The organism is Bacillus sp. Medicinal_06 (genome assembly GCF_056711665.1).
This window is the reverse complement of record NZ_JBWYHD010000003.1, coordinates 288,357-346,027: the sequence shown is the minus strand read 5'-3', so window position 1 is coordinate 346,027 and position 57,671 is coordinate 288,357. Positions and strand designations below refer to the sequence as shown.

Annotated in this window: 49 protein-coding genes, 7 pseudogenes and 4 other annotated features (2 of these 60 cut by a window edge); of the genes and pseudogenes, 42 read left to right on the top strand and 14 right to left on the bottom strand. The window is 35.0% G+C overall.

Annotated elements, in window-relative coordinates; translation table 11 throughout:
• The 8 genes from AC1M36_RS08810 to AC1M36_RS08775 all read left to right on the top strand — a co-directional run.
• Nucleotides 1–198, top strand: the end of a protein-coding gene (locus tag AC1M36_RS08810) for a conserved virulence factor C family protein (RefSeq protein ID WP_336452643.1). Its footprint begins 930 nt before the window's first position; 198 of the gene's 1,128 nt are visible here — the last part of the coding sequence; the start codon falls outside the window, past its left edge; its stop codon occupies nt 196–198.
• Nucleotides 199–202: 4 nt separating this feature from the next.
• A complete protein-coding gene (locus AC1M36_RS08805; RefSeq protein ID WP_336452642.1) occupies nt 203–586 on the top strand; it encodes a thiol-disulfide oxidoreductase DCC family protein in 384 nt (127 codons plus the stop codon).
• Nucleotides 587–669: 83 nt separating this feature from the next.
• Nucleotides 670–1,104, top strand: coding sequence for a BrxA/BrxB family bacilliredoxin (locus AC1M36_RS08800; RefSeq protein WP_336452641.1), 435 nt, complete (start codon nt 670–672; stop codon nt 1,102–1,104).
• Nucleotides 1,105–1,152: 48 nt separating this feature from the next.
• The gene (locus AC1M36_RS08795; RefSeq protein ID WP_336452640.1) at nt 1,153–1,929 is read left to right on the top strand and encodes a class I SAM-dependent methyltransferase; all 777 of its coding nucleotides are present in this window, start codon (nt 1,153–1,155) and stop codon (nt 1,927–1,929) included.
• Nucleotides 1,930–1,969: 40 nt separating this feature from the next.
• Nucleotides 1,970–2,183 (top strand) — a binding site (T-box leader).
• A gap of 45 nt (nt 2,184–2,228) precedes the next feature.
• A complete protein-coding gene (gene argS, locus AC1M36_RS08790; RefSeq protein WP_479845762.1) occupies nt 2,229–3,917 on the top strand; it encodes an arginine--tRNA ligase in 1,689 nt (562 codons plus the stop codon).
• A 234-nt stretch (nt 3,918–4,151) separates the two neighbouring features.
• Nucleotides 4,152–4,610 (top strand): hypothetical protein, encoded by a 459-nt coding sequence (locus AC1M36_RS08785; protein ID WP_479845761.1) that lies wholly within the window; start codon nt 4,152–4,154, stop codon nt 4,608–4,610.
• 116 nt (nt 4,611–4,726) lie between these two features.
• A complete protein-coding gene (locus AC1M36_RS08780; protein WP_420792356.1) occupies nt 4,727–4,888 on the top strand; it encodes a DUF2651 family protein in 162 nt (53 codons plus the stop codon).
• A gap of 261 nt (nt 4,889–5,149) precedes the next feature.
• Complete coding sequence (locus AC1M36_RS08775) at nt 5,150–5,977, top strand: DegV family protein (protein WP_336452637.1); 828 nt, start codon at nt 5,150–5,152, stop codon at nt 5,975–5,977.
• A gap of 60 nt (nt 5,978–6,037) precedes the next feature.
• Here the strand turns inward: AC1M36_RS08775 and AC1M36_RS08770 are convergent, their stop codons facing one another.
• The gene (locus AC1M36_RS08770; protein ID WP_336452636.1) at nt 6,038–7,210 is read right to left on the bottom strand and encodes an MFS transporter; all 1,173 of its coding nucleotides are present in this window, start codon (nt 7,208–7,210) and stop codon (nt 6,038–6,040) included.
• Nucleotides 7,210–7,776 carry a PadR family transcriptional regulator gene (locus AC1M36_RS08765; RefSeq protein ID WP_336452635.1) on the bottom strand — a complete coding sequence of 189 codons (567 nt, stop codon included), beginning with the start codon at nt 7,774–7,776 and terminating at the stop codon, nt 7,210–7,212. Before AC1M36_RS08765 ends, AC1M36_RS08770 begins: the two co-directional genes overlap by 1 nt.
• 627 nt (nt 7,777–8,403) lie before the next feature.
• On the opposite strand from AC1M36_RS08765, the gene AC1M36_RS08760 reads away from it, so the two are divergent.
• From AC1M36_RS08760 to AC1M36_RS08750, 3 genes are all read left to right on the top strand, one after another.
• Nucleotides 8,404–12,612 (top strand): tetratricopeptide repeat protein, encoded by a 4,209-nt coding sequence (locus AC1M36_RS08760; protein WP_479845760.1) that lies wholly within the window; start codon nt 8,404–8,406, stop codon nt 12,610–12,612.
• Nucleotides 12,613–12,775: 163 nt separating this feature from the next.
• Nucleotides 12,776–13,015: a binding site (T-box leader), on the top strand.
• Nucleotides 13,016–13,069: 54 nt separating this feature from the next.
• On the top strand, nt 13,070–16,171 hold the full coding sequence (gene ileS / locus AC1M36_RS08755; protein ID WP_336452633.1) for an isoleucine--tRNA ligase: 3,102 nt from the start codon (nt 13,070–13,072) through the stop codon (nt 16,169–16,171).
• A 311-nt stretch (nt 16,172–16,482) separates the two neighbouring features.
• The gene (locus AC1M36_RS08750) at nt 16,483–17,991 is read left to right on the top strand and encodes a M36 family metallopeptidase (protein ID WP_336452632.1); all 1,509 of its coding nucleotides are present in this window, start codon (nt 16,483–16,485) and stop codon (nt 17,989–17,991) included.
• Between the two features lie 52 nt (nt 17,992–18,043).
• On the opposite strand, the gene AC1M36_RS08745 is transcribed toward AC1M36_RS08750, so the two are convergent.
• The gene (locus AC1M36_RS08745) at nt 18,044–18,532 is read right to left on the bottom strand and encodes a hypothetical protein (RefSeq protein WP_336452631.1); all 489 of its coding nucleotides are present in this window, start codon (nt 18,530–18,532) and stop codon (nt 18,044–18,046) included.
• 64 nt (nt 18,533–18,596) lie between these two features.
• Here AC1M36_RS08745 and AC1M36_RS08740 point away from each other — a divergent pair, with 64 nt between their 5' ends.
• The gene (locus tag AC1M36_RS08740; RefSeq protein ID WP_336452630.1) at nt 18,597–18,809 is read left to right on the top strand and encodes a hypothetical protein; all 213 of its coding nucleotides are present in this window, start codon (nt 18,597–18,599) and stop codon (nt 18,807–18,809) included.
• Between the two features lie 52 nt (nt 18,810–18,861).
• Nucleotides 18,862–19,073, top strand: a binding site (T-box leader).
• Nucleotides 19,074–19,178: 105 nt separating this feature from the next.
• Nucleotides 19,179–20,477 (top strand): aspartate--tRNA(Asn) ligase, encoded by a 1,299-nt coding sequence (aspS, locus tag AC1M36_RS08735; protein WP_336452629.1) that lies wholly within the window; start codon nt 19,179–19,181, stop codon nt 20,475–20,477.
• 163 nt (nt 20,478–20,640) lie between these two features.
• Here aspS and AC1M36_RS08730 read toward each other — a convergent pair whose 3' ends face one another.
• The gene (locus AC1M36_RS08730; protein WP_336452628.1) at nt 20,641–21,006 is read right to left on the bottom strand and encodes a TetR-like C-terminal domain-containing protein; all 366 of its coding nucleotides are present in this window, start codon (nt 21,004–21,006) and stop codon (nt 20,641–20,643) included.
• 14 nt (nt 21,007–21,020) lie between these two features.
• On the opposite strand from AC1M36_RS08730, the pseudogene AC1M36_RS08725 reads away from it, so the two are divergent.
• Nucleotides 21,021–21,233, top strand: a pseudogene (locus AC1M36_RS08725) (spore germination protein); the annotation flags it as partial.
• A gap of 460 nt (nt 21,234–21,693) precedes the next feature.
• Here AC1M36_RS08725 and AC1M36_RS08720 read toward each other — a convergent pair.
• The 3 genes and pseudogenes from AC1M36_RS08720 to AC1M36_RS08710 form a co-directional block, all read right to left on the bottom strand.
• Nucleotides 21,694–23,205 (bottom strand): DHA2 family efflux MFS transporter permease subunit, encoded by a 1,512-nt coding sequence (locus AC1M36_RS08720; protein WP_336452627.1) that lies wholly within the window; start codon nt 23,203–23,205, stop codon nt 21,694–21,696.
• 171 nt (nt 23,206–23,376) lie between these two features.
• Nucleotides 23,377–23,997, bottom strand: coding sequence for a TetR/AcrR family transcriptional regulator (locus tag AC1M36_RS08715; protein ID WP_336452626.1), 621 nt, complete (start codon nt 23,995–23,997; stop codon nt 23,377–23,379).
• Nucleotides 23,998–24,317: 320 nt separating this feature from the next.
• Nucleotides 24,318–24,451: pseudogene (locus AC1M36_RS08710) on the bottom strand (IS6 family transposase); the annotation flags it as partial.
• Between the two features lie 406 nt (nt 24,452–24,857).
• Here AC1M36_RS08710 and AC1M36_RS08705 point away from each other — a divergent pair.
• The 4 genes and pseudogenes from AC1M36_RS08705 to AC1M36_RS08690 form a co-directional block, all read left to right on the top strand.
• Nucleotides 24,858–25,607: pseudogene (locus AC1M36_RS08705) on the top strand (SDR family NAD(P)-dependent oxidoreductase).
• A 14-nt stretch (nt 25,608–25,621) separates the two neighbouring features.
• Entirely contained in the window at nt 25,622–26,356 is a 735-nt protein-coding gene (locus AC1M36_RS08700; RefSeq protein ID WP_336452625.1) for an SDR family NAD(P)-dependent oxidoreductase, read from the top strand.
• A gap of 74 nt (nt 26,357–26,430) precedes the next feature.
• On the top strand, nt 26,431–26,859 hold the full coding sequence (locus tag AC1M36_RS08695; protein WP_336452624.1) for a MarR family winged helix-turn-helix transcriptional regulator: 429 nt from the start codon (nt 26,431–26,433) through the stop codon (nt 26,857–26,859).
• A 72-nt stretch (nt 26,860–26,931) separates the two neighbouring features.
• Nucleotides 26,932–27,399 (top strand): annotated as a pseudogene (locus AC1M36_RS08690) (MMPL family transporter); the annotation flags it as partial.
• Between the two features lie 18 nt (nt 27,400–27,417).
• Here AC1M36_RS08690 and AC1M36_RS08685 read toward each other — a convergent pair.
• The gene (locus AC1M36_RS08685; RefSeq protein WP_336452623.1) at nt 27,418–28,680 is read right to left on the bottom strand and encodes a macrolide family glycosyltransferase; all 1,263 of its coding nucleotides are present in this window, start codon (nt 28,678–28,680) and stop codon (nt 27,418–27,420) included.
• 1,177 nt (nt 28,681–29,857) lie between these two features.
• Nucleotides 29,858–30,107: a binding site (T-box leader), on the top strand.
• Between the two features lie 114 nt (nt 30,108–30,221).
• Between AC1M36_RS08685 and AC1M36_RS08680 the strand changes: the two genes are divergently transcribed.
• Together AC1M36_RS08680 and AC1M36_RS08675 are read left to right on the top strand one after the other, a co-directional pair.
• On the top strand, nt 30,222–31,562 hold the full coding sequence (locus AC1M36_RS08680; protein ID WP_336452654.1) for a sodium-dependent transporter: 1,341 nt from the start codon (nt 30,222–30,224) through the stop codon (nt 31,560–31,562).
• Between the two features lie 136 nt (nt 31,563–31,698).
• Complete coding sequence (locus AC1M36_RS08675; RefSeq protein ID WP_479845759.1) at nt 31,699–32,613, top strand: alpha/beta fold hydrolase; 915 nt, start codon at nt 31,699–31,701, stop codon at nt 32,611–32,613.
• A 101-nt stretch (nt 32,614–32,714) separates the two neighbouring features.
• On the opposite strand, the gene AC1M36_RS08670 is transcribed toward AC1M36_RS08675, so the two are convergent.
• Nucleotides 32,715–33,512, bottom strand: a complete 798-nt coding sequence (locus AC1M36_RS08670; protein ID WP_479845758.1) for a lipid II flippase Amj family protein — start codon at nt 33,510–33,512, stop codon at nt 32,715–32,717.
• Between the two features lie 281 nt (nt 33,513–33,793).
• Here AC1M36_RS08670 and AC1M36_RS08665 point away from each other — a divergent pair.
• The 7 genes and pseudogenes from AC1M36_RS08665 to AC1M36_RS08635 form a co-directional block, all read left to right on the top strand.
• Nucleotides 33,794–33,937, top strand: a pseudogene (locus tag AC1M36_RS08665) (HAD family hydrolase); the annotation flags it as partial.
• Nucleotides 33,938–34,248: 311 nt separating this feature from the next.
• A complete protein-coding gene (locus AC1M36_RS08660) occupies nt 34,249–35,688 on the top strand; it encodes a GntP family permease (protein WP_479845757.1) in 1,440 nt (479 codons plus the stop codon).
• Nucleotides 35,689–35,797: 109 nt separating this feature from the next.
• On the top strand, nt 35,798–37,003 hold the full coding sequence (locus AC1M36_RS08655) for an iron-containing alcohol dehydrogenase (RefSeq protein ID WP_336452620.1): 1,206 nt from the start codon (nt 35,798–35,800) through the stop codon (nt 37,001–37,003).
• A gap of 51 nt (nt 37,004–37,054) precedes the next feature.
• Nucleotides 37,055–38,494: a GntP family permease gene (locus AC1M36_RS08650; RefSeq protein ID WP_336452619.1), complete on the top strand. Its 1,440-nt coding sequence runs from the start codon at nt 37,055–37,057 to the stop codon at nt 38,492–38,494.
• Between the two features lie 116 nt (nt 38,495–38,610).
• A complete protein-coding gene (locus AC1M36_RS08645) occupies nt 38,611–39,330 on the top strand; it encodes an aspartate/glutamate racemase family protein (RefSeq protein ID WP_336452618.1) in 720 nt (239 codons plus the stop codon).
• 91 nt (nt 39,331–39,421) lie between these two features.
• Nucleotides 39,422–39,895, top strand: a pseudogene (locus AC1M36_RS08640) (SAM-dependent methyltransferase).
• Complete coding sequence (locus tag AC1M36_RS08635) at nt 39,892–40,332, top strand: GNAT family N-acetyltransferase (protein ID WP_336452617.1); 441 nt, start codon at nt 39,892–39,894, stop codon at nt 40,330–40,332. Before AC1M36_RS08640 ends, AC1M36_RS08635 begins: the two are co-directional and overlap by 4 nt.
• A 75-nt stretch (nt 40,333–40,407) precedes the next feature.
• On the opposite strand, the gene AC1M36_RS08630 is transcribed toward AC1M36_RS08635, so the two are convergent.
• Nucleotides 40,408–40,947, bottom strand: coding sequence for an HAD-IIIA family hydrolase (locus AC1M36_RS08630; RefSeq protein WP_336452616.1), 540 nt, complete (start codon nt 40,945–40,947; stop codon nt 40,408–40,410).
• 28 nt (nt 40,948–40,975) lie between these two features.
• Nucleotides 40,976–41,407 (bottom strand): GNAT family N-acetyltransferase, encoded by a 432-nt coding sequence (locus AC1M36_RS08625; protein ID WP_336452615.1) that lies wholly within the window; start codon nt 41,405–41,407, stop codon nt 40,976–40,978.
• A gap of 183 nt (nt 41,408–41,590) precedes the next feature.
• Here AC1M36_RS08625 and AC1M36_RS08620 point away from each other — a divergent pair, with 183 nt between their 5' ends.
• The 5 genes from AC1M36_RS08620 (at nt 41,591) to AC1M36_RS08600 (ending at nt 45,521) form a co-directional block, all read left to right on the top strand.
• Nucleotides 41,591–42,316 (top strand): ABC transporter ATP-binding protein, encoded by a 726-nt coding sequence (locus tag AC1M36_RS08620; RefSeq protein WP_336452614.1) that lies wholly within the window; start codon nt 41,591–41,593, stop codon nt 42,314–42,316.
• Nucleotides 42,294–43,490, top strand: coding sequence for an ABC transporter permease (locus AC1M36_RS08615; RefSeq protein ID WP_336452613.1), 1,197 nt, complete (start codon nt 42,294–42,296; stop codon nt 43,488–43,490). The genes AC1M36_RS08620 and AC1M36_RS08615 overlap by 23 nt, the downstream gene beginning before the upstream one ends.
• Nucleotides 43,491–43,770: 280 nt before the next feature.
• Complete coding sequence (locus AC1M36_RS08610; protein ID WP_336452612.1) at nt 43,771–44,346, top strand: YpjP family protein; 576 nt, start codon at nt 43,771–43,773, stop codon at nt 44,344–44,346.
• A gap of 133 nt (nt 44,347–44,479) precedes the next feature.
• On the top strand, nt 44,480–45,112 hold the full coding sequence (locus AC1M36_RS08605; RefSeq protein ID WP_336452611.1) for an HAD family hydrolase: 633 nt from the start codon (nt 44,480–44,482) through the stop codon (nt 45,110–45,112).
• Between the two features lie 22 nt (nt 45,113–45,134).
• Complete coding sequence (locus AC1M36_RS08600; protein WP_479845756.1) at nt 45,135–45,521, top strand: VOC family protein; 387 nt, start codon at nt 45,135–45,137, stop codon at nt 45,519–45,521.
• 55 nt (nt 45,522–45,576) lie between these two features.
• Here the strand turns inward: AC1M36_RS08600 and AC1M36_RS08595 are convergent, their stop codons facing one another.
• Entirely contained in the window at nt 45,577–47,034 is a 1,458-nt protein-coding gene (locus AC1M36_RS08595; RefSeq protein WP_336452609.1) for a serine hydrolase, read from the bottom strand.
• A 254-nt stretch (nt 47,035–47,288) separates the two neighbouring features.
• Here AC1M36_RS08595 and AC1M36_RS08590 point away from each other — a divergent pair, with 254 nt between their 5' ends.
• The 5 genes from AC1M36_RS08590 to AC1M36_RS08570 all read left to right on the top strand — a co-directional run bounded on the left by AC1M36_RS08590 (nt 47,289) and on the right by AC1M36_RS08570 (nt 52,627).
• A complete protein-coding gene (locus AC1M36_RS08590; RefSeq protein ID WP_336452608.1) occupies nt 47,289–48,245 on the top strand; it encodes a thymidylate synthase in 957 nt (318 codons plus the stop codon).
• Between the two features lie 20 nt (nt 48,246–48,265).
• A complete protein-coding gene (locus tag AC1M36_RS08585; protein ID WP_479845755.1) occupies nt 48,266–48,754 on the top strand; it encodes a dihydrofolate reductase in 489 nt (162 codons plus the stop codon).
• A 187-nt stretch (nt 48,755–48,941) separates the two neighbouring features.
• Complete coding sequence (locus AC1M36_RS08580; RefSeq protein ID WP_479845754.1) at nt 48,942–50,936, top strand: penicillin-binding transpeptidase domain-containing protein; 1,995 nt, start codon at nt 48,942–48,944, stop codon at nt 50,934–50,936.
• A 224-nt stretch (nt 50,937–51,160) separates the two neighbouring features.
• Entirely contained in the window at nt 51,161–51,796 is a 636-nt protein-coding gene (locus AC1M36_RS08575) for an FMN-dependent NADH-azoreductase (RefSeq protein ID WP_479845753.1), read from the top strand.
• Between the two features lie 111 nt (nt 51,797–51,907).
• Nucleotides 51,908–52,627, top strand: a complete 720-nt coding sequence (locus tag AC1M36_RS08570; protein WP_479845752.1) for a lysophospholipid acyltransferase family protein — start codon at nt 51,908–51,910, stop codon at nt 52,625–52,627.
• A gap of 34 nt (nt 52,628–52,661) precedes the next feature.
• Here the strand turns inward: AC1M36_RS08570 and trhA are convergent, their stop codons facing one another.
• Nucleotides 52,662–53,318, bottom strand: coding sequence for a PAQR family membrane homeostasis protein TrhA (gene trhA, locus AC1M36_RS08565; protein ID WP_336452603.1), 657 nt, complete (start codon nt 53,316–53,318; stop codon nt 52,662–52,664).
• A gap of 192 nt (nt 53,319–53,510) precedes the next feature.
• Between trhA and tatA the strand changes: the two genes are divergently transcribed.
• The 4 genes from tatA (at nt 53,511) to AC1M36_RS08545 (ending at nt 55,883) form a co-directional block, all read left to right on the top strand.
• Nucleotides 53,511–53,678, top strand: coding sequence for a twin-arginine translocase TatA/TatE family subunit (gene tatA / locus AC1M36_RS08560; RefSeq protein ID WP_017149723.1), 168 nt, complete (start codon nt 53,511–53,513; stop codon nt 53,676–53,678).
• 74 nt (nt 53,679–53,752) lie between these two features.
• Nucleotides 53,753–54,481 (top strand): twin-arginine translocase subunit TatC, encoded by a 729-nt coding sequence (tatC, locus tag AC1M36_RS08555; protein ID WP_336452653.1) that lies wholly within the window; start codon nt 53,753–53,755, stop codon nt 54,479–54,481.
• A gap of 154 nt (nt 54,482–54,635) precedes the next feature.
• A complete protein-coding gene (locus tag AC1M36_RS08550; protein WP_336452602.1) occupies nt 54,636–54,887 on the top strand; it encodes a DUF2535 family protein in 252 nt (83 codons plus the stop codon).
• Nucleotides 54,888–55,040: 153 nt separating this feature from the next.
• The gene (locus AC1M36_RS08545; protein ID WP_336452601.1) at nt 55,041–55,883 is read left to right on the top strand and encodes a DegV family protein; all 843 of its coding nucleotides are present in this window, start codon (nt 55,041–55,043) and stop codon (nt 55,881–55,883) included.
• A gap of 211 nt (nt 55,884–56,094) precedes the next feature.
• Here the strand turns inward: AC1M36_RS08545 and AC1M36_RS08540 are convergent.
• Nucleotides 56,095–57,070: pseudogene (locus AC1M36_RS08540) on the bottom strand (MBL fold metallo-hydrolase).
• Nucleotides 57,071–57,424: 354 nt separating this feature from the next.
• On the opposite strand from AC1M36_RS08540, the gene AC1M36_RS08535 reads away from it, so the two are divergent.
• Nucleotides 57,425–57,671, top strand: partial view of an SCO family protein gene (locus AC1M36_RS08535; protein WP_336452599.1) — the start only. The gene runs 338 nt beyond the window's last position; the window shows 247 of its 585 coding nt (coding positions 1–247); the start codon lies at nt 57,425–57,427; the stop codon falls past the right edge of the window.

Sequence of the window (57,671 nt, the reverse complement as noted above, 5' to 3'; positions counted from 1 at the left end):
TTGGTACGTTGGCGTGCAGCGATGTTTTTATTTGAACTTGGTGATGAAAGTGCGATTCCAGCACTGCGCGCTGCGCAAGATGATCCAGAGTTCGAAGTAGCAATGCAAGCTCGTTTAGCGTTAGAACGTATTGAAGGCGGAGAAGAAGCGAAAGGGTCAGTTTGGAAACAAATGACGGAGTCTCGTAAAGGAGAATAATCATATGCTCGTTTTCTACGATAGTTTGTGTCCGATGTGCATGGCAGTGGCAGAGCGTACGAAGAAGCTTGATAGAAAAGGTGCAGTGGAGTTTGTTTCTTTTCGTGATAAAGATGTTGTAGAGGAGTATCAACTTTCCAAAGAGCTGCAAGGAAAGATGGAACAACGACTTTACATTTTAAACGATCATAAATGGTATGATGGGATTGGTAGTGTATATGTATTAGCCAAGGCTGTGCCGTCATACTGGTTTGCGGTACCATTTATTAAATTATCTATTTTACTTAGGTTTGGAAATAAAGTGTATGATTATATTGCTAATAATAGAAAACTTGTACCTGTTGGACACTGCCATGAAGGGGTTTGTGAAATCCCTTCAAAAAAATGAAAACATTGCTATCTTTCTTTTGCACCTATTATAAGAGCGTGATATGATGAATTTGGAATGAAAGTTGAAGGAGAGATTACAAGATGTCAAATGCATACGAAGAATATATGCGTCAAATGGTAATTCCAATGCGCCAAGAATTAGTGCGTGCTGGATTTGAAGAATTAACTACTGAAGAAGCTGTAACAGAATATATGGAAAATGTGACAGGTACAACATTAGTGGTTGTAAACTCTGTTTGTGGTTGTGCAGCTGGCTTAGCTCGTCCATCAGCTGGTCAAGCGGTTGTACGTTCTGAAAAACAACCTGATCATCTTGTAACTGTATTTGCAGGACAAGATAAAGACGCAACAGCTACAATGCGTGAGTACTTCGGAGATATTCCACCATCTTCACCATCTATGGCGTTATTAAAAGGAAAAGAAGTTGTTCACTTCATTCATCGTCATGAAATTGAAGGAGCAACAATGGAAGAAATCATTAATAACTTAGAACAGGCTTTTGAAAAGCATTGCTAAAAAAGGGGGAGTCATTCTCCCTTTTTTCTTTATATTTGAGGTGAAAAGATGATTGTAACAACAGCAGGACGAACAAATAAGGAAATGACAACTTATGCAAAAAAAGTAGCAGAAGAATTACAATCTTCTTTTGTTGTACGTAATGATATATCTGTAGTGAAACTACATGAGCAGTTTGGACAAGATGTACTTGTTGTAGGAAAGAATCGTTTAGCAATTTATCCAAAAGGTACAGAAGAATCGTTCTTTTTCCATCCTAATTCTGCAATGTTTCGTGTGAAAAGATTAATGCGGGGAGAACATGATCCATTCGTAGAAGCTGCAAAATTAGAAAAAAGAATGACGGTGTTAGATTGTACGCTTGGTATGGCATCAGATAGTATTGTAGCAAGCTATGTTGTTGGAGAAGATGGATCTGTAACGGGGCTTGAAGGAAATCGCTATATGGCTTATATCATGAATAAAGGTTTAAAGCAGTGGTGTGCGGGAATACCAGAAATTGATGAAGCAATGCGTAGAATTAGAGTGAAGCAAACCGAACATTTTGATTTCCTAAAGAACTCCGAAGACGATAGTTATGACGTTGTGTATCTGGATCCGATGTTTGAAGAAACAGTAATTGAATCTGATGGAATTCGAGGGTTAAAGCACTTTGCTTTGTATAATGATATTACAGACGAAACGATTGCAGAAGCAAAGCGTGTTGCTAGGAAACGTGTTGTTCTAAAAGATCATTTTCGTAGTACACGATTTGAACGACATAACTTCTTTGTTCATAAGCGAAAAAGTGCAAAATTTCATTTTGGTGTAATTGAACCTTGCTAATTGTTTGAAAAGATGTATAATAAGCAATAATCAATTATATATGATGTCGTAGATGAAGAGAGTAGTCTGTTTTATAAGTAAAGCGAGCTAGGGATGGTGGGAGCCTAGTACGGAGAAACGGATGAAGCGCACTTCGGAGACGCTGCTTGAAATGAATAGTAGAGTAAGCCGGGGCCCCCTGTCCTCGTTATAAACGGGAAAGTGGTTCTTTGGAACAACAAGGGTGGTACCACGGGTGATAACTCGTCTCTTTTTTAGAGACGAGTTTTTTGTGTTTTCAAAACTAAGGAGGGAGCAACATGGAATATAAAATTAAATTCGCAAAAAGTTTATTTGAAGTGATTGAATCAGAATTATCATTGGAACAGATTACAGGTCTAATTGAAACTCCGAAGCAAGATGAATTTGGAGATGCTGCATTCCCTTGTTTCATGCTCGCCAAGCAATATAAAAAAGCACCAGCAATGATCGCGAAAGAAATCGCTGAGAACTTAAACGATTCATTTTTTACAAAAGTGGAGGCAGTTGGACCATATGTGAATGTATTTTTTAACCGTCACATAGTAAGCGATGATGTATTAAAAATGATTTTAGCTAAAAAAGAAGAATATGGACTGGGGCATCTTGGGCGAGAAAAAACAGTAGTAATCGATTACTCTTCACCAAATATCGCGAAACCGTTCTCCATGGGGCATTTACGTTCAACGATGATTGGGAATTCTTTAAAACATATCGCCGAAAAGTGTGGATATGAAGTTGTAGGAATCAATTATATTGGTGATTGGGGAACACAGTTTGGAAAATTAATTACCGCATATAAAAAATGGGGAAATGAAGAGCTTGTAAAAGAAGATCCAATTCGTGAATTATTTAAGTTATATGTTCATTTCCACGAAGAAGCAAAAGAGAACCTAGAGCTAGAAGAAGAAGGTCGTGCATGGTTTAAGAAATTAGAAGATGGTGATGAAGAAGCGGTCTTTTTATGGAACTGGTTCCGCCACGAATCTTTAAAAGAGTTCTCTCGCATTTATGAACTGCTTGGTGTTGAATTTACGAATTTCCAAGGTGAAGCCTTTTACAATGATAAAATGGATGACTTTGTTGAAATCTTAGAAGAAAAAGGATTATTAGAAGAATCAGAGGGAGCACAAGTTGTTAATTTAGAAGAAGAGGATATGCCGCCATGTTTAATTAAAAAATCAGATGGAACCACGCTTTATGCAACTCGTGATTTAACAGCGGCACTCTATCGTCAAAACACATATGAATTTGATAAAGCGCTATATGTAGTAGGAGCAGAGCAAAGCTTGCACTTTACACAATTTTTCACCGTATTAAAGAAACTCGGTTATAACTGGGTAGATGGTATGGCTCATGTACCATTTGGACTCATTTTAAAAGATGGTAAAAAAATGTCCACACGTAAGGGGAAAGTTGTATTACTTGAGGAAGTATTAGAAGAAGCGATTACGCTTGCAAAGCAAAATATAGAAGAGAAGAATCCAGACTTAAAGCAAAAAGAGGAAGTTGCAAAACAAGTTGGTGTCGGTGCAATCATTTTCCATGATTTGAAAAATGAACGTATGCATAATATTGAGTTCTCTTTAGAAAAAATGCTGAAATTCGAAGGAGAAACAGGGCCATATGTTCAATATACACATGCACGTGCTTGCTCCATTTTACGAAAAGAAAGTGCTGAATTTGAAGTAGGATCGTTTGCGTTAAACGATGATCATAGTTGGAGTACGATAAAATTATTGAATAGATTCCCAGAGGTGATTGAAACAGCCTTTTCTAAAAATGAACCTTCACATATTGCGAAATATTTGTTAGATGTTGCACAAGCATTTAATAAATATTATGGAAATGTTCGTATTTTAGAGGATAATGAAGAGAAGGAAAGCAGACTTGCACTTGTTTATGCAGTAACGATTGTGTTAAAAGAAGGATTACGTTTACTTGGAATGGGTGCTCCGGAAGAGATGTAAGTAAAACAATTTTATAATTTAAAAATGCTAAAGGATACTATGTTTTATAAAATGCATAGTATCCTTTTTTTATGAGATGTAGAAGTGTACTTAGATTAAATAGTGAATACATAATTTATATGCAGGAAATAAAAAGAACCCAGAGAAGAAATACTTGATAAACTGCCTGTTCATGTAGGGTAAATTGTCGATGTGTATTTTTTTATATAAATACTAGGAACGGGGACGAGAAACTTGAAAAAATTAATAGCTTCTTGCATGGTATGTACATTGTTTTTAGGTGTTGTAGGCTGCTCGAATTTTTCTGATAAGGAAGAGCAAGAGAACGCTACATCGCTAGCCACTATAACAAAAGTTGTACAATTTGAAAATAAAGATGTGGCTTCCATTGAGTTAAAGAATGCAAAGACAAACAATAGTAAAAAACTAGCTAGCGAATCTACTATGCAAACCGTCATTGATGGTCTTCAAAATGCAAAAAAGAAAGAGGTATTTTTAGACAAAGAAGCACGGGACAATATGAATGCTGTAATGACATTAAAATATAATGGTGGAGATAAACAAGATTTCTTAGTGTGGTTAGAAGGAAACAATAGGCAGGTTATGTTTGTAGAGAGTACCAATGAACAGCATGGATCGGGGTATGAAGTGAATGGTACATATGCTAAAAACATTATTAAATTGTTTAAATGATGGCCGATTTTCGGTATCGGAGGAATTAAGAAAATGGCAGACATATTTAGTAATCCAATGTTCTTAGTTTTGATTCTCTTTCCAATGCTCACGATTATATTAAGCTCAGTTGTTTATTGGAGAATCAAAAAATATTTGTTATGCCAATCATCGTTTTCATACTCTCCTTATTATTTATGTTGATTTATGCAAATGAAACCTTTCTTTCTTTGGTGGTCATATATATAATTTTATCACTGATAGTAGGAATTTTTATTAAATTCGTTTTCCTTAAATGAGATAAGGCTTCTAACTTCGTATACGTGTTAGAAGCCTTGTTTTTTAATTTAAGCGTATGTACGAAAAATAAATATGTCGAAATTGTGTACGAATACAATTCGATTCGATATTAATTTTGAAAACTTTGCCCCAATCATCCATCTCCTATAGAAAAACAGAGATAGTCTTGTTATTATAGCAAGCAGAGTCCTTTTTATAACTCGAATAGATAGAATTGTGAGAAAAGTTCAAGAAAAGGATGCACACAAGGGAGGAACAACATGAAGCGTGTTGCTTGGTTTACTGATAGTACAACTGCAAACTTTACAACAAGTGAAGATAATTTTGTTATACCGATTGAAATTGTTATAAATGGAACAGCCTATAAAGATTGTGAAGAAGGTGTTCGTGAACGTGTTTATGATGCGTTAAAAGAAGGTGTAACGGTAACCACATCACAACCTAATTTAGGAGAGATGGTTTCACTTTTCTCAAAATGTAAAGAAGAATATGAAGAAGGATTTGCTATCACAATTAGCGGAAAAGTAAGTGGTACCTATCAAAATATGAAACTTGCCGCAGAAATGGCAGGATTTCCTTTAATCGTAATAGATAGTGAAACAACAAGTTATCCAATGGATGAACTTTTAATAAAAGCACAAACGTTATACCATGAGGGTATGACTTTACAAGATATACAAAAAACAATACAAGATGCTGAGCGTAGTCCTTACTATGTATTTCCAAAAGATTTGAAAGGTCTATATGCAAGTGGACGTGTGAAGGGTGTACAATTTATACTAGGCAGTCTACTAAGTGTAAACCTAATTCTAGAAGTAAAACATGGCGAACTTGTGTTAGAGAAGAAAGTTCGTAAAATACAAAAATGCAAAGAATATATGCGAAATGAACTTGAAAAAGAAACTTCAAAAGTAGTACATGTTTTTCATGCGAATGATGAAGAAGGAGCAGAAGAATGGATCACCTATTTTAGAGAAGTATTTCCTGAAATGGAGTTTCTAATTTATCCGCTTCCGATATCTTTTGCTGTTCATGCAGGTGCTGGAACAATTGCGATTAGCTTTTCGAAAGGGGAAACCCGTGAATAATTCACGGGTTTTTTTATTGTTTTCGTCCATAGATTTTGTAATTACGGCTATAACCTAATGTCATTTTTTCATTTTCCACAAAAATAAGCACAGATAACAGAAAAGAACAACACTAAATATGTAGAAAGCATTTGTTAATCCAAATAAATCTGATAGACTTCCACTAAGTAGCGGGCCGAAAAACATACCAATTGAGTAGGCTGTATTATAAATAGCAAAAAGTATTCCATATGCTTGCATTCCATTTTTATCTGCAAGATATGTAAGTTCTGGTAAAGCAGGTGCTAGTAAAAGACTAAAACTAATTCCAAGGATAGCGAGTATAAATATTTCAAGGGCGGTATGAGAAACAATTGCTGTAAATGGGAAACATAAAGCAGCTAAAGCTATGCCTATTGCCATCGTTTGTTTTCTACCAATTTTAGTTGACAGTGTACCGATGATTGGTGCTGTAAAACCATATGCGAGAGTTGGAACAGCAAATAAGAGTCCAATTGTTCCAGGGCTAAGGTGTAAGGTGTCTTGTAAATAGAGAGGAAGAGTTGGCTCTAAAGCGCTAGGTAAGGCCGATCCTAGAATAATTATACCGATCATAATAAATAGGGAATGCATATTCAAGATAGATCGATAGCTAATTCGTTGGTGTGAGCTGGATTTTGGTTCATTAGGAAGTAATATCATTCGTAATATACCATCAACGAGAGCAATACTTGCAGCGATAATAAAGGGAAGATGATAACCACCCCATTGATAAAGCGCCCCGCCAATTGTTGGCCCAAGGAGCATTCCAGCTGCTTGTCCCGATAAAGCGAGACCCATGGCTTTTCCACGTTCTTGTAGAGGGAACACATCTGCTAGAAGTGCTAATCCAGCTGTCCATGTTGCCGCGGCAGATATACCTTGTAACATCCTTGCGAGTACAAGCAACCAAAAGCTATTTGCAAGTCCGAATAAAATGGTTGCGGCTGCGAATCCAAATAAACCTAGAATCATAGGAAGACGTCTTCCAACCTTATCGGAAACTACTCCTAAAATGGGGGTAGAGAGAAGTAAAGTAATCGCGTAACTACCAAATAAAAAACCAATCTCTGTTTGGGAAGCACCTAGGGTTTCTGCGTACCGTGGTAAGATTGGGACGATCATTCCGTAGATGAGCATATCTGTAAAGACAGCCACTGCTACAACCCATAATGAAGCTTTTTGTACACGAGACATTTTTAATCTAGCCTCCATCAATTTCCCTCCGTGTTCTTCTTATTTTCTAATCGAGATAACATTTTTTCCATTTTTTCAATGAAACGTAGCTGTATTTCGCACTGTTCATAAATATTTTCAAAGATAAGACTTACATGCTCTGGAATCTCTATCATTTTTTCTTTAATAGATTGTCCAGCTTTCATATTTTTGTACATTTCCATAATTTTCTTTTTTTGATCTTGTAAGGCGGATGAGATGTGTTCAAGAGAAACAGTATTTGCGTCGAAGAAAGTGAGTGCTGTATATAACTCTGTTGGGAAAGCAACTGAAGAATGCTGGAATGACTGAATCATGAGTGTATGAAACTCATCTTTTCCAGCAGGCGTAATACTGTAAATTGCTTTGGAACGATTCCCTGTTTTTTCAACAGCATCAAGCTCTACTAATCCTTCTTTATCCATTTTTTTTAAGGCATGATAAATCGAAGCGGGAAAAACACCTGCCCAAGTATCAGTTTGTGCAGATTGCATAGCTTGCTGTAATTCATATCCAGACATAGGACCATATTGCATGAGTAAACCTAGTACCATTAATCGTGTCATATATATCCTCCGTTCAAATAGGAAAAGTGGAATACTAAACGTTTAGTATTTATTTGCAATATATATGGAAATATTTGTTTTGTCAATAAAAGGATGGGGTTTATTTTATCCTGCATTAACGGGCAATAAGACTCTAACCACGAAATCAAAGACGGTAAAATAGGATACAAACACCTCGGAAATTTTGATATATAAAGTGAAACTTCAATCAGTGGGGAGTTTCTCCATCCCAACTGATTGTTAGCCCTCACTAATCGGGCTTTTATGGACTGTTTATCTCCCATCTAAACTTCTTCGTATTCTCTTAAGTTTTGAGGTGGGAGTATTACAGCCCGTTAAAGCTGGATAAATAATGATCAACTTAATAAAAAGGTTGTATTTTATTAAATTAAATAAAATACATGGAAAAATAGTTATTTTTCTTATTTTTAAATAATAATTCAAACGATATCGTTTATTATTGAGAATTATATAAGGTTTTTATTGAATACCTTATATATACTGTGTAAAATCTAAGAAAGCAGATAAGGATACTACTTACAGAATTTGTGAGCGGGAAAGCCCACGAGCTTTAGCCGTGGGAGTGGTCAACGATGCGTAATAAAAATAATTACTTGAGGTGAATGCATGTTAGAATTTAGGAGATTAGAAACATGTCTGAAAGAAAAGCGATTTATAGATGGATTAAAAGATGTGAATCAAGAAATTGCAAACATACGGAAAATGAATACATTATCTTATGTGAAAGATTGGCTTTCTTCGATTTCGTCAACTGAGGAATTTGATACGTTAATCCGCCTTACAGATGAAGGGCTTATGCACCAATATAGTGCCTTTTTAATCCGCTATTCATATAAAAAATTCTCAAATATGAGAACGCTCTCTTTATATTGTGATGAGCTAATTGATGACCGAAAAATACTTGATGCTGAAAAATTATTAAAGGATGCGCTGGAAGATACAAAGGTAGATCAAATAGATTCTGATATTTTATCAAAAGCATACTTTACATTGGTAAGATGCCTTTTAGAAATGAAACAGAATGAAGAAGCATTCCTATATATGAAAAAAGCTGAGAGTTATAGTACACGTCCAGTTTTTGATAAATGGGGCTATTTTTATATACAAACAGGAGAATGGGAGAAAGCAGAGCAGTCGCTTTTATCTGGGATGAAGCATAAGGAAAATGAAGAGTTGGCGATTTACTTATTATCACAGTTATATGCATATAAAGGGAAACAGAAACGAGCGTTACAACTGATTAACGATGCGATAGACCAGTTTCCGCAAGTACCGTATTTTTATTTTGAAAAGGTGAAACATTTACTAGATTTACAGTGTTATGAGGAAATGCTGACTGTAATAGATAAGATCAACCTGATATTGCCGTATCATTCGTATAAAACTTATTTTACACATTTACGTGCAGAAGCGTTATATAAAATGAATAACACTGAGGATTTACTTGCTTTATTAAAAACGGAAGTGTGTTTAAGAAAGTCGCTATATCATAATATAGAAAAATACCGGGCTGGAAAAAAAGTAAGATTACCATTAGTTCCAATCGTACAAAAAGATAATTATTGTGTTCCAGCGAGCTTGGAGATGATGCTCCGCTTATGGGGAGAAAGCCGTACACAAGATGAAATCGCGCATCATATATTTGATGTAACAGGATCGAAGTTTTCAGACACGGTAATGTATTTAGAAAAACTGGGCTATGTTTGTCATTATTTTAAAGGAACGAAAGAGAACTATAAAGCATTACTTGATCAAAATATTCCAGTTTTATTAAGTATAGATATTGAACATGCATCCCACGTTCAAGTTCTTTCTGCATATGATGACCAGTTACAATCTTTTTCGGTTCAAGATCCTAATTTTTTGGAGCCGCTTTTTATCGAATATGAAAAGTTGCAGGAAAGATATCGTTACACAGATGGTTTATCTATTGTATTTGTTCCTAAGGAAAAAAGAGAACAATTGTCATTTTTACTAGAAGAGGAAGATGTATATTTCCGAACGCTATTCTCCTTGACAGATCATTTAGAAGAACAGGATAAACAAGGGATTGAAAAACTCGTATCTTTTTTACAAGAGACAAGCGAAAATCCGTACACGTGGTTATACACAATTAAACATATGGATGTTGAAGTGAATCAGGAATTTATTCTTCATTGTGCCAAAAGGTTAATGGAAAGATATCCTGATTCAGATTTTGTTAAGCTCCATAGTGCACAATGCTTTATCCGTATGCAAGATCTAGAGCGAGCTAGTGATATCTTGCAAAGTGTCGAGAAAAAGAATAGCCAAGCGTTGTATCATTTTATACATGGACGTTATTCTGTAGAGAAAGAAGAGTATGAAGCGGCTATTTCTAGTTTCCGCTCATCTTTACAATTAGATGCCGACCAGCCAATCGCATGGAGTTTTCTAGCATTATCATATATGTATATCGATCAGTCTGAACAGGGATTGAAAATGTCACAAATTGCACTCGGGCGTCATCCGGACAGATTTGTTCTTGTAAATCATGGCTTGATTTTAATGGATTTAGAGCGCTATGCAGAAGCATATGAAGTGTTTAATGATTTATTGAAAGAATATAAGTATGAAGCGCATATATGGTATGAAAGAGCCAGGTGTGCGCATCAAATAGAGAAATTGCATTTAGCAATTAAAGGACTTCGCATTGCAATTCAATTAGATAAAACAGTACCATATCCATATGTGAAACTCTCAGAAATATATGAATTAGATTTAGAAGATAAGAAGGCTGCAGAAGAAATTTTATTGCAGGGCATCGGAAATTGTGAAGAAGCAACGTCATTATATGTTCGATTAGGAGATTTACATTTTCAAAATGATGAATTTGAAGAAGCTGAAAAAATATATAAACGTGCTTTAGAAGAGAATAATAGAGATGTTTATTCTCATTTTGGTTTGATTCAAATTTATGTGGCAAAAGAACAGTATGATGATGCAAAACGTTACATTTTTAGCATGGAAAAGCAATTTGAACAAAATGATGAGTTTTTAATGAATGCAGGAATGGTGTTATGGGATGCTGAAATTGAATTAGGAGCTAATGAAGAACAATTAAAGATAGCGTTGTCTAAGTTAGAAAATGGTATCCGATGTTTGAAAAATAATATAGCAAATATGTTAGAAGAATATGTAAATAGAGTTGAAGGAACGGCATTTGTACAACGTGGGATAACATTTTTAAGAAAACTAGGAAAAGAAAGACCAGATGTAGTCGAGTATGACTGTTATGCTGGTATTTTATATGAATCTCTTGGACAATACGATCAAGCGATGAAACGATACAATCAGGCAATAAAGCACAGAACGAGTACGCTTCCGTATTATCGCATCGGTGAATCCCTTATGGCATTAGGGGAATTGGAATCGGCAAAAAATGCGTATGAGACTTGCTTAGAAATAGATGCAAACTTTATAGGAGTACATTTGAAGTTAGCGGAAATATATGAAGCAGAAGAAAATCGATTAAAAGAACAATATCATATGCTTCAGGCAATGCTGCAAGAGCCGATGATTGTAAATATGGAGTATCTAGCAGAGCTTTCAGTAGAAAATGGTCTTCATAAAGAGCTTCTATCTAAGTTAGATAAATTAGATGGTAAAGTAGATGAAATGTGGCGTTTAGATGCTCTTGCATATGTATATGGTGCCATGAAAGAGAGAGAGAAAGAACAAGAGCTAGTGGAAGAAGCTTTACAAATGGATGAGGAACATGTAGAAGTACGATATCACTATGCAAAAGTACTTGTTAAAAATAGGGATTCTGAAGTGCTTCCATTTGTTACAAGTTTAATAAGACAAGACATTGAAAATGAGCGTGTATTTAAAGTGTATGTTCAAGCAATGGAACAGGAGCAGAAATTATCTCAAATACGAGATTCTCTTCATTTGTTGCCCGTTAAGAAAAAAGAAAGAAGTACGGCATTTATGTACGCTGGATCTGTACTTGCTGAGAGGCAAACTGCACAACAACAAAATGAAGAGCCGAAGAAATCAATTTTTACAAGAGCGTTTTATCGAATGAAAAACCGTGCGAAAGAAATTTCGCTTATTACAACTGTAATTGATCTATTTGAAATCTCTTTAAAATTAAATGCTAGAAATAGTATGGCAGCGCAGCGTTTAGCGATATTTTATGAAAATGGAAATATGATTACAGAAGCGATAGATGTATTGCAAACATCATTAGAAAACATTTGGAATGTTAGCACGGCAAGGCAACTTGTAAATCTTCTTATTGAATATAGGAATGAAAATGAAGAAATGTTAAGAGATGCTCTTGAATTCATAAAGCAGATGATTAGAGAAGAGCCAAATGATTATGACATTCTGTTATTACATTCAAATGTTCTATTCATGTTGGGGGAAGAAAAACAGGCAGAAAAGATTTGTTTACAATTAATTGAAAGAATGCCTTTTGTGAGCCGTGCATTCCTTGCTTTAGCGGAAATCTATCAAAGTGAAGCAAGATTTGAAGATTCTATTCCAATGCTAGAAAAAGGAGTCGTGCATCATCCAAAAGATAATGGAATATTTCTCGCTTTAGCAGCGTCTTATCATCAGATTGGAAAAACAGAAAAGGCAGAAGCACTAACAAATCATATAATAGCTTTCGGTTCTTCGGATTTGTTAGTTCGATACAATAGAGCATGTTATTTAGCTGTTTTAAAGAGAAATACTGAGGCGAAAGCAGAACTTGAAACGGTTCTTCATGAAGATGAAACTGGATTTTTTGCAGAACTTGCGGAAGAAGATGAAGATTTAGCGGAAGTATGGGAAACGATAAAGTGAAACTTTAATCAGTGGAGTCTTATTGTCCGTTAATGCGGGATAAAGAAATAGAAATTTTTCACGATGTTTAAAATTCGAGAACGAGGAAGAAAATGAAAAAATATTTTTGAATTGATTGACAATTATATATTTTATGGAATAAAATAACTGTTAATAAAAGTATACAAATCTGAAGACGAGAAAGAGTAAAATATCGTACTGTTCTCCAGAGAGCCGGCACTGTGCTGAAAGTCGGTGTACAGACTTTATTTGAAAATCATCTCCGAGGAGCCGTGGCTGAATAAAGTAAGCTCGGACGGATGTCTACCGTTACAAAGAACGCGTATGGTAGTACGTTGCTAAGTGCTATTGGTGAAGATGCTAATAGAATTAGGGTGGTAACGCGGGTAAACCCGTCCCTACTTATAGGGACGGGTTTTTTGTGTGCTTTTACAAAATTTCAAAGGAGTGATTGTAAATGGAGAAGGTAGATGTAAAAGAATCAGCTGTAGGGAGAGAAACACGAATTCGCAAGCAGTGGAACAAGCAGAATATCTTTGAGCAATCCATTCGAAATCGTGAAGGTGCACAATCTTTCGTTTTTTATGAAGGGCCACCAACTGCAAATGGATTGCCACACGTGGGACATGCGCTTGGACGGACAATTAAAGATTTAGTAGCAAGATATAAAACAATGACTGGATATAAAGTACTTCGAAAAGCTGGCTGGGATACACATGGATTACCGGTAGAATTAGGAGTTGAAAAACAGCTTGGTATCTCTGGTAAACATGAGATTGAAGAATACGGAATTGAACCATTTATTCAAAAATGTAAGGAAAGTGTATTTACGTATGAGAAGCAGTGGCGTGAATTTACTGAGAGCATCGGATATTGGGTCGATATGGATGACCCGTACGTAACGTTGGAGAACCCTTATATCGAGAGCGTATGGCATATTCTTGGAACAATTCATGAAAAAGGGCTCCTATATAAAGGGCACCGAGTGTCTCCATATTGCCCAAGTTGCCAAACATCACTTAGTTCACATGAAGTGGCGCAAGGATATAAAACAGTAAAAGATTTAAGTGCAACTGTGAAATTTAAAGTACTAAGTAGTGAAAATGAATATTTTCTTGGCTGGACAACGACGCCGTGGACGTTGCCTGCTAATGTAGCACTTGCTGTACATCCAAATATGGAATATGTGAAAGCAGAGAAAGATGAAACTGTTTATATTGTCGCAAAAGAGCGTGTAAATGATGTATTAAAAGATGGCTATCAAGTATTATCTACTCATAAAGGAGAAGAATTAGTAGGTACTTCATACGTAGCACCATTTCCTATGGATGAAGTTACGAATGGATACCGTGTTATTTCAGCAGACTTTGTTACAGAAGATAGCGGAACGGGGCTTGTTCATATCGCACCAGCTTATGGAGAAGATGATTATAAAGTGGTGCAAAATCAAGGAGTATCGTTCCTGCATGTTGTGGATGAGCAAGGTAAGTATACGGACGCTGTTCCGTTTTTACAAGGTAAGTTTGTGAAAGAATGTGATGTTGATATTGTTCGTTATTTAGCTGGAGAAGGCTTGCTATACCATAAGGAGAAATATGAACATAGTTATCCGCATTGCTGGCGCTGTGATTCACCACTCCTGTATTATGCTGGAGAAAGCTGGTTCATTCGGACAACTGAGATTAAAGAGACTTTCTTACAAAATAATGATGCAGTCACATGGTATCCAGATCATATGAAACACGGGCGATTTGGGAAATTTTTAGAGAATATGGTGGACTGGAATATTAGCCGGAAACGATACTGGGGAACACCGTTAAATGTATGGGAATGCGAAAACTGTGATCATCAATTCGCACCGAAGAGTATCGATGAATTAAGAAAGCATAGCGTAGGGCAGACAGTTGAAAATTTAGAGCTTCATAAGCCGTATGTAGATGAAGTGAAAGTATGCTGTGAAAAATGTGGCAATTCAATGACTCGTACGCCAGAAGTAATTGATGTTTGGTTTGATAGCGGTTCAATGCCGTTTGCACAGTATCATTATCCGTTTGAAAATAAAGAGCTTTTTGAGGAACAATTTCCAGCAGATGTAATTGCCGAAGGTGTTGATCAAACGCGTGGTTGGTTTTATAGCTTATTGGCAGTAGCGGCTTTATATACTGGAAAAGTACCATATAAACGTGTGTTATCTCTTGGACATGTGCTAGATGAACAAGGACAGAAAATGTCTAAAAGTAAGGGGAATGCACTAGATCCAGTAGAGTTAGTTGAAAAGTTTGGTGCAGATGCATTAAGATGGGCTCTCCTTGTTGATAGTGCGCCATGGAATGCAAAGCGCTTTTCGGAAAGAACAGTGCAAGAAGCGAAATCAAAACTTGTAGATACGCTTGTTAACGTATATAGTTTTTATGTTTTATACGCCAACCTAGATGAATACAATCCAAAAGGGGAGTATGAGGTTAAGAGAACGAAATTAGATGAGTGGGTGTTATCACGTCTTCACAGTACAACGAAAAAAGTAAGAATTGCATTAGACGAGTATCAATTTACAAATGCAGCTCGTGAAATTGCGGCTCTTGTAGATGAGGTTAGTAATTGGTATGTGAGACGTTCTCGCAATCGTTTTTGGGAGCCTGATATGAATCCTGAAAAGGCAGCAGCATATGAAACACTGCATGAAGTGCTTGTTACACTTAGTAAGTTACTTGCTCCGTTTACTCCGTTTGTAGCGGACGATATTCATCTGAACTTAGAAGGAAGTAGTGTTCATGTAACAGATTATCCAGCAGTAGATGAAACAGTTATTCAAACAAAGTTAGAACAAGAAATGGATGCTGTTTTACAAGTTGTCGAACTCGGACGTAGCAACCGAAATCAACATACATTAAAAGTAAAACAACCATTAGCTGAACTTGTATTACTTGATCATCATGAGCAGAAAGTGGACTGGGAATCTTATCGTGATATTGTAATGGATGAGCTGAATGTAAAAGCATTTCATGTAGAATTAGATGAAACGAAGTATACATCGTATCAATTAAAGCTGAATTTTAAGACAGCAGGACCGAAGTTTGGGAAGAACGTCAATGCTGTAAATCAGTGGTTAAAACAATTATCGCAAGAAGAAGTACAAAGCTTTATTGTAGATGAAAAAGCAATGTGTAAGCTTGTCTCAGGAGAAGAAATTACAGTAACAGCTGAAGATGTATTAGTAGAAAAGGTACCAAAAGCAGGATTTTCTAATACGACAAATGGACAATATACAGTTATGTTAGATACAAATGTGACAGATGAATTGTTACAAGAAGGAGTAGCACGAGAATTTATCCGAGCTGTTCAAGAGTATCGAAAACAGTTGAATTTACCAGTTAATTTACGAGTAGATGTTATTTTGGATACAGACGCTGAATTGCAAAACACATTAATGAAGCATAAAGGTCTATTAGAAGAAAACTTGTTAGTAAAACAATTTACGTTTCAAGCATTATCACAAGAAAATGATGAAATTTCTTTAGGAGAGAAAAAGGTTCGAATCAAATTAAGTCCGTCTAGCTAATTCACAAAAAGTAGTATGTGATAGAAAGTGAAATTACAAAATCCTGTATGAATCATACAGGATTTTATTTGTTTTCTCAGTAATGACGTGATTTTTGTATTACGATTGATTATGGCAAATAACTAAATATCATAAATCTCTAAATACTCATAGTGATTTATATTTTTCGAAAGTATTTATTCCTTTCATACACAAATATTGAGAAAATATTACTTTATCTATTCTTATGGAAAAGAGAAAGGTAATATAATCAACCTTATAGAATTACTCGTACATTCAAAATTTATTAAAGAGAGTGGAGAGTGATTCGAATGTTGAAAAAAAGAGTAGTGGCAATTGCTGCGGCAATACCGTTAGTACTAGGGACAGTATCGACTGTTTCCGCGGTGGAAGAGAAACAAGTAAAGATAGATAGGTATTCTCCTCAGGAAAAAGCAGCCGAATATTTAAAAGCGAATGCCGCCCAATACTTATTAAAGCCGGATCTATCAGACTTACAGTATATTTCAACAACGGATACACAGGTAGCTTCATATGTTAGATTTCAACAAGTAGTAAATGGTGCTCCCGTATTTTCAAGACAAATAACTGTAACTCTTAATGGAAAAGGTCAAGGATTACTTGCAGTTTCTGATTATCAGCCTGTTCAGAGTGTGAAAGAAATAAAGCAAAAGATTAGTGAAAAAGATGCAGAACAAAAATCAATGGCATATGTCGGCGGAGAAAGTGAACAAAATTTATGGGCTCCAACAATGAATGAATTTGGGTATGTCATTGAAGAAGGAGTTGCTATTCCGGTATACCGAGTTGTAGTCCATTCCAATCAACCATTTGGTGCGTGGGAAACATTTATTGATGCTGAGAGTGGAAAGTTAATTAAAAAGGTTGATATAAACCGGAAAGCAGAGGGGACAGGAAAAGTATTCTTGCCTAATCCTGTTGTATCAAGTGGTAGTTTAACTGGATTAAAGGATAATAATGATAAAGATTCAGTAGAATTAAATAATCAATTAAAAACGGTTACTTTAAAAGGTTTGAATGGAACTGGCTTTTTAATTGGAGATTATGTCACAATTTCTTCAAAGGCAAAAACAAAGTCTTCAACTCTTCAATTTAATTACACTCGTTCTAATGATAGTTTTGAAGATGTAATGGCATATTACCATATTGATACTTTACAACGATATATTCAGCAAATAGGTTTTAAAAATATTAACAATCGCTCAATTAAAGTAAATGTGAATGGAACGACAGCTGATAATTCTTTCTATTCGCCATCAACGGAAGCTTTAACATTCGGAACGGGTGGAGTAGATGATGCTGAGGATGCAGGAATTATCGCACATGAATATGGGCATTCGATTCAAGATAATCAAGTTCCGGGATTTGGAAACTCTGCAGAAGGCGGGGCGATGGGAGAAGGATTTGGTGATTTCTTAGGTGCAACTTATGAGGATGCTGCATCAACGACAGGATATGGTAAAGCCTGCGTAGGAGAATGGGATGCGGCTTCTTATTCCAATTCAAATCCAACATGCTTACGCCGATTAGATAATAATAAAGTGTACCCAAGAGATGTGCAAAATGAAGTACATGCAGATGGAGAAATTTGGGCGCAAGGAGAATACGAAATGGCGCAAGCTTTTGGCCGTGATGTAGCGACAAAAATTATTTTACAATCACATTGGTCATTAACGCCAAATGCGACATTCCGTGATGGGGCAAAAGCGATTAAGCAGGCAGATGCTCTTTTATACGGAGGACAACATGCGGCTGAAATCGATCGGATTTGGGCAGCACGAGGAATTAGTACAAATTAATATTGGTAATAAGAAAAGAGTCGCGACTACATGAAGAATCGCGACTCTTTTCTTAAGGAAGTTGTTTTTTAGTTTCCTTAAAAACAAAATGTTCTTTAAATTTTCTTCCTTCCACTTTCTGACCATTTCGCATTGCACGGAAAGGATGCTCTTGCCATGTAATCATGACATCTACTTCGTCTGCTTTTGTAGAAACAGGAAAATTCGCATGTTCAAATCCTGTTTTTTCGCTTGCTAATCGAGCTTCTTTTAAAGAAAATAGTTCATATTTTGTCTCTGTTTTTGGTTCATTTCGAAACACTTCTACTTGAACGTTATAAACTTCATCTTTTCCGATGTTTTGTAATGAGAAGTGATATGTGTGAAAAACACCTTTTTTAGGTTGTAACATGTCTTTGTCTGTTTTCTTTACTTCCTCAATATTGACCTTCCATTGTTTTGAATGTTGTGAGACAGGTAAAGATTGTGGAGAATAAGCGGATGCTTGATTTGGTGTAATCAAGCATAATAGTAATAGCGAGAAACTTAAAATTTTTCTCATGTATAGACCTCCAAAATAAATTTACTAATAATATGCGTGAAAAGGCAAGGCGCTATGTAATGAAATGAAAAAATTGGAGAATGGAAAGCTTACAGAGAAAATTGCAGAAGCTGCATATAAAAAGGATTCAAAAGATAATGTACGGATGTTTTTAAATAAAAAGGATATAGTAAAAGAAATTGAAGAAGTAGCAAATGAAAATGATGTTGTATTAGTGACAAGGTTACGAGGGATAGTAGTAGAAGAAAATGGAATTGAAATTAAAATCAGAAAATAAAGAAAAAACACTTGCGTTTTTTCTTTTAAAGGAATAGAATACTCTGTAAATATAAAAAGTGATGAACAGGAAAAGTACATGGTGCAAGGGTCTACAGAGAGCAATCGACTGCTGAAAAGATTGCGATACCGCATGATGGAAAGACACCTGTGAGCGTTGCTTTGAACGTGATGATTAGTAAAAGCAAACGGTACCTACCGTTATCAGGTTTAAGATGGTCATGATGACAATTTGGGTGGTACCGCGGAAAAATCCGTCCCTATTTATAGGGGCGGATTTTTGTATTCTTTGAAAGGAGGTGAGTGGCCGTGGATGACGACGATGACAACAATAATGTAAATAAATTTGAGAACATAGGAGGAAGAAATTATGAGCGAAACAATGAAGCGGTCACTCGTTCGTGAATGCAAAATGTCTAGTAAAAAGGTGGTTTTACTACAAGGTTGGGTAAAAAAAATTCGTCATTTGGGGAATGTCAGTTTTTTATTATTACGTGACCGAACAGGTGTCATCCAATGTGTGTTAGAAAAGGACTTAGCTGGATATAAAGTAGATGTAGAAAGTGTTGTTCAAATTATTGGTGAACTTGTGGAGACCACAAAAACAGAATTAGGCGTGGAACTGCTTGTAGAAGAAGTAAAAGTGTTAAATACCTCTGATTCACTTCCTTTTGAAGTGAATAAAAGAAAATTGCAAGTCGGTTTAGATCAAATGTTAAATGAGCGCGTCGTATCGCTTCGGCATGAACGAATTCAAGCGATTTTTACAATCCAATCTATGCTTGTTCAGGCATTTAGTGAATTTCTAATAGAGAACGATTTCACACGTATTTTTACACCCAAAATTGTTTCGCAAGGAGCAGAAGGTGGCGCAAATGTTTTTAAGCTTCCATATTTTCAAAAAGAAGCGTATTTAGCTCAATCTCCACAATTTTATAAACAAATGATGGTCGCAGGTGGATTGGAACGCGTTTTTGAAATTGCCCCTGTTTATCGTGCGGAGCATCACAACTCTTCCCGTCATTTGAATGAATATATATCTTTAGATGTAGAACTTGGGTTTATTCATGATTTTCATGAGGTGATGAAATTAGAAAAGGATGTTCTACGTTATATGTTTGAAAAGGTAGAACAAGAATGTGAAAAAGAATTACAGCTGCTGCAAGTTACAGTTCCTATCACTACGGAAATTCCAAAGGTTACACTGACAGAGGCGCAGCGTATTTTGAAAACAAAGTACCATAAAGAATCACCAGTAGGGGATTTAGATACAGAAGGTGAAAAGTTGATTGGAAAATATGTGAAGGAAGTATACGGTAGTGATTTTGTCTTCATCACACATTATCCGAAAGAAGCAAGACCGATGTACACGATGCCAAATAAAGAAAATCAAGCAGTTACAGATTCTTTTGACTTATTGTATAAAGGGTTAGAAATTACGTCAGGTGCGCAGCGCATTCATGATTACGATATGTTACTTACTTCTTTTAAAGAAAAAGGATTACATCATGAAAAATTTCAGTCGTATATGGATACATTTCGGTATGGTTGCCCGCCACATGGCGGTTTTGGAATTGGATTAGAAAGGCTTGTGTATAAATTTTTAGAACTATCGAATGTTCGTGAAGCGAGTGCATTTCCGAGAGATTGTACGCGTCTCGTACCATAAATTGAAAAAGAATCTTCACGCTTGCTGCGAAGATTCTTTTTTAGTGGTAGAAATTTATATAGTTAAGTTTCTTTCGTCGTAGCTTTTTGTCTGAAAGGAGAAAAACGCTCCTTTTTCTTTTCTGTTTTTTCTTTTGTTAAAACGCTTAAGTGCAGCGGGACCCCTATTTATTTCCCAATCTAAAAAGTATTGATAACTGCTTAGCAAGAAATTGTGGAGTATAAGGCATATCCTCACGTAACCAAGCTACAATAGTTCCGATTAAAGCTGAGGAACCATGCCAGATAGCAATATCTTTTGAAATACCTTTAGTAGTGAGAAAAGCGTTATTTTCCGTTCTCTCTACTATTTTGTCCGAAAGTGTATTTAGCAAACGTTCTGTAAAAATCGGTGTTCGTCTAGAACCAAGAACTACTTTATAGAATTTGGCATTATCAGCAATGTACTCAAGTAGGTCTATAAGTTTGAACCCTGCTATATCCTCAAATGAATCTGAGGAGTTTTTTCGTACTCGTCGTAATCTTCTCAATATCCTCGACCATTTCCTGTGCTCAAATTGAAGGATTTATTACAAATAATCAATTTAGTATATTCCCTTTAGTTGAATATAAGGGTCGGCCAGATTATGCGGTAAATTGTTTATTATATGAGCGATTTATTCTATTGGTTGAAGGTTCACCAACTGCAACCTTTGCACCAGTTTCGTTTCCCTTTTTTGTAAATACTGCTGAAGATCAAAATTTTCAAGTGTTGTTCCTCTTACCTGTTACAGACTTTCTTCAAATTCATTTAACGAAGCTTCCACACCTTATTGTCCTAAATACTCTTCCTGAACTTCCTTATTAAATAATGGAACGGTCTTCTTATTTTGATCTTCGCGAACTGGGTCTAAAAGGATTGTTCCAGATACTTCTTCTGGATATTTACTTGCATATCATCTTATATTAACAAGAAAGTCTAAGCAACTTTTTTATATCTTTATTCTACAATATATAGGATTCCATTAATGGATTAATGCTTGTATGTTGTGATAAAAAGACAAAAACATCAAAAACCCCCTTTTTCGAAATTACATTTTGAAAATAGGGGGTTTTTTAATAAGTTAACCTTGATAGACATTTACCTTTCAAGGTTTTTTAAAATTGATAATATTGTATGTTAGATAGTCTTATAACTTTATCAAACACGCATAATGATACTGACCAAATTTCATGCTTTAAACAGTCTCAGATTGAATCTGCTTATTCCCTTGCTGATTCAATTTCCTAACAGCTTCCTTACTTGTATCAACACGTTTCACAAACAAGGCTAATAACAGTGCAACAATATTAATTCCTAATGCCACATAGAATGAATATTGGATACCAGCTAATAAAGCTTTCTGTGTTAACAACGCTTGAGCAGCGGTCGTCATCGCTGTTGGGTCAACACCAGTCATTAGACTTTCAGCTTCTGTTTTAGTTACTGAGTTCATTATGGTAACAAGGACTGCTGTCCCGATCGAGCCAGACACTTGCTGGGCGGTATTATTAACGGCAGTACCATGTGGATTTAATCTTGTTGGCAATTGATTCAATCCATTTGTCATAATTGGCATCATCACCATCGACATTCCGAACATGCGCAATGTGTAGACGAGAATGATATAGGTGTGACTAGAGTCAATTTGTAAATGTGCTAGCATGTAAGTTGACACAGCGGTGATGGCAAGTCCTACTACAGCAAGAAGACGAGGACCAAATTTATCGAATAGCTTACCTGTAATTGGTGACATCAATCCCATAATAATCGCACCTGGTAGCATCATTAACCCTGAATCAAGCGGTGAAATTCCTCTTACATTTTGTACATATGCTGGTGTTAATATCATCCCAGAAAACATTGCGACTGCATTGACAATGGCGATCACAGAACCGAGTGCAAACATCGGGTACTTATATACACGCAAATCTAATAATGGTTCTTCCATTTTCAATTGACGATAGATGAAGGCGATTAAAGCAATCGCACCAACAATTAGAGTTGTTAAAACAATGGAATCAGTCCAGCCATCTGAGCTTGCAGCACTAAAACCATACAATAAGCCACCAAAACCGATTGAAGATAAGATAACTGATACGTAATCTAGCTTCGCGTTTTTATTTTGTTCCATCAAATTCTCAAGTTTCCAAACCGCTAATAAAAGAGTAATAACAGCTAATGGTAATATCATTTCGAATAGTAAACGCCAGTCATAGTGCTCGACAATATAGCCTGATAATGTTGGTCCAATGGCAGGGGCAGTGATCATCACTAAACCGAAAACGCCCATAGCTGTACCACGCTTTTCACGCGGGAAGCTGACAAGCATAATATTCATCAATAAAGGTCCCATTACTGAAGAGCCTGCTGCTTGGATCATACGACCAGTAAGTAGGACACCGAAGTTTGGTGCAAAGGCTGCTAATGCAGTACCTAAAGTAAAAATAACCATTGATGTCAGATATAAGCTCCGGTTCGAAAACCGTGTTAATAAAAAGGCTGATGCTGGAATTAAGACACCACTGACAAGCATATAACCAGTTGCAAGCCACTGTATTGTTGAATAATTTTTAATATCTAAATCTACCATGATGGAAGGCAGTGCCACATTTAATAACGAATTGTTTAAAAAAGAAACAAACGCTCCGACAAATAAGATTGCAATTATTAAATAAGGCGGTTTCTTTTGTTGTAAATCTGTTTGCATATATTTATCTCCTTTTATAAAATTTCATCAAGAACTATTCGTGCATTCATTATTCGACATATCTAGGAATTTAAGTTGTTTACATAGTTATGCATGGATTCCTAGTTTTTTGGTCTTTCTATAATCTTTTCCAAATCAATCGATTCTTTTTCGTTCCATTAAGTGGATTCATTAGTGCTCTTTCTTTTGAAGCCCTCTTTTTAGCAACTCTATTTGTTCCATATAATTTCGTAAAGCTTCTTCATCAATTGAATCCTTTTCAAACACTTGAATAAGGTTTTGAAAGGTGATAGCACTTATGATTTTCATGACATGCTGGAGTTCGCGTTCATCTTGAATATTCAATTTTTCTCGATTAATTAAATTAATTGTACTTAAATACTGATTTTTCTGATTCTCCTGATAAATATTATTTGCTAATGCTTTTTCCTGTTTATAGTTCATGTTTAAAAAGACATTTTTAAAAAATTTTTTTTGTTCAGCTTCTCTATGGCATTTCACCATAAATCTGAAGATCCCAATAAACGTCTCAAATAAATCACCGTCTTTTTCTTTCAAAATGGAAATAAACTGCTCATGATTTTTTTGAGATAGTTGATCTAATAGATAAAAGAATAGATCTTCTTTATTATCAAAATATTGATAAAAACTGCCTCTAGGGATTCCTGCATTTTTGATAATATTTGCAATCGATGCTTCATGTAATGGTACCCTCGAAAATTCTTCTTTTGCAGATTGGATTAATATGTCCTGTTTATCTTTAGATAAGTGAAAAAACGTTTGTTTCGGCATAATGAATCTCCTTCATAAAAAAGTGACACTGTGTCATAATTAAGCGCAAGAAACATTATATATGACACAGTGTCATAAGTCAATGTTAAAAATGACACTGTGTCATGATTGTTCCTTATTAAGTAAAAAGCACCAAAATATGCACGAAATTGAAAGTAGAAAAAGGATAAAATGAAAGTTGAAACGGTATTGAATTAAGATCTTGTGGTTCATACAGGCAGGGAAGTTAATAATAAGATGGCATGAAATTTTTGGAGGGTTTTTCCATGAGGATAATTGAACAAGGGATTAACGTCGCAACAGCAGTGCATGTTGGGGGGAGGGTGAATCGAAACACCACGTTCCTTCAATATTTCAGATACATATCCTGATAACTGAAAGAAAAACAACAGTAATAGCTAATAACTACTAACATAACATTTTTCTTGAACTGTTTATCTTTAAAATATCGCATTTGTGACTCTCCTTGCTTCTTTTTCTAGGGTGAAGCCTCATTTAGAAAACTTTGCAACAAAACTTGATGAACGATCAAGAGAATTTTATTTTTTCCGAACACAATATTTATATCCTTAAGGCGATTGGTACTGATACCAAATTACAAGCAGCAACGCTTCTCGTATTTGTAATCCTCGTATTATAACAGTAGAGAAGAAGCAAATCTCTCCTGTAGCTTTATTATTCCTTAACTTAATAATCGTGCGCAATATAGCGTATGACTACTTATAAATAAGTAAATCCATACATTCGAAATTTAATATATATCTTTGCAATCCATCTTATAGTTTGTTAATATTTAGATGTCAAATATTTAGACGTCAAATATTTAGTTGGCTAATTTATTTTGAAGAGAGGTAATTCTAATGAGATTACAAAGAAAAGTAGGAATTGTAACTCGCAGTGCTTCTGGTATTGGCAGAGGCGTAGCCCTAGCGATGGCCAAAGAAGGGGCTCATATTGCTATTGTCGATGTGAATGAGAAAAATGGAAAAGAAACTTTAGCTGAAGTTAACAAATACACAGAAGGCTTACTTTTTATAAAAGATATCATCATAAAAGAAAACATCGATGAAATTGTTAATGAGGTTGTTAGAAAATTTGGTGGATTGGATATTTTAGTTAATAATGCACATGTATCAAGACAGGTTCCTTTCGTTGAAACAGCATTAGAACACTTTGATTTGTCTTTTGGAACGGGTTTTTATCCCACTTTCAATTTTATGAAAGCTGCTTATCCTGAATTAAAGAAATCTCAAGGTAAGGTGATTAACTTTGCTTCTGGAGCTGGACTGGATGGACAACCTACACAAACTTCTTAGGCAGCAGCAAAAGAAGCAATTCGTGGAATTTCTCGTGTTGCAGCAAACGAATGGGGGCCAGATGGTATTAACGTCAACTTAATTTCACCTATTGCACTTACTCCAGGCGTTGAACAATGGCGCCAAAATGATCCGAAATTATACGATGCAATGATTAACAAAATTCCGCTACGTCGCCTTGGAGATCCAGAACAAGATATCGGTAGAGTGGCTGTATTTTTAGCAAGCAATGATTCGGATTATATGACGGGTCAAACATTAATGGTAGATGGTGGAAGTGTCAAATTACGTTAAAGGAGGAATTAAATATGGGAAGATTAGATAATAAAGTAGCAATTATTACAGGGGGAGCATCAGGTATTGGTGAGCGTATGGTTGAACGATTTAGTCAAGAAGGAGCAATCGTCATTGCTGCAGATATTAACGAGGCCTCGCTTAAAAAAATAAGTCAAAAAGAAAACGTATACGGAATGAAGCTAAATGTTGCTTCAGAAGAAGAATGGCAGGCACTGGCTAAAGAAGTGAACAACCGTTTCGGAAAAATTGATATTCTCGTGAACAATGCGGATATTTCATCAGAAAAACCATATAAAGAGATTAGTATTGATGATTGGGAAAAAATGCTGTCTATTAATGGCTTTGGCCCATTTGCTGGTATGAAACATATTGCTCCTTATATGGCAGCACAAAAGAAAGGTTCAATCGTGAACATCTCTTCTTATACAGCTCAGATCGGTCAAGGCTTTAATCATTATTCAGCGTCTAAAGGTGCTGTTCGTTCTGTATCTAAGGCAGCTGCAACAACTTTTGGGCGTCAAGGAGTACGCGTAAACACTCTATTCCCGGGGGTTATTGAAACGCCAATGACAAAATCGTTAGAAACATCAAAAGAGCTTCTTGATCACTTAATTCAAGCAATACCGCTTCAACGATTAGGTCAACCTGAAGATATTGCGAATGCAGCCTTATTCTTAGCATCTGACGAAGCCTCATTTATTACTGGTGCAGAATTAGTCATTGACGGTGGATTTTCTGCCCAATAAAATAGTCTATATAAAGTGAAAGCCCCTATACACTATGGGGCTTTTCCTATTACAGAAAGCAGGGATATAAGCATATGAAAGAAAAAAGCATCTTTTTACTCATTCATTCCATGAACCAGGTCACAAACCATTTAATTATTCAATGGAATAAAATGTTCAAAGAAAACCTTGGTATTTCCCACATTCTTGTACTGGGCCATCTTAAAGAAAATGGAAAAAGCCGCCCATCGGATATCGCGAAAACTTTAGGATTGACGCCCGCTACTTTAACTCATTTATCAGAAAAACTCGTGAAGAAAAAGTTAGCCACTCGGCTTGTAGATGATGACGATCGTAGAATTGTTTATTTAGCTATTACGGATAAAGGAATTGATATGATTAAGAAAGCGCATGAGGAAGGAAAAGCAATCCGCATAGATTTGTTTGAAAAATTAACAGACGAAGAACGGCAACACCTATTATCCATTTATGAGAAATTAAATAATTCCATTAGGGGATTTTAGGATTAAGCTGAATTTTTTCTTTCATAACTTAATTTCATGAATTTTGATAGTGATTAATTTTTTCGCATTTGTGCAACGATTATGTTAATTGGTATCGGACTGGTTCTAATGGTTATCATACGACTTGTTTTTCATTTCATATTTTTTGATGGATCATTGATTTTAGTGTGTTTTGTATCACTTGGTATAAGTGAGTTGATAGTTCACATGTTTAAATGTAGATAGTCTAAGTTAAAATGTTCCGTTCTTTAGTTTTATTCTGATTGTGACAGTGGATTACAGTATCTTCCTGATGATATAATGAGTTGAAAGGAGATTTAGCAACACGAATCGTGAAAGTCTCCTGTTACATCGGCGGGGTTGTATTATTCGCTGCTCTCATTTTAGGAGATACATTTGCTCCTTTAATGCCTAACACCCATTCAAGTAGCATCTGTTGTTATAATCGGGCTGCTATTGCTTATTTTAATAGCTATGCCAATGTTATTACCTAGTTTAATGGGGTTAATTAATAAACTTAACGTTTTCGATATGAAATAAATAGAGAAAAAGGCACTGCTAAAAAGTAGTGCCTTTTTCTGGACAAGAATTAAAACAATTATTTAAACGAGTGAATTTGAAAACCTCATCAGCTGCTTTGGCATACCCGCCTGCATCACGGAATGATCGACTAATTTTTTTTGCATTTTCCTTATAAATTGGATTTTTGAAAACATCACTAACGGCTTGTTTTAGATTTTCAACTGTTAGTTGTTGAACATCTAATATAATACCTGCTCCAAGTTCTTTTACTCGCTGGGCAACTATAGGTTGATCATTCATCATTGGTAGCATAACTAGGGGCACTTCGAAATAAAGTGATTCGCTTGTACTATTCATACCACAATGGCTTATAAAGACATCCGTATGACGAAGTACGTCTAATTGAGGAACATAATTGCGAATAATAAAGTTGTCTGGTACATTTCCTAGTTGTTCTACTGTTAATTTCCGCCCTATATTAAGTACCACTTTAACATCCAAATCTTTTAAAGCTGCGAAGCATTTTTGATAAAGATCAAATTGTTTGTTTAGGATGGTCCCCATAGAAATAAAAATAACACGCTTTTCTTTTAACATATCAATTGGAAAATCACCTAGGGCCTTACTATCCAGAATTGAAGGGCCGACAAAAATATAATTACCCTTGAAATCATGACTATTTCTTTGAAAATAAGAAGAAGTAAAGACGATATTTAGATCCCCAGAGCCAGAACAGAATAAGAAATTTTCGGGTAACGGAACTTCATACTTTTTTTCTAGGTGTTTTTTACATTTTTCTATTTCTTCCAATCTCAAAAATGCTTGTAGCATAGCCAAACTCTCTTGCTTCCGTTTCATATCACTTGTCCCTGTAAGTCCCATGTTTGATTTTAGATCTTGTAAAAATGCAAACGTGGTCCAAGTGACAATAGATAATAACTTCCTTTGATGTGCAATCCATTTTCCTGTTAACGATTGTGCATCGTATAAAATATAATCATAAGTTTCTTTTGAAATTTCATCTAATATAGTATCCGTCATTATTTCTAATGCGCTCAGAAATTGTAATAAATATTCTCGCGGCTGGGAGTTTACAAGATTACTACTTTTTTGAAGTTTTCTCTGTGCACTTTGGTCAACGGGGCGAAACTCAGCGCCTGTTTTTTTTATTTTTTCCTCAAAGTCATTGGATGAATAATAGACAATATGTTCCCCACGTTTCACTAAATCATTTGCTAATCCCAGCGTCGGATTCACATGACCTTCTCCAAAGCTACTAATATAAAGTGCTTTTGCCATTATTTCCCCCCCAGTAAATATGGTTTGTTATGTATTTTTATTAAAAGTAATTAAAGATCTGCTCGTGACTATCATTACGGTCATAATATTCAGAACTATTAGGATTAAGTGTTGAACCTATTTTTACGTTTAGGAGAATGATCAGTAATACTTCTAGTTCTATTAAAGTATACCCATTTTATACCGCTAATTTTAAACTTCGCCAACGACGTATTTCGAAATAGAGTAAAAATAGACTGTAATTTATTTTGTCTATATTATAACGGACGATTTAAGTTTATGTCTGCATTTTATTACCTTATCGATTTTTGAAAAAAGAAGAGTAATCCTTAACGAAAGAAATGATACTTTTCTTTACAGGTAGTTGCTTTGGGAAGTTAGCTCATTTTTTTGTTTTGGGGCGTTTATTTTTCTTAAGTTAATAAATGTGGATCCATCAAGCTAAGATTTTGAAGTATCCCCAAAACAAACATTTTATCTCATCACAGTTATCTATGAGAATCCAGTGTATTTTTTTCATTTTAGGGAAAAATGAATTGCTTAACTTGATGGGCATGGGGTTGTCACAAGTAAATTCGTATTTTTATAAATCCAAATCATAATTAATTGCACACGAAGTACAAAAAAATAAATCAGGTAATGCTTCTAGTACGTGCAAACATTTTAGAATAAAAGGTTGCACTCGTTTTGAAAAGTAGAATGTAAGAATTGTTAAAGTATATAGATAAGAGTCAAGTAAGTATGGAAATAAGTCACGATCAGGTGATTTAATGCCACCGCCAGTATTTACTTTGTAAGTAAGTTTAGTAGGATTAAATAAAGAAGAGATAACATTTTGTATTGCATCTACGTATTGGCGTATATTAAATTCTAATAATGGGGGAGGCTCTATGCCTTGTATAGGTACTGGTTTTGAAGACACTCCCAAAAATAATTTAGGTAAGCAACAAATAGAAATAAGGCCAATGATAATGAAAATAGATCGAATGATAAAGAAACATATTTTTTAAAAAATATTATAAGATTTCCCTTCTTATATTCTAAATTTTGCAAATGTTTTCTGTGTTATTTTTGGAAAACACTCTTTTTCGACAAAAAAATAAATATCTTGCTTGACAGTCGTGAATATAACCGATATAATTCGTAGTAATTTCAAAAGAAATTATATTCAGAATATTAGAATGTGTTGAATAGGAGTAGTAAGGTCATGTGTTTGTGCAGAGAGCTATGGGTTGGTGTGACATAGTCAAATAACATCCTGAACTCGCCTAGGAGCAGTAAGGTGGAACAGAAGTCTAATTCTTAGTAAATCTTAACGGTTAACCTTCGATAACAGGTTTGTAATCAAACGATTACTGCTAAGGTGGATTCATAATGGAATCAATAAGAGTGGTACCGCGTTAAGTAAATGGCTTAGCGTCTCTTTATATAAAGAGATGCTGGGCCATTTTTTATTATATAGAAAGAAATGGAGGTTATATTTGGATTGGTCAATAATATTCATTTATCTTTATAAATAAATTTAATTGGAGGAAAATATGATGAAACAGACGGAGCAATGGACTTCGAAATTAGGTTTTATAATGGCCGCAGCAGGATCTGCAATTGGACTTGGTGCAATATGGAAGTTTCCTTATATCGCTGGAAAGAGCGGAGGAGGGGCATTCTTTTTAATTTTTATATTGTTTACAGTATTAATAGGTCTTCCGCTATTAATAGCTGAATTTATGATAGGGCGTAGTACACAGAAACAAGCAATTGGAGCATTTAAAAGCATCGCACCGAATACAGGATGGCATTGGATTGGACGTCTTGGCGTTGGCACGTGTTTTATTTTGCTATCATTTTATAGTGTTGTTGGTGGCTGGGTATTAATCTATTTATTCAGAGGGATTACTGGACAATTAATTACACCGCAGCAAAATTACGGCTCTTTATTTACAGAAACAATTGGGAACCCTGTTTGGGCAATTGTTGGTCATTTTGCTTTTATGTTTATTACAATCTGGGTTGTATCAAAAGGGGTACAAAATGGAATTGAAAAAGCGAGTAAATATATGTTACCAGCATTATTCATATTATTTGTTGCTCTGATTGTTCGTTCTTTAACACTTGATGATGCGATGAAAGGGGTCAAATTCTTCTTACAGCCTGATTTCTCAAAAATCACATCAGAAAGTATTTTGTTTGCAATGGGGCAATCATTCTTTGCAATTAGTATAGGGATTTCAATCATGGTCACGTATAGTTCTTACTTAAATAAAAAAGAAAGTTTACCACGTTCAGCGGTAACGATTGTTGGGTTGAACCTATTTGTTTCTCTATTTGCTGGTCTGGCTATCTTTCCAGCAGTCTTTTCACTAGGAATGGAACCGACAGAAGGACCAGGTTTGTTATTTATCGTATTACCATCTGTATTTAGTCAAATTCCATTTGGAAATTTCTTCTTAACAGTATTTCTTGCGCTATTCACATTTGCAACGTTAACATCTGCATTTTCTCTACTTGAAACGGTTGTTTCAGCACTAGCGAATGGACAGCAAGAAAGAAGAAAGAAATTGTCATGGATCATTGGATTTTTAATTTTCTTAATAGGTATCCCATCTGCACTTTCATTTGGCGCGTGGAGTGATATTACAATCTTTGGTAAAAATATTTTTGACGCGGTAGACTTTTTATCTAGTAATATATTAATGCCACTTGGAGCTTTATTCATTAGTATTTTCGTTTCATTTAAAATGGAGAAAAAGGTATTAGAAGCAGAGTTCTTTGTTGGTGGGAATTACGGAAAATCAATATTTATTTGCTGGGTATTTTTGCTTCGATATGTTGCGCCGATTGCGATTATCATTGTCTTTTTGAATGTGATCGGGATTATTTAACTTGAAATGTTATAATATTCTGAACTAAAAGAGGTGAGAAAATGTACTATTATATTACGGACATATAACGTGCACAAAGTCGAGGGCCTCCTAATCGTATACGAGATTAAAATATGAAAAATTGGAGGGAAAAGAGATGAAACAAGAAAAAGAGGTATTATTACAAGGGAAAATGATGAAAGTACGTGGGAAAAAGCTATATGTGGAGATTCATGGACCGCTAGAAAATCATCCTGTATTGTATCTACATGGAGGTCCTGGTGAGATGTGTTTTGATTTTTCTTATCATCAAGCACATCGATTACAAGATTCTTTTCGACTCATTGTTATTGATCAACGTGGGGTAGGACGTTCGGAAGGGATTGGGAGGCAAGAGCAGTTTAGGTTGAGGGATCTTATCGAAGATTGCGAAGAGTTAAGGAGGATATTACAAATTGAAAAATGGTCTGTTATTGGACATTCCTTTGGTGGATTTCTAGCGTTGTTATATGCAACAATATATCCACAGTCTATTCAAAAGATTATCTTTGAAGGACCTACTTTTGATTTTGCATTAACAAGTAGAGCTTTATTAAAAAGGACAGGAGTTTTACTAAAAAAGTATGGAAAAGAGGAACAGGGGAACGAATGTATAGCTATTGCAGAAAGTGATGCTAGTTCAGAGAAATTGCTAGAAGCTTATTCGAAATTAAGTGATGAATTAGAAGAACAAAGAATGGAAATTTATAATTACGTTGAGGATGAAACGGATTATAGTTTATATAGTGACGAGGAATGGGAAGAGTTTTATGATCGTTCTGATATTCATTTTACAAGATTGAGAGAGGAAGGGGAAATTCATCAATCATTATTATCAAAATTAAAAGATGTGCAGAATCCGATGTTGCTCATTATAGGGAAACATGATGTGGTAGCCTGTGAAAAACAAATCGAAACTTTTAAAAAGGATGCTCTAAATGGAAAAATGATTGTCTTTGAAGAGAGTGGACATACACCACACTATGAAGTCGCAGATCGATTTGCAGAAACTGTGATAAATTTTTTGAAATAAATAAAGAAAAGGTGCTTCAAAGTAATGAGAAGCACCTTTTCCTAATGTTCAAATTTCAGGGTGGAAGATTGTAATGTTAGGCCATTTACTTTGCCAGTTCTTTAATTCGTGAGTTTAATAATCCATAAAATCCAATAGGCGCCGGGCACAAATATGAGCTGAGCTAATAATGTACCGAGAAATCTTGAAATCATAAGCCAACCGAACATTTTACTCATTGTGTCGGCACCGTTTTCTGATTGAAGCGCACGCTCTGTTAAAAGACCAATACGCGGATCTAGCAGTACAGTTAATAAGATTGTAGCAAATCCGTTAATAAGGCCGGAAGCCGTGATGGCTTTCGTTGCGAATTTCGGGCTCAAATAAGAAGCATATAAGGCGGAAAGGACCCCAGCTGTATAAATTGCAGTTGCAAACATATTAATGAGCATAATTCGTTTTGGAATACCGCCGACTCGCATACGATGGATCATTTCGAATTTTGGAAACCGAACATATTTTTTTGTATACTTCAATTTTTGCACATTGTTTGTTTTCATCATTCGAATGAGTGAACCATCTGTCTCAAAGTTTTGAATGACATATCCAAATAGTTTCGTTAAAGTTGGATATAAAATAATTGCGAGCAGTGTACCAATAGAAGCAGATAATAAAACAAGGCGCATCGTACTTTCCAAATTAACTGAAGCACCACTCTTCGCCCGATCAACAATTCCACTAAGTAAAAAAGCTTGTAGCAAGTTGGATGTTCGTGAAATAAGTAATACCATCCCAACCACGGATAATGCAACGGCAATTTTCTTTAAACGAACGCCTGCTAGTCGAATACTATAAGAACTCGTTTCAACTGCATGGATGATAATCGTAAAAGCCATTATGAAAAGTAATGTTATCGTCATTTGTTTCACCATTTTTCTATGAAATTATACTTATCATACAATAGGAACATATTTTTGTGTATAGCTATTCATGAGTTAGATTTTAATAAGAAAATAATATAAATACAATATTCAAAATAAAGTGATATTTCGATAACATAGAAAGGATGGTGATTTTTCTGTTAGAGGGGAAGTTGTGTCATGTATACATATTATAATAATCGTGCAAAAGTGTATGAAAAAGGAGGTATACAACATTTCTATTTGATTTAGATGGAACATTAACAGATCCAAAAGAGGGAATTGTCAATTCGGTTTCATATGCATTGCGAAAAATGGGAATAGATGAAACGGATCAGAAAGAACTAGAATCTTTTAATGGCCCACCAATTCAGCATTCGTTTGCAGATAGATACGGAATGAATGAAAAACAAGTAAAAGAAGCAGGGGCGACGTATATTGTGAAACATGTCGAAGAGTTGCGCGGTTTTTATACAAAAGACAAAAGTTTGAAAATATAAGATAAAAGAAGAAAATCCCTTTATAACGAGTGATAGCTAATTCATTTTTGTTTAAAGGGATTTTTCGTATGTAATAGAATAAATAATAAATATGCTGTTTTAATCATAAAAACTTTGTTAGAAAAGGAGGGGAAATGTCAGTATTTGGATTGTTGTAAAAAAGACATTTTTGTAGGGAATACATAGAAAGAACGAACTTAAAAGATTGAAAATTCAATCAAATGAGGGTGGGAAAATTGGAGTTAGTTATTATTTTATTAGCACTAAGTTTACTTATGTTTGTTGCCTATAGAGGATTTTCTGTTATTTTATTTGCACCGATTTTTGCCCTATTTGCAGTGTTTTTAACAGAACCTAGTTTTGTGTTACCTTTCTTTTCAAATATTTTTATGGAGAAAATGGTAGGCTTTATTAAGTTATATTTTCCAGTTTTTTTACTTGGTGCAATTTTTGGTAAAGTAGTAGAAATGTCTGGAATTGCAGATTCAATTGCGAAGACAATTATTGACGTGGTGGGTGAAAAACGGACCATTTTGGCTATCGTTTTAATGGGGGCTGTTTTAACTTACAGCGGTGTCAGTGTTTATGTTGTTGTGTTTGCAGTCTATCCATTTGCAGCAAAACTGTTTCGTCAAGCGAATATTCCAAAGCGCTTAATACCAGGAACAATCGTTCTTGGAGCTGTTACGTTTACGATGGATGCACTTCCAGGGTCACCGCAAATTCAAAACGTAATCCCAACAACATTTTTTAAAACAGATATTTATGCGGCACCTATACTTGGTATTATCGGAGCGATTTTTGTCTTAACGTTAGGATTGATCTATTTAGAGAACAGGCGTAAGAAGGCAAAAGTGGCTGGAGAAGGGTATTTTGGTTTTGAAGATGGGAATTCTGAAATGGCAGCATCACTAGAGTTAGAGCAAAAAAATCATACTACTCTCCAAAGTATTGAAATTTCGAGAGTACAGCAAGTCGTTGCTTTTATACCACTTATTTTAGTAGGAGTTATGAATAAGTTTTTTACAATAACAATACCGAAATGGTATCCAAATGGTTTTGATTTTTCCTCAATTGGAATGAAAGCGTTTGGTAAAGTAGAGTTAAGTGCAGTACTTGGTATTTGGTCGGTAGAATTAGCACTTATCATTGGAATTATAACAACGCTTTTATTATATTGGAAGCGTGTTGTGACAGGGTTCCAAGCAGGATTGAATACAAGTATTGGAGGAGCGTTACTGGCAACAATGAATACAGGAGCAGAATTTGGCTTCGGTGGCGTGATTGCAGCACTTCCTGGGTTTGCGATTATACGAGATAGTATTTCTGCAACATTTACGAATCCACTCGTGAATGGAGCGGTGACAACGAATATTCTTGCTGGTATTACAGGTTCAGCTTCAGGGGGCATGGGCATTGTTTTAAGTGCGATGGGAGATAAATTTATTGCGGCGGCTAATCAATACAATATTCCGCTAGAGGTTATGCATCGCATTGTCTCAATGGCATCGGGAGGAATGGATACACTTCCACATAACGGAGCGATTATTACAATTCTTACTGTTACAGGATTAACACATAAACAATCGTATCGTGATATATTTGCTGTAACGATATTGAAAACGGTCGCTGTATTTTTAGTAATTGCCTTTTATACATTTACAGGAATCTATTAATAAATTTATTAGTCTGGGAGGAAATAATTATTTGAAGTGGAATATTAAATTTGATAATTTATTGCAGTAGAAGGTTCACATTATAAAATATTTAGTAGGGAAAGAAGGGGTGGGTTACTTGCAAGAAATCGCGGAATTTCGTATGCCAAAGAACGTTTTGTATGGAAGAAATTCACTTGATAAATTAGGCGAACAAGCAATTAAACTAGGGAAAAAAGCTTTCATTATCAGTGATTCTATTATGAAAAAGCTTGGCTATATCGATACGTGCGTGAAACTACTAAAAGCGAAAAAAATAGATGTTATTACCTATGAAAATGTAAATGCGGAACCAACAAATATTCATGTTTTGGAAGCCTTAACAATATGTACAGAGTCAAAATGTGATTTTATTATTGGGCTTGGTGGGGGAAGTTGTATTGATACAGCAAAGGCTGTAGCAGTCCTATCTACAAACCGGGGAGAAATTGAAGATTATGTACAAACTCATATAGACATAGAAAAACAACCACTACCCCTTATTGCAATTCCAACAACATCGGGTACTGGATCAGAAGTTACAAGTGTTGCTGTTATTACAAATACAAAAACAGATGTGAAAATGATGATAAAGCATCCAAATTTCACGCCACAAATAGCAATTATCGATCCGTTATTAACATGTTCTGTTCCGCCGGATATTACTGCAGCAACAGGTATTGATGCACTATGTCATGCAATTGAAGCATATCTTTCTAGATTTTCGCAACCGCTTACAGATGTACTGGCACTTGCGGCAATTGGATCGATTATGAAATACTTGCGAATGGCCTATGAAAATGGAAAAAATATAGAAGCGCGAGAAGCAATGATGATTGCTTCCTTACAAGCTGGCATTGCATTTTCAAATGCAACAGTCACTTTAGTTCACGGAATGTCACGTCCAATCGGAGCGCTATTTCATGTACCCCATGGAATATCAAATGCAATGTTACTACCGGCAGTTTTAGATTTTACAAAAGTTTGCTCAATCAAACGCCTTGCAGGTATTGGGCGGATTATAAATCCAGACTTACATTCAGTATCTGATGAAGAACTTGCTGATTATGCTATTTTTGAAATAAAGAAACTTTGTTTTGATCTGCGTATTCCTAATCTTAGGGAGTATGGAATTGATCAGGTTGAATTTGAAAATGCTCTTTCAAAAATGGCAAAAGATGCACTAGCTAGTGGAAGTCCGAGTAATAATCCACGTATTCCTTCTTATCATGAGGTGAAAAAATTATATCAGATATGTTTTGACTATCAATATGAAAATTCTATAGTTCCTCATTAAAATTCTGAATATTTTTAAAATATTTCCGTGGAAATGAAAAGGGGGCAGGGGATGGAATTAGTAATTATTTTATTGGCTCTTTGTATGCTGATGTTTGTTGCATATCGTGGTTTTTCAGTTATATTATTTGCCCCAATTTGTGCGCTATTTGCAGTTTTATTAACGGAACCAAGTCACGTATTACCTTTCTTCTCTAATATTTTTATGGAAAAAATGGTTGGGTTTATTAAATTATATTTTCCTGTTTTCTTACTTGGAGCAATTTTCGGTAAGGTAGTAGAAATGTCAGGGATTGCAGAATCTATTGCAAAAACAATTATTCAGCTAGTTGGTGTGAAACGTTCTATGCTAGCAATTGTTTTGATGGGTGCCATATTAACGTATAGTGGTGTTAGCTTGTTTGTAGTTGCTTTTGCGGTATATCCATTTGCAGCAAATTTATTTCGCGAGGCGAATATTCCAAAACGATTAATACCAGGAACTATTGCTCTTGGAGCGATTACGTTTACAATGGATGCTCTTCCAGGAACACCACAAATTCAAAATGTCATCCCAACGACATTTTTTAAAACAGATATTTATGCAGCACCATTTCTTGGAATTATTGGGGCAATCTTTGTATTTCTTATTGGGATGTTGTATTTAGAAAGAAGACGAAAGAAGGCAGAAGAAAGTGGCGAAGGATATTATGGATTTGGAGATGAAAATCCTGAAATGGCTGCCTCAACAGAAACAGAACAAAATGTAAAGTCAGCTATTCAAACTCCTGAAATTACACCGCTTCGCCAAGTGCTTGCATTTGTACCACTTATTTTAGTAGGGGTAATGAATAAACTTTTTACAGTGATGATTCCAACATGGTATCCAAAAGGATTTGATTTTTCATCAATTGGATTAAAGGCATTTGGTAAAGTAGAACTTTCTGGTGTACTCGGTGTGTGGTCTGTGGAACTGGCACTTTTAATCGGAATTATTACAACGATAATTTTAAACTGGAAACGCTTATTTACGGGGTTTCAAGCGGGTTTAAATGCAAGTATTGGTGGTGCATTGCTCGCTGCTATGAATACTGGAGCTGAATATGGATTTGGAGGAGTTATAGCAGCATTACCTGGTTTTAGTGTTATTCGAGATAGTATTTCTACCACGTTTACAAATCCGCTTGTAAATGGTGCAGTGACTACAAACGTCCTTGCCGGAATTACTGGGTCAGCATCAGGAGGCATGGGAATCGCTTTAAGTGCGATGTCAGAGAAATATATTGCGGCAGCTGAACAATATAACATCCCATTTGAGGTCATGCATAGGGTTATTTCAATGGCATCAGGAGGAATGGATACACTCCCGCATAATGGTGCGGTTATTACATTATTAGCAGTAACAGGGCTAACACATAAACAATCGTATCGTGACATTTTTGCAATTACGATTATTAAAACATTGGCTGTTTTTGTTGTGATTGGCGTGTATAGCTTAACTGGAATTGTATAATAAAATAGTTGGTGTGGATAAAACACGACTTGAGTAAAAGTCGTGTTTTTATTATATAAAAAACGTATAATAAAAACAGGGTGTTAATCTATTATTTGAAATGAGGAGGGGTTATTATGAAATTGATTGGCCTTATAGGTGGAATGAGTTGGGAGTCATCGGTTGAATATTATCGGATAATAAATGAAGAAGTAAAAAAGAGATTAGGAGGCTTACATTCAGCGAAATGCCTTTTACATAGCGTTGACTTTGCAGAGATTGAATATTATCAATCTGAAGGTGATTGGGAAAAGGCAGGGAAGGTATTAGGAGAAGCTGCATATTCTCTTGAGAAAGCTGGTGCAGACTTCATTGTTATTTGTACGAATACAATGCATAAAGTGATTAGTAATATTAAAGATAAGGTGAGTATCCCTATTTTACATATTGCAGATGCAACAGCTATGAAAATAAAAAAACAAGGAATTCGATCAGTTGGTTTACTTGGAACGAAATATACGATGGAACAAGATTTTTATAAAGCACGTATAGAAGAGAATGGAATAAAAGTAATTGTTCCAAATGAAACGGATAGGGAGATAGTAAATAGAATCATATATAACGAGTTATGTTTAGGAAAAATTAATCAAACATCAAGAGATTTCTATAAAGAAATAATAAATCGCTTAGTACAAAATGGAGCAGAAGGAATTATATTAGGGTGTACGGAAATAGGGCTATTAGTAAGACAGGAGGATACTCAAGCTCCTTTATTTGATACAACTGTTATACATGCTGTTGAAGCTGTAAATCTCTCTTTAGGTAGTTATTTGCATACAACAAAATCCATTACATAATTTTATTATGTAAATTAAATCGACCATATAGATGGAAAACATTCAGAAAATATTTTATAATGTAAGTGGTTACAAAAAGGAGGGAGTATGGATGTTTTCACTTCAGCCAATTGCTTTTGTACATAATGAAAGAAAAATGATAATGGATGATGAATGGGGAGATGTACAATCTCTTATTACATTAGTGGATTCATATTCAGAAGAGAGTATACAAGGAATTGAATACTTTTCCCATATTGAAGTAATCTTTTATTTTCATAAAGTACAAGATGAACAGATTTAATATTCAGCTAGACATCCAAGAAATAATAAAGAATACCCGGAAATAGGTATTTTTGCACAGCGGGGGAAAAATCGTCCCAATCGATTGGGGGCGACAATTGCAAAAGTAGTAAGGCGAGAAGGAAATTCAATTGTAGTCAAAGGATTAGATGCAATTGATGGTACGCCCATATTGGATATAAAGCCTGTTATGAGAGAGTTTTTACCGAATGAAGATACTATCCAACCTGAATGGGTAACGGACCTTATGAAGGAGTATTGGAAGGAGAGCGGAACAAAATGAAGGTATATGAAGCAACAATTTCAGATTTAGATGGATTAGCAGATGTGTTTAACAATTATCGTATGTTTTATAGACAGGAATCAAATGTAGAAGGTGCAAAAACATTTTTGCGTAATCGTATAGAACGAGAAGAATCGATCATTTTTGTAGCAGTAGAGGATGGACAATACCTTGGATTTACCCAATTGTACCCTTCTTTTTCATCTATTTCTATGAAAGAGTTATGGATATTAAATGATCTCTTTGTACAAGAAAGTAAACGCGGAGCTGGCATTGGGAAGAAATTATTAGAAGCAGCTAAAACTTTCGCATTAGAGAATGGTGCGAAGGGATTAAAACTGCAAACAGAAATAGACAATATATCAGCGCAACGATTATATGCTGAAAATGGTTATTTGAGGGATAATCGTTATTTTCATTATGAACTAACTTTTTAGACTTAGCAAAGCTAGTAGACGTATACATAAAAAAGTAGATTATATTTATATAATCTACTTTTTTAATCGTATTATTTATTTAGGACAAAGTGTATGTTGTAGAATCCATGTAACAGCATCTTCAAAATTTGTCGCAATATAACTTGGTTCAATATTAGCCCATTTATCGCGATATGTATGCAATGCATCATGTCCGGCACCGGTTTGAACTAATATCGTTGTTGCATGAACATTTGCACCCGCAACGATATCAGTCCAGCGATCACCAACGACAATACATTTCGTTAAATCAAGCCTATGTTTTTTTGCTGCTTGTAAGAGCATGCCGGTACTTGGTTTACGACATGTACACCCTTCTCCGTGTTTGTGAGGACAAAGATAGATATCATCAAAACCGAATGATTTTAATTCTTCGATAAAGTCATTTATAGTCACTTTCCCATCAGCAATACCAGGTTGATTTGTAAAAGAAAACAATCTTATATTTTTCTCTTTTAATGTACGTAAAGCATCTTGTGTAAATGGAAATAAGGTAAATTCACCTGGATAATGTATGGTAGTGTCTCCTCCAATTGTTCCATCTCGGTCAATGAAAATAGCTTGAAAGTTTGTCATAATAATTAGTTCCTTCCATATGGATAGATTAAAAATATTTCACGAATCGATATCCATTTACTTCATATCCTAATTTTTTATAGAATGGATGAGCTTCTGTTCGCTGTGTACCACTTACAAGCCATGTACCAATACAGTTATGCTCTTTTGCTAATTGTTCTGCATAGTTCATTAAAATTTGGCCAATTCCTTTTCTACGTGCTGTTGAGTCAACGCTAATAATGGATATTTCCCCATACCGTGTTATATCTTCTAAGTTCTCTCGTATGCGAAATCCAAGAAATCCAAATATCTTATTATCTTCCTCATAAACATATAGAAAATCAAACGGGCTCATTTCAACAAATTGTAAGCGGTTTTGCATGTCGGCATGAGAAATATCAGAGCCTTTTAATTCTTTTGTTAGTGAACAAAGTGCTTCTATATCGTTCGCAGTCGCTTTTCGAATGTGAGATTCCATACTCTCAACTCCATCTGTAAATATAAATTCATAACTCCAAATATTAAATATTCTGCCAAAACTTATTTTTTCCTGCTCTTGATATTAATATTTAATATATTAGATATGCAGAATGATATTTTAAAAGGAAATATGTTATGATTTTCCTGGGGTTTATTGTAAATAGAAAAGAGGGGAAACGATTTGTTACAAGTCAATATTCGCTCAGCGGGTTATGAAACAGGAGAAAAAACAATCCATGATATAGCTTTTTCAATTAAAAAAGGTGAATTAGTTGCTCTTATCGGTGCCAATGGTGCTGGGAAAAGTACGACAATTAAGTCAATGCTTGGTTTGCTTGCAAATATGGATGGAGAAATTTCGTTTGGTGAAAAAGAGAATCCGTATGCATATGTGCCAGAACACCCAACCTATTATGATTATTTAACACTATGGGAACATATTGAATTGTTAATGGCTGCACGTGGGTGTGAAGTAGGGAGCTGGGAGGAACGTGCACGGGAGTTTTTACATACATTTCGAATGGAAAAGCATAAGCATGAATACTTATCAAAGTTTTCAAAAGGTATGAAACAAAAATCAATGTTGATTTTGGCGTTTTTAACGGAACCGGACTTTTATATTATTGATGAACCGTTTATTGGATTAGATCCAGTAGCAACACGAGAATTTTTAAATTTCTTATACAAAGAGAAAGAGCGTGGAGCAGGTATTTTACTTTGTACACACGTATTGGATACAGCCGAAAGAATATGTGAGCGATTTTTACTGATTTCACAAGGTACATTATTAGCAAATGGAAATCTACAAGCGATTCAATCACTAGCGGAAATGCCAGATAGGCCATTATTAGATTGTTTTGATGCAATCGTAAAGCGGGAACAACATGATGAAACAACAGTTTTATAAAAGGTTACGTCATGAATTGCGGAGAAAATGGAAATCGATTCGCTCTGTAACTGATTGGACCATCGCATTATATTTTATCGTTCCAGCACTTATATTTAGTGGGATTTATTATCGTTCGTTATGGACAAGAGAATTATCTGAAGAAGAACCGGCTTATTTTTTATTAGGTTTGTTTGTGTTTTTCTTTGTTACATATTCAAGAGGGATGCGTTCGTTTTTTGAGCAAGCAGATAGCCTGTTTTTAATTCAGCATCCAGTTCATATGCAAAAGTTAATGAAATATGGCATGGTATACACATGTATTCGAATAAGTATAACAAATATCATTGTAGCGCTCATTATGTTACCTATATTGATTAAGAGTATAGATGCATCCCTTTTGCAAGTTGTATTATTTTGGCTGTCCTTTACCGCTTTTCGATGTATGTTATCACTATTGGTAAGATATATGGATGTACGTGGAGGTAAGCGGTGGATATTATGGATTGTAAAGATTATCGTATTTTTTATTAGTTTCATTTGTTTGGGAAGTGGTGTGTTTTTAGGCTTCAAACAACCAATGTATTCAATACCATTTATCATATTATTAATTTTAATTAGTATAGTTTTGATAAAACAAAAAATGAATTATCAGCGTTTCTTTTTTAAAGAAGTTGAAAAAGAAAAGGAAGAAGGAATGCGCTGGACGATGGAAATTATGCATTTCAGTGGTCAAACAACAAAGCCAAGTAATAACGCGAGACCATGGTTATTTCCACGTTCTAAGCATATATTGGGAAAGAAATCTGATTCACGTATCATTGAATCATTTTTAAAGGAGTATTTTCGATCAGGTGCTTCTCTAAGTTTTTATATAAAAATTATTTTTTTGAGTGCAACATCAATAAAAGTAACACCATGGTGGATTACACTTATTATTATTGTATTTTCGGGCGTTGCTATTGCACGTTATTCTGGTGACCAATGGAATGAATTTGCGAAAAAAATGTTCCTTCAGTTATATTGTGAACAAGGGAAGTTATTATTGTTAAAAGGAAGGGCCACGATGTGCTTGTTTATTCCAGCTGTTTTCATTTATGGAATAGTTCTACTGGCACAGTTTTATTTATTGCCAGCCATCATTATTAGTATCTTATTATTAATAGTAATAGGATGGATTGTATTTTTGCCATAGAAAAAGAGCCGGAATGGCTCTTTTTTAGTCTGTAATGGACTGATAAATAAAATATAAAAGAACAAAAATGCTCACGACGGAGTACATGACATCTAAAGTCATTAAAAATCCTCCTCATCATTGTTTTACTTATATGATATGAAATCTTACTATTCCATATTCAAATGAAAAAAATATGAAAGTTAATAAATTTGTAAAGTGCAAAAATTAGCATCATTTTGTATAATAGAAGAAACAACGGTTATAAAAATATAAGTAGTGAAAGAGGAGGGAATGAAAAATGCCAAATTGGTTTAGAAAGACGTTAGTCGCATTAATTACTGTATTTACATTTGGCTTAGTGACGCCTCCTTCTATTTTGCTTGATAATGCAAAAGCGGACAAGCCTACAAGGCAACAAAATTTGGAGCAGCCGTCCTATACATATGAAGAAAATCCCGAGAGATTAACCGCCGATACCTTTATCACCTATGCAATGCAAGAGGCTGAAAAACAATCTATGCAAAAGTTCGGTTCTAAAATTGGACCTGTGATTGAAGACGAATTTAAAGATATTATTTTACCTAAAATAGAAGAGGCAATTGCGGAACTTACAAAAGATGTACCTGAGGAGTCGTTACAGTCATTAGCAATTTCACAGAAACCAACAGGTGGCAATAATGAAAAGATTTTTCATGTATATGATACAAAAACAGGAAACGATTTATTGCGTTTTCATGTAAGGCGCGATCATCCACCGCAAGATGGATATTATTTTAATTTCCATTACCATCGCTTTGATGATGGGTATACAGCTCATCATGAGCTTGGAGATATTTATTGGAATACGAATATGCCGCCGAAATGGCTGTCTTAATGAAAAAGAACAAGGGTAATGACCTTGTTCTTTTTTTGTTGTATAGATGTGAAAATTAAAGGGAAAAGGGATCTTAATAGCGAATGAAATAGGTTTAGAGTTGTTTAAAAAAGAGAATAAGGGAGTATTCATTATGTTGAAATATGTTGTGTTTGATTTTGATGGTACATTAGTAGATTCACAAGATATATTTGTTCCAATTTATAATCAAATTGCTGAGAAACATGGGTATAAAAGGGTAAAGGAAGAGGATATCGAACCTTTACGAAAATTGTCTATTGCAAAGAGATGTAAACAGCTTCATGTACCTATGTATAAACTTCCTTTTTTAGCAGTAGAGTTTTATAAGTTATATCAGCCTGCTATTAAGGATCTTGTTTTGTTTAATGGAATGAAGGAAGTACTAGATGAATTACATAGAAAAGGTTATGAAATAGCGATTATATCATCCAATTCAGAAGAACATATTAAAGCGTTTTTACATAAGAATCAAATAGAAAATATTGATGATGTTTTTTGTTCGAAAAATTTGTTTGGTAAAGATAAAGTTATCAAGAAATTTTTAAAAGAAAAAAAGTTAACAGAAGCTGATATGTTGTATGTTGGTGATGAACAACGAGATATTGTTGCGTGTAAAAAAGTTGGTGTGAATGTGATATGGGTTGGATGGGGGTATGATGTGATGGAAACGGTGAAAGAAGATTCCCCAGATTATATGGTAAATACACCGAACGAGATTTTACATGTAGTTGAGTCTGTTTATTAAAATGATAGAAGGGAAAAAAAGAATGGAGCAGTTTGAACCAGGTATCCATCATATTGAATTTTGGGTAGCTAATTTAGAGGAATCCATCTGTTTTTACAGTAGGTTATTCGCTATCATTGGTTGGAAACAATTGAATAAAATTTCATTTAGTACGGGGAAGAGTGAAATACATTTTAAGGAAGTGGATGAAAATATTGTAAGTACACTAGGGCCGAGACATATTTGTTATCAAGCTGTTAGTAGAGCTATAGTAGATGAGGTCGCTGATTTCTTACAAGATGTACAAGCGAAGATGATTCGTGGACCGATCGAGATGAATCATTACTCGGATGGATATTATACGGTGGATTTTTATGAACCGAATGGGTTTGTAGTAGAAGTCGCTTATACCTCTAATGCGGAAATGTGAGGAGAATAGAGGAAAGCATAGATTTCCTCTATTCTCATTTTAAATCGTTGTGTTGTCATTTAATTTTCGTAAATGTAAGAGGCTGCGTGCTTAACATAGCTGGTACATGTAATTGGATTGTTTGGAATTGCCCTTTTATATCCATCTCATAAGCAAGTAACACCTTCATTTCTATTTGGAATAAGTCAAGCGTCGCAGAGAACATATCGTAGTGATGATGCTGTAGTGGGACTTTCATCTCTGTAAATTGTACATATAATTCTTCATGTTGTTTATATATTTCTAATGTTCCATATGCAGGGTGTTCGAATGTACCAGTGTAATCTTTGAATGGATGAGAAGGTATAGTCTCTTGTATTTGATCTGGAAGTGATTGATTTACCTCTTTCATCATTTCTTTCAATTTATCAGTGTCTTCTATAGCGCGCTTATGCCAATCAATTGTTTCTAATCCAAGGAGCTCGTCATAGATTTGATTTGCGAGATAACTAGGGAGTAATGTACTTCCCGAGTTCGTTAATATGACAAGGCCTATATTTTCTTTTGGAATGAACGAGACAAGTGCCGTAAAACCATCAATATTTCCGCCGTGATGAATCACTTTATAGCCACGGTAAGAACTAATAAACCAACCAAGACCGTAACTATTTACTGGTGATTCAGGAGGGGATAAAAGTGGTTGATCAGGAATTGTATTGTGCGGTGTATACATTTGTTCTAGTAATTCAGAAGATAGTAATTCATGATCTCCTGTTTTTCCTTGATTAAGATGGAACAGTACCCAATTCGCCATATCTTCAATTGTGGAATTAATGCATCCAGCAGCTCCTACTGTATCAATATTACGGAATGGCACCTCTTTTATTTCTCCATCTTTCTCAACGTAAGGTAATGCATAGTCATTCGTATTTTGTGAGTCTGTAACAGAGAAATTCGTTTGTTCCATTTGAAGTGGTTCTAAAATATGTTCTGTTACGTATTGTTCCCATGTTTGATTTGTAATGCTTTCTACAATATAGCTAATTGTTGCATACATTAAGTTGTTATATAAGAAAGCAGTGCGAAATGGTGCATCGAGTGATAAATGCTTTATTTTTTCAACGATATCCTTTCGGGTTAAGGAAGAGTTGTACCAAAGGGCATCGTGACGACTTACCCCCGAGCGGTGGGAGGCTAAATCCCGTGCTGTAATTTGAGAACTTGCAAATACATCGGATAAAGAGAATGTAGGAATATAAGATTGAACAGGAGTATCCCAATCAAACTTTTTTTGTTGTGCTAATAAGCTTAGAGAAAGTGTACCAAATGCTTTAGTAGCAGAGCCGATTGCGAAGCGTGTTTGAGGTGTAACAGCTTCTTTTTTCTCTACATTACGATAGCCAAATCCTTCTGAAACAATAACTTTCCCATCTTTTATAATCGCTACAGCAGCTCCTGGAACATTTAAATCTGTCATCATTTTTTCAATTGTTGTTTGTAGTGTGTTAATAACAGGAGTTTCAATTTTAGACATGTTTCTAACCTCCAAATATTATTTTATACTTCCGCACTATACTTTCTTTGATAAGGAGTGAAATACCTTTTAAAAGATGAAAAGTTAAGAATTTTGTAAGATTCACTGAAATGGATATTCTATATTAGATTTCTGTTAATACTTACTATGTAGAAATTTTTTAATAATAGCTTTTATTAATTTTGTTATGTATTGAAGTTTTTTATGATAAACTCCATATAGGAAATAGATGTGAAAGAGGGTTTTTCTTACATATGAAACATGCTGAATATGAATACTTAAATTTGTGCCGCCATGTGATGGAACATGGTACAAAAAAAGAAGATCGTACAGGAACAGGAACTGTATCTGTATTTGGACATCAAATGCGTTTTGACCTTAGCAAAGGCTTCCCTTTATTAACGACAAAACGGGTACCATTCCGCTTGGTAGCTAGTGAACTTCTTTGGTTTATGAAAGGTGATACAAACATTCGTTATTTACTTCAAAATAACAATAATATTTGGAATGAATGGGCGTTTAAAAGTTGGGTAGAAAGTGATGTATACGAAGGACCAGATATGACAGACTTTGGACTTCGTTCGCAGCAAGATGAAGAGTTTAAGAAACAATATGACGAGCAAATGGAAGTCTTTAAAAAGAATGTACTAGAAGATGATAATTTTGCAAATCAATATGGTTATTTAGGAGACGTGTACGGCAAGCAATGGCGTGCATGGAAAACAACAGCTGGGGAAACAATTGATCAATTAAAAGATGTAATTGAAATGATTAAAAAAACACCAGATTCTCGTCGCTTACTTGTTTCTGCTTGGAATCCGGAAGATGTGCCAAGTATGGCACTTCCACCGTGTCATACGCTATTCCAATTTTATGTAGCAGACGGAAAACTATCATGTCAGTTATATCAACGAAGCGGTGATATTTTCCTTGGCATTCCATTTAATATTGCAAGCTATTCATTGTTAACACATTTAATCGCGCATGAATGTGGTTTAGAAGTAGGAGAGTTTGTTCATACGATTGGAGACGCGCATATTTACACAAATCATTTTGAGCAAGTGGAAAAACAATTAGCGCGTGAACCACGTCCATTCCCAACGCTAAAATTAAATCCAGATGTAAAATCTGTTTTTGACTTTGAAATGGAGGATTTAACGTTAGAAGGTTACGATCCACATCCTGCAATTAAAGCGCCTGTCGCAGTGTAAACGCAAAAGGAGATGAAAATATGATTATTTCATTTATGGTCGCAATGGATGAAAATAAAGTCATCGGTAAGGATAATGAATTGCCATGGCATTTGCCAAGTGAATTGCAATATGTTAAGAAGACCACAATGGGGCACCCACTTATTATGGGAAGAAAAAATTATGAAGCGATTGGAAGACCACTTCCAGGAAGACGGAATATTATCGTAACACGTAATATGAATTATCATGTAGAAGGTTGTGAAATTGCGCATTCTGTAGAAGAAGTTTTTGAGCTTTGCAAAGATGAAGAAGAAATTTTTATTTTTGGTGGAGCGCAAATTTACGAATTATTTTTACCATATGTAAACAAGCTTTACATCACAAAGATTCACCATTCATTTGGAGGGGACACATTCTTCCCAGAAATGAATATGAAAGAGTGGAAAGAAGTTTTTGTAGAAAAAGGCGTTACGGATGAAAAGAATCCATACACATATTACTATCACATATATGAAAAACAACAATAATTACAAAAAGATTGATGTGGGGATGTTCACATCAATCTTTTTATTTGGATAACAAGATAAAACTTTATGAATGAACTTTTTTGATGATATAATGGTAGAGGTTGTAAGTTTTAGTAGCCTAGGAAAAATTCAAAAAAGAAAGATTTATATTTATTATTTCTTGGCTTACCTAAAGGAGGAGAATCGGTTGAAAAAACTATGGGGGCTGCTTTTTCTTTGTTTCACACTCATTCTAGTAGGGTGCGGTAAAGAAGAAAAGCCAGCACAAGCATTTGATACATATGCAAAAGCATGGAATAAACAAAAATTCGCAGATATGTATGACCAGTTATCAGAAAATGCGAAAAAATCTATTTCAAAAAAAGATTTTACAGAGAAGTATGAAAAGATTTATGCAGGTATTGAAGCTAAAAATCTAAAAGTAGAAACAGAAAAAATAAAAGAGGATAAAGAAGATAAAGAAGATAAAGGATTAGTTCCTTTTAAAGTAAGTATGGATACAGTAGGTGGGAAAATTGCCTTTTCACACGAAGCGAAGCTTGTGAAAGAGAAAGATGGAGATAAAGAATCTTGGAAAATAGATTGGACTCCAGATTTCATTTTTCCAGGCATGAAAAAAGACAGTAAAATACGTATGCAAACGTTCCAAGCAAAGCGCGGGGAAATATATGATCGCAATGAAAAAGGGCTTATAACAAATGGAACGGCATCTGAAATCGGAATTATTCCAGGACAATTAGGAGAGGCTGCGCCGCAGACAAAAGAAACGGTAGCGAAACTACTTAGTATGTCTGTAGAAGAAATTGATCAAAAGCTTGCAGCTAAATGGGTAAAACCAGATTATTTTGTGCCAATCGGCATTTTACAAGAAGGTGCAACGCAAAATGATTATATTGATTTGCCAGGAGTTTCATCTCGCCCAGTAAAAGTTCGTACATATCCATTAGGAGAAGCGGCAGCACATTTAACGGGATATATGGGAAAAGTAAATGCGGAAGATTTAAAGACCCTTCAGAAAAAAGGGTATCAAGCAGATGACCTAGTTGGCAAAGCTGGTTTAGAGCAAGTATTTGAGGAGAAATTACGCGGCGAAAAAGGTGGCCGTGTCTTTATGGAAGATGCAAACGGAAAAGAAATAAAAGATTTAGCAAAAAAAGAAGCAAAAGATGGGGAAAATATTACTTTAACAATTGATAGTACTGTTCAAGAAAAAATCTTTAACGAAATGAAGGGGGAAGCTGGTTCAAGTGCAGCGATCAATCCGCAAACGGGTGAAACACTTGCGCTTGTAAGTAGCCCTGCATACAATCCAAATGTAATGGTAAGAGGTGCATCCAAAGCACAACGTGAAGCATGGAATAATGATCCGAAAAAGCCAATGACGAATCGTTTTACGCAAACATCTGCACCTGGTTCTGTATTTAAAGCAATTACAGGTGCAATTGGTCTAGAAACAAAAACAATTGATCCAAAAGAGGAATTGAAAATTGAAGGATTACAATGGACAAAAGATTCTTCATGGGGAAATTATTATGTGACACGTGTAAAAGATGCGAGTCCAATTGATTTTGATAAAGCAATGAAGTTTTCTGATAACATTTACTTTGCGCAAGAGGCAATAAAAATCGGGAAAGATAAATTTATGAGTGAAGCGAAGAAATTTGGATTCGATGAAAAATTACCAATTGAATATCCATTCCCTGCTTCAAAAATTGCAAAAGATGGTATTAAAAATGATATTCAAATGGCTGATACAGGGTATGGACAAGGCCAAGTGTTAATGACACCTCTTCATTTAGCATTAACGTATGCACCAATTGTAAATGAAGGGAATATACCGTCTCCACACCTGATTAAAGATGCTAAACAAGCTAAACCTTGGAAAGAAAATGTGATTTCTAAAGGAAACCAAGATATATTAAAAAATGCGTTAACAAAAGTAATTAACGATGAAGATGGAACCGGGAAAATTGCTAAAATTGATGGAATGACTCTTGCTGGAAAAACAGGGACAGCTGAGTTAAAAGAATCAAAAGAAGCAGATGGAAAAGAACTTGGCTGGTTCGCTGCTTTTGATGTTAATGCACCAAATATGATTGTTACGATGATGATTGAAGATGTAAAAGGCCGAGGTGGAAGTAACGTACCTGGCGAAAAAGTGAAACATGTTTTTCAAAAGTAATACTTAAGAAAAGCTAGCTTTTAAAGAGCTAGCTTTTTTGGTTGAGTCATAAAATGTGAACATTTTATGAAAAGATACAGTAGGTTTATTTACTTACGAAAAAAAAGTGGCTATTTTTATTGACAGAAAAAGAATGTTTTTGTATTATGCTTACATAAGGTAAGTGATTTACTTTTTAATAAAAAATCTCAAATTAAAGATATTTGCTAAGGGAGAGAATGAAAATGACAAAAGTACTATTTATTACAGCAAATCCAAATTCAGTAGAAGCATCTTTCGGTATGGCAGTAGGAGAAGCTTTCATTGAAGCGTATAAAAATGAACATCCACAAGATGAAGTGGTAACAATTGATTTATTTAACACAACTGTACCAGCACTTGATGCAGAAGTATTTGCAGCTTGGGGTAAATTTGCAGCAGGTGAAGGTTTTGAAACATTAAGCGAAAGCCAACAACAAAAAATTGCAGCAATGAACACAAACTTAGAAACATTTATGAATGCAGATCGTTACGTATTTGTAACGCCAATGTGGAACTTCAGCTATCCACCAGTAGTAAAAGCATACTTAGATAACTTATCTATTGCAGGTAAAACATTTAAATACACTGAAAATGGACCAGTCGGTTTATTAGAAGGTAAAAAAGCACTTCATATTCAAGCTACAGGTGGCGTATACTCTGAAGGACCATATGCAGCAATGGACTTCGGTCGCAACCACTTAAATGCAGTATTAGGATTTATGGGTGTATCTGATGTAGAATATCTTGCAGTTGAAGGTATGAATGCAAATCCTGAAAAAGCACCAGAAATTAAAGAAGTAGCAATTACAAATGCACGTGAATTAGCAAAACGTTTCTAATATAGAAAACTCAAAAATGTCCAAACGCTTGTCGTTTGGACATTTTTTCTTCTTTTTCCTTCGTTTGTCTAGTATAATGAATGACGGAATGAGAATAGGTGGGGGTTCTATATGATTCAAACGTTTTTTAAAATCTTTTATTTAATTTTAATTGTAATTGGTATTACACCGAGGTTATGGCGTATAAAGCGTAAAGCACATATGATGTCGCCGCAAGAGAAAGATCACCTCGTGTATAAAACAACAAACTGGTTTGGTAAGAAAATGGTTCGTGTAGCTGGTTCGACTGTACAAGTAAATGGACTTGAAAATGTACCGAAAGATAAGCCGGTACTTGTTGTAAGTAACCATCAAAGTAATATGGATATTCCAGTTTTACTTGGGTACTTAAATAAACCAATTGGATTTGTTTCAAAAGCAGAAATTAAGAAATTTCCGCTTGTGCCAACTTGGATGGAATTGATGAATTGTGTGTTTATGAATCGCAGTGATCGTCGTCAGTCTCTTCAAGCTATTAAAGATGGTATTGAACTTTTAAAGAATGGTCATTCGATTGTAATTTTCCCAGAAGGAACGCGCAGTAAAGGCGGTGAAATAGGAGAGTTTAAAGCAGGTAGTTTTCATCTTGCCGTAAAATCTGGTGTCGCAATTTTGCCAGTAACATTAGATGGTACATATAAGATGTTTGAAGCAAATGGAAATCGTATGAAGCCTGCGCAGGCGACTGTAACCATTTCAAAACCAATTACACCTGAGCAATACGCAGGTATGGATATAAAAGAATTAACGCAGTATACGAAAGATATTATTGCAGCTCAACTACATAAGTAATAAAAAAATCTCAGCTTGGACAAGCTGAGATTTTTTATGCAACAGGCAATACATAAAATAATACGCAGAAAAACATCATTGCGCTACCACCTAATACAAAAAGGTGCCAAATTGCATGATTAAAGGGCAATTTTTCCCAAAGAAAAAATATCGCTCCTACGGAATATAGAATCCCACCGATTAACAATAGTGAAAATCCGTGCCCCGTTAAGTTTTCATAAAGTGGTTTAATAGCGACAATAATGAGCCATCCCATAATGACGTAGCACAGTGTGGACATTTTAATAAAACGGCGTACAAAGAAAATTTTGAAAATAATTCCACCGATAGCAAGCGCCCAAATAATTGCAAGTAAGGTCCAGCCAAGTGGGCCACGCAGTGTGATAAGTAAAAACGGTGTATATGTGCCAGCGATTAATAGATAAATAGCAGAGTGATCTAAAATTGTAAATAATTTTTCTACTTTTGGATGATGGATGCTATGTAGCAATGTTGAAAATAAATATAGTAGAAACATGCTTACACCGTAAACAGTAAATCCAACAACAGCAGAAGCTGTGCCGTGCTTTGAGGCATGAATAATTAATATAACTAAAGCAGGGATACTTAAAATGGCACCGATACCATGGGTAATCGCATTGGCAATTTCTTCTTTTACAAATCTTGTCATCCGCGTTACTTTTTGAGTCATGAGTCGAATCCTTCCTCACATGATGAAATAAGATGTATTTTCTTTTACAATATCATATGCAAAAGAAATAGAAAATGAAAATTGTTTAATTGATTATATTTTTGAATTTTTTTGACAAAAGGCAGCGGATACATTGACGTTTACAAACTTTTTTGACAAAATGAAATTAAGCGACAATAAGGGGGAAGAAATATGCCAATGAACATTGGATTTCCAGGTTTAATATTAATTTTGGTACTCGCTTTAATTATTTTTGGTCCTAAAAAGTTACCTGAAATTGGACGAGCATTTGGAGAAACGTTAAAAGAATTTAAAAAGTCTACAAAAGGATTGCATGATGATACAGAGGGAAAGAAATAAGCTTAACTAGATTGTTTTGAGTTTATGGCTTTCAGTGAGTGGGGAATGTGGTGATAAGAGTGGACAATCAAGAAATGAGTGTTATAGAGCATCTTGGTGAGTTAAGAAAGCGACTCATTATAACAGCGCTGACGTTTCTGATTTTTATTGTCATTGGCTTTTCGTTTACGAAAGAAATATATAATTTTATTGTAAAAGATTTAAATATGAAATTAACTGTTTTAGGCCCGAGTGATATTTTATGGATTTACTTTTTGATAGCGGCTGTTTTTTCGATTGTATGTACAATACCAATTGCCGCACTACAAATTTGGTTGTTTGTCAAACCAGCATTACACCAGCATGAGCGCAAAATGACGATTCTTTATATACCGGCATTATTTTTATTGTTTATTGGCGGGCTTTGCTTCGGCTATTTTCTGATTTTACCATTTGTTTTGCAATTTTTAATGAGTCTCGGTGATGATATGTTTCAAACAATGTTTACGACGGAAAAGTATTTTTCATTTGTGATGAATATGACTGTACCGTTTGCCGTGATTTTTGAACTTCCCGTCGTTGCCATGTTTTTAACAAGCATAGGGGTTCTCAATCCGATAGCACTTCAAAAAGTGAGAAGGTATGCATATTTTATTTTAATTGTCATCGCTATTTGTATTACACCACCAGACTTTATTTCTGATTTTTCAGTAGCGGTACCTCTTCTTGTAATTTATGAATTAAGTATTACAGCATCAAAGTTTGTTTATAAAAGGAAAATAAAACGAGAAACGAATACAGAATCAAAAAGTGCCTCATTATAAAGGCACTTTTTTTATTTATTTGTTATACTATATCTGTAATCGTATACAATATAAAGAGGAAAAAAATTATAGAATCTCCGAAATTTAGACAAACTTTTCACCGTAGTAAGTTTATACTGAAGTTATAAATCCAATAAAAAAGAGGATTGATATCGTGATCATGAAAAGTTTTTATTTCACTCATTCAACAGGGCATTGTGTCAAAATATTTGAAATCCCTGTCCTACAGGCACAGCATCCGTTAGCATTTCTAATTCAGTCACGTCTTCAACTATTTATTGCTAAAATTCAAAAACAAAAACAACCGAGATTTTCATACTCTTTTCGTGAATATTTACAAAGTTGCTTAAAGTGGAATGATTATTCGAATGTATATCAAACAAATTCACTTGAAAAAAATGCATAATCTAAAATAGAGACAGGGCGAGCGTGCTCTGTCGTTTTCTTTTTGTACATAAAAACGAAAGAAATTTGCCGAAAATCGCTTCAAACTGTTGAAAGCATTGTGAATACTAGTATAATAACAAGGAGAGCGTATTGGAAAGGGAAGAAGTAAAATATGCAAAAAATTAAAATTGTTACAGACTCAACGGCAGATTTATCACAAGATGTGATTGAGAAATATGATATTCATGTTGTACCATTATCTATTTCTGTGAATGGACAAACATACTTAGACCGCGTAGATCTGCAACCGGATGAATTTATTGAAGAAATGGCGAAATCGGAAGAATTACCAAAGACTTCACAACCGGCTATGGGCTCAATTGTAGAAATGTATAATAAATTAGGTGAAGATGGAAGCGAAGTACTTTCTATTCATATGACAGGTGGAATGAGTGGTACTGTTGCAACGGCAAATAGCGCTGCATCAATGACAGATACAAAGGTAACAGTTGTTGATTCGCAATTTATTAGTCATGGTTTAGCATATCAAGTAATTGAAGCTGCAAAAATGGCGCAAGAAGAACGCTCATTAGAAGAAATTTTAAAACGTATTGATGAAGTAAGAAAGAATACGCGTTTATATGTAATTGTAGATACGTTAGAAAATTTAGTGAAGGGTGGACGTATCGGAAAAGGAAAAGCATTTATCGGTTCGTTATTAAATATTAAACCGATTGCAAGTCTTGAAGATGGCGTATATAACCCTGTAACAAAAGTCCGTAGCCAAGGGCAAATTGTAAAAACACTAGCGAAATTATTTGAACAAGATACAGCTGGGAAAGTAGTAAAAGCAGTTGCGATTCCACATGCAAAAGCACTTCCATTGGCAGAAAGCGTAAAGGCAGCTGTGGAAAAAGTTAGTGGATTTACACAATCAGAAATTTTTTATACAACTCCAATTATAAGTACTCATACAGGACCAGGAGCAATTGGTTTTATGTATTTAGCAGAGTAAAAAAAAGCTACTTGAATGAACCATTCAAGTAGCTTTTTTTTACTCGTATAGAAAATATGAGATGAGAAGGGTAATAAAGGCGCTTCCGCTAATGATATAACGTGTTTGTAAGTATTTTTCCATGAAAAACACCCTTTTCATTTTTCTTTCCCCCGCGATTTGCGGGCTGATTAAAGTTTCACTTTATATAATGTATTTTCAAAGGGAGTTGTTATACATAAAAACGCTCTGACGTTTGTTTGTGTTCTTCTTTCTTACCTGTTGATGGGATAGAAGTATACGTTTGCCCAAGAAACAATACGTGAAGTTGTTCCCAAGGTAACATACGTAAATTCCAATTATTACGAAGTCGTGTAATCGCCTCTCTAGGTGTCTCATCAGCGAGTGCAAATGTACCGTAATGCATTGGGATGAAATGCGTTGCTTTTACATCTAAAAAAGCTTGCACTGCTTCCTCCGGGGAAACATGTGATACTTTCATAAACCATTCTGGCTCATAAGCGCCAATAGGCATTAAGGCAATATCAATAGAAAATCGAGAACCTATTTCTTTAAATCCTCGGAAATAGCCACTGTCCCCACAAAAATAAATTGTTTCATCTGTTGTACCATTATTGATAACCCACCCACCCCAGTGAGAAGTATTCATATCGAACAATGATCTTCTTGTCCAGTGCTGCGCTGGGACGAAATGAAAATCGACATCATCAATTTTTGTAGATTCCGACCAATTATATTCTTCTACGCGCATAAATTTTTTTCTTGTAAATAATTTTTTAATCCAGTAGGTACTAAATAGAGAACATCCGAATTTAATTGACGAAGTGTGGAAAAATCCAAATGATCATAATGACCGTGTGAAATAAGGACAATATCAATCTTGGGTAATTCCTGTAATGTAAGGCCGGGACTCGTTAGTCTTGGCACAAGCTTTATTTTTTTTGACCATACTGGATCCGTTAAAATGTTGAGCCCGTTCGTTTGTATAAGGAATGTCGAGTGACCTATCCATGTAATCGTTGTTTTTTCAGTATTTGTTCGTAAAAATTGAGCATGCTTGACAGGTGATTGTTCTACTAGATAAGAGAAATCTTTCTTGCTTTGTTTTCGTTCTTTACGCCAACGTAAAAATGAGCGAATAGTTTTTTTGTACTAATATTATCCATGTTCTCATAGCGCTTTGCCATGAACATCACCTCATTTGAAATCTTTGTAGTTGTATTGTACCGAAATGTTGTTAAGGAAAAAAGTGAGAAAAATTGATTGACGGTTAAAAGAATGTAAAAAATAGTTTGGGTATCTTTACAAAGTAAAAAACTGGGAGTGGCTTATTGAAAATTGTTATGTAAAGAGCTAAGAAGGAGATAATATTAGTAAATAATGAAACGTTTGTCTAGTAATTCGCTCAAAGATTGGAAGTGACATACCTAAATTCGTACGATTTCGTGAACAATTAGGATAAACAATTTTCTCATAGTGTTTACTTTTGTTATGATAAACATGTCATACATAACTTAAAGAAAGAGAAGAGAGGTTTGAAAATGAAGCGTTATCAAAAGCTGATTGGTCTCATAGTTGTTTTTTGCTTCTTTATACTTGCAGGATGCGGCTCAGGATCAAAACTCCGTAAACCATTAAATTGGGATTTAGAAACTTTTCAATACATAAATCAAGATGGTAAAAAGTTTGGAACAAAAGATTTAAAAGGGAAAGTATGGGTAGCTGACTTTATGTTTACAAATTGTCAAACGGTTTGTCCTCCAATGACTGCTAATATGGCAAAGCTAC

Excerpts from the sequence above, each read along its gene's own strand:
- AC1M36_RS08805 (WP_336452642.1), top strand. The coding sequence starts at position 203 with ATGCTCGTTTTCTACGATAGTTTGTGTCCGATGTGCATGGCAGTGGCA.
- AC1M36_RS08800 (WP_336452641.1), top strand. The coding sequence starts at position 670 with ATGTCAAATGCATACGAAGAATATATGCGTCAAATGGTAATTCCAATG.
- AC1M36_RS08795 (WP_336452640.1), top strand. The coding sequence starts at position 1,153 with ATGATTGTAACAACAGCAGGACGAACAAATAAGGAAATGACAACTTAT.
- argS (WP_479845762.1), top strand. The coding sequence starts at position 2,229 with ATGGAATATAAAATTAAATTCGCAAAAAGTTTATTTGAAGTGATTGAA.
- AC1M36_RS08775 (WP_336452637.1), top strand. The coding sequence starts at position 5,150 with ATGAAGCGTGTTGCTTGGTTTACTGATAGTACAACTGCAAACTTTACA.
- AC1M36_RS08770 (WP_336452636.1), bottom strand. The coding sequence starts at position 7,210 with ATGGAGGCTAGATTAAAAATGTCTCGTGTACAAAAAGCTTCATTATGG.
- AC1M36_RS08765 (WP_336452635.1), bottom strand. The coding sequence starts at position 7,776 with ATGACACGATTAATGGTACTAGGTTTACTCATGCAATATGGTCCTATG.
- AC1M36_RS08760 (WP_479845760.1), top strand. The coding sequence starts at position 8,404 with ATGTTAGAATTTAGGAGATTAGAAACATGTCTGAAAGAAAAGCGATTT.
- ileS (WP_336452633.1), top strand. The coding sequence starts at position 13,070 with ATGGAGAAGGTAGATGTAAAAGAATCAGCTGTAGGGAGAGAAACACGA.
- AC1M36_RS08750 (WP_336452632.1), top strand. The coding sequence starts at position 16,483 with ATGTTGAAAAAAAGAGTAGTGGCAATTGCTGCGGCAATACCGTTAGTA.
- AC1M36_RS08745 (WP_336452631.1), bottom strand. The coding sequence starts at position 18,532 with ATGAGAAAAATTTTAAGTTTCTCGCTATTACTATTATGCTTGATTACA.
- AC1M36_RS08740 (WP_336452630.1), top strand. The coding sequence starts at position 18,597 with ATGAAAAAATTGGAGAATGGAAAGCTTACAGAGAAAATTGCAGAAGCT.
- aspS (WP_336452629.1), top strand. The coding sequence starts at position 19,179 with ATGAGCGAAACAATGAAGCGGTCACTCGTTCGTGAATGCAAAATGTCT.
- AC1M36_RS08720 (WP_336452627.1), bottom strand. The coding sequence starts at position 23,205 with ATGCAAACAGATTTACAACAAAAGAAACCGCCTTATTTAATAATTGCA.
- AC1M36_RS08715 (WP_336452626.1), bottom strand. The coding sequence starts at position 23,997 with ATGCCGAAACAAACGTTTTTTCACTTATCTAAAGATAAACAGGACATA.
- AC1M36_RS08700 (WP_336452625.1), top strand. The coding sequence starts at position 25,622 with ATGGGAAGATTAGATAATAAAGTAGCAATTATTACAGGGGGAGCATCA.
- AC1M36_RS08695 (WP_336452624.1), top strand. The coding sequence starts at position 26,431 with ATGAAAGAAAAAAGCATCTTTTTACTCATTCATTCCATGAACCAGGTC.
- AC1M36_RS08685 (WP_336452623.1), bottom strand. The coding sequence starts at position 28,680 with ATGGCAAAAGCACTTTATATTAGTAGCTTTGGAGAAGGTCATGTGAAT.
- AC1M36_RS08680 (WP_336452654.1), top strand. The coding sequence starts at position 30,222 with ATGAAACAGACGGAGCAATGGACTTCGAAATTAGGTTTTATAATGGCC.
- AC1M36_RS08675 (WP_479845759.1), top strand. The coding sequence starts at position 31,699 with ATGAAACAAGAAAAAGAGGTATTATTACAAGGGAAAATGATGAAAGTA.
- AC1M36_RS08670 (WP_479845758.1), bottom strand. The coding sequence starts at position 33,512 with ATGACGATAACATTACTTTTCATAATGGCTTTTACGATTATCATCCAT.
- AC1M36_RS08650 (WP_336452619.1), top strand. The coding sequence starts at position 37,055 with ATGGAATTAGTAATTATTTTATTGGCTCTTTGTATGCTGATGTTTGTT.
- AC1M36_RS08645 (WP_336452618.1), top strand. The coding sequence starts at position 38,611 with ATGAAATTGATTGGCCTTATAGGTGGAATGAGTTGGGAGTCATCGGTT.
- AC1M36_RS08635 (WP_336452617.1), top strand. The coding sequence starts at position 39,892 with ATGAAGGTATATGAAGCAACAATTTCAGATTTAGATGGATTAGCAGAT.
- AC1M36_RS08630 (WP_336452616.1), bottom strand. The coding sequence starts at position 40,947 with ATGACAAACTTTCAAGCTATTTTCATTGACCGAGATGGAACAATTGGA.
- AC1M36_RS08625 (WP_336452615.1), bottom strand. The coding sequence starts at position 41,407 with ATGGAATCTCACATTCGAAAAGCGACTGCGAACGATATAGAAGCACTT.
- AC1M36_RS08615 (WP_336452613.1), top strand. The coding sequence starts at position 42,294 with ATGATGAAACAACAGTTTTATAAAAGGTTACGTCATGAATTGCGGAGA.
- AC1M36_RS08610 (WP_336452612.1), top strand. The coding sequence starts at position 43,771 with ATGCCAAATTGGTTTAGAAAGACGTTAGTCGCATTAATTACTGTATTT.
- AC1M36_RS08605 (WP_336452611.1), top strand. The coding sequence starts at position 44,480 with ATGTTGAAATATGTTGTGTTTGATTTTGATGGTACATTAGTAGATTCA.
- AC1M36_RS08600 (WP_479845756.1), top strand. The coding sequence starts at position 45,135 with ATGGAGCAGTTTGAACCAGGTATCCATCATATTGAATTTTGGGTAGCT.
- AC1M36_RS08595 (WP_336452609.1), bottom strand. The coding sequence starts at position 47,034 with ATGTCTAAAATTGAAACTCCTGTTATTAACACACTACAAACAACAATT.
- AC1M36_RS08590 (WP_336452608.1), top strand. The coding sequence starts at position 47,289 with ATGAAACATGCTGAATATGAATACTTAAATTTGTGCCGCCATGTGATG.
- AC1M36_RS08585 (WP_479845755.1), top strand. The coding sequence starts at position 48,266 with ATGATTATTTCATTTATGGTCGCAATGGATGAAAATAAAGTCATCGGT.
- AC1M36_RS08575 (WP_479845753.1), top strand. The coding sequence starts at position 51,161 with ATGACAAAAGTACTATTTATTACAGCAAATCCAAATTCAGTAGAAGCA.
- AC1M36_RS08570 (WP_479845752.1), top strand. The coding sequence starts at position 51,908 with ATGATTCAAACGTTTTTTAAAATCTTTTATTTAATTTTAATTGTAATT.
- trhA (WP_336452603.1), bottom strand. The coding sequence starts at position 53,318 with ATGACTCAAAAAGTAACGCGGATGACAAGATTTGTAAAAGAAGAAATT.
- tatA (WP_017149723.1), top strand. The coding sequence starts at position 53,511 with ATGCCAATGAACATTGGATTTCCAGGTTTAATATTAATTTTGGTACTC.
- tatC (WP_336452653.1), top strand. The coding sequence starts at position 53,753 with ATGAGTGTTATAGAGCATCTTGGTGAGTTAAGAAAGCGACTCATTATA.
- AC1M36_RS08545 (WP_336452601.1), top strand. The coding sequence starts at position 55,041 with ATGCAAAAAATTAAAATTGTTACAGACTCAACGGCAGATTTATCACAA.